This window comes from Stenotrophomonas sp., assembly GCF_059505245.1.
This window is the reverse complement of sequence record NZ_JCACKF010000032.1, coordinates 1-51,920: the sequence shown is the minus strand read 5'-3', so window position 1 is coordinate 51,920 and position 51,920 is coordinate 1. Positions and strand designations below refer to the sequence as shown.

Annotated in this window: 51 protein-coding genes, 1 other RNA gene, 1 pseudogene and 1 riboswitch; of the genes and pseudogenes, 32 read left to right on the top strand and 21 right to left on the bottom strand. The window is 66.6% G+C overall.

Annotation, left to right across the window (positions count from 1 at the left end):
* Positions 1-164: 164 nt before the first annotated feature.
* A complete protein-coding gene (locus AC5JLE_RS12610) occupies positions 165-1,742 on the bottom strand; it encodes a BCCT family transporter (RefSeq protein ID WP_049408706.1) in 1,578 nt (525 codons plus the stop codon).
* A 265-nt stretch (positions 1,743-2,007) separates the two neighbouring features.
* A riboswitch (TPP riboswitch) is annotated at positions 2,008-2,109 on the top strand.
* Positions 2,110-2,191: 82 nt separating this feature from the next.
* On the opposite strand from AC5JLE_RS12610, the gene thiC reads away from it, so the two are divergent.
* The 6 genes from thiC to AC5JLE_RS12580 all read left to right on the top strand — a co-directional run bounded on the left by thiC (position 2,192) and on the right by AC5JLE_RS12580 (position 11,678).
* On the top strand, positions 2,192-4,036 hold the full coding sequence (thiC, locus tag AC5JLE_RS12605) for a phosphomethylpyrimidine synthase ThiC (RefSeq protein ID WP_496065336.1): 1,845 nt from the start codon (positions 2,192-2,194) through the stop codon (positions 4,034-4,036).
* A gap of 93 nt (positions 4,037-4,129) precedes the next feature.
* Complete coding sequence (locus AC5JLE_RS12600) at positions 4,130-4,801, top strand: ion channel (protein ID WP_014648329.1); 672 nt, start codon at positions 4,130-4,132, stop codon at positions 4,799-4,801.
* A gap of 259 nt (positions 4,802-5,060) precedes the next feature.
* Positions 5,061-7,385, top strand: coding sequence for a winged helix-turn-helix domain-containing protein (locus AC5JLE_RS12595; RefSeq protein WP_496065335.1), 2,325 nt, complete (start codon positions 5,061-5,063; stop codon positions 7,383-7,385).
* Positions 7,386-7,500: 115 nt separating this feature from the next.
* Entirely contained in the window at positions 7,501-8,400 is a 900-nt protein-coding gene (locus tag AC5JLE_RS12590) for a helix-turn-helix transcriptional regulator (RefSeq protein ID WP_032955994.1), read from the top strand.
* Between the two features lie 49 nt (positions 8,401-8,449).
* Positions 8,450-11,299 carry a TonB-dependent receptor plug domain-containing protein gene (locus AC5JLE_RS12585; RefSeq protein WP_014648326.1) on the top strand — a complete coding sequence of 950 codons (2,850 nt, stop codon included), beginning with the start codon at positions 8,450-8,452 and terminating at the stop codon, positions 11,297-11,299.
* Positions 11,300-11,468: 169 nt separating this feature from the next.
* Positions 11,469-11,678 carry a hypothetical protein gene (locus tag AC5JLE_RS12580; RefSeq protein WP_032955995.1) on the top strand — a complete coding sequence of 70 codons (210 nt, stop codon included), beginning with the start codon at positions 11,469-11,471 and terminating at the stop codon, positions 11,676-11,678.
* A gap of 59 nt (positions 11,679-11,737) precedes the next feature.
* Here AC5JLE_RS12580 and AC5JLE_RS12575 read toward each other — a convergent pair whose 3' ends face one another.
* Positions 11,738-12,859 (bottom strand): HDOD domain-containing protein, encoded by a 1,122-nt coding sequence (locus AC5JLE_RS12575; RefSeq protein ID WP_014038392.1) that lies wholly within the window; start codon positions 12,857-12,859, stop codon positions 11,738-11,740.
* Between the two features lie 152 nt (positions 12,860-13,011).
* Complete coding sequence (gene ppa / locus AC5JLE_RS12570) at positions 13,012-13,548, bottom strand: inorganic diphosphatase (protein WP_005410935.1); 537 nt, start codon at positions 13,546-13,548, stop codon at positions 13,012-13,014.
* 186 nt (positions 13,549-13,734) lie between these two features.
* Between ppa and AC5JLE_RS12565 the strand changes: the two genes are divergently transcribed.
* The 5 genes from AC5JLE_RS12565 to AC5JLE_RS12545 all read left to right on the top strand — a co-directional run bounded on the left by AC5JLE_RS12565 (position 13,735) and on the right by AC5JLE_RS12545 (position 19,519).
* The gene (locus AC5JLE_RS12565) at positions 13,735-14,226 is read left to right on the top strand and encodes a hypothetical protein (protein ID WP_049420880.1); all 492 of its coding nucleotides are present in this window, start codon (positions 13,735-13,737) and stop codon (positions 14,224-14,226) included.
* Positions 14,226-14,717, top strand: a complete 492-nt coding sequence (locus AC5JLE_RS12560; RefSeq protein ID WP_046432378.1) for a hypothetical protein — start codon at positions 14,226-14,228, stop codon at positions 14,715-14,717. The genes AC5JLE_RS12565 and AC5JLE_RS12560 overlap by 1 nt, the downstream gene beginning before the upstream one ends.
* 85 nt (positions 14,718-14,802) lie before the next feature.
* On the top strand, positions 14,803-15,303 hold the full coding sequence (locus AC5JLE_RS12555; protein WP_014038389.1) for an RNA polymerase sigma factor: 501 nt from the start codon (positions 14,803-14,805) through the stop codon (positions 15,301-15,303).
* A gap of 105 nt (positions 15,304-15,408) precedes the next feature.
* Positions 15,409-16,344 carry a FecR family protein gene (locus tag AC5JLE_RS12550; RefSeq protein WP_197557103.1) on the top strand — a complete coding sequence of 312 codons (936 nt, stop codon included), beginning with the start codon at positions 15,409-15,411 and terminating at the stop codon, positions 16,342-16,344.
* Positions 16,345-16,600: 256 nt separating this feature from the next.
* Entirely contained in the window at positions 16,601-19,519 is a 2,919-nt protein-coding gene (locus AC5JLE_RS12545) for a TonB-dependent receptor (protein WP_481445808.1), read from the top strand.
* Positions 19,520-19,671: 152 nt separating this feature from the next.
* Here the strand turns inward: AC5JLE_RS12545 and AC5JLE_RS12540 are convergent, their stop codons facing one another.
* Complete coding sequence (locus AC5JLE_RS12540) at positions 19,672-19,929, bottom strand: DUF2789 domain-containing protein (protein ID WP_006390068.1); 258 nt, start codon at positions 19,927-19,929, stop codon at positions 19,672-19,674.
* 106 nt (positions 19,930-20,035) lie between these two features.
* On the opposite strand from AC5JLE_RS12540, the gene AC5JLE_RS12535 reads away from it, so the two are divergent.
* Genes AC5JLE_RS12535 through AC5JLE_RS12515 form a run of 5 tightly spaced genes read left to right on the top strand, consistent with a single transcriptional unit; the run spans position 20,036 to position 22,991 of the window.
* Positions 20,036-20,623: a biliverdin-producing heme oxygenase gene (locus AC5JLE_RS12535; protein WP_481445809.1), complete on the top strand. Its 588-nt coding sequence runs from the start codon at positions 20,036-20,038 to the stop codon at positions 20,621-20,623.
* Positions 20,624-20,654: 31 nt separating this feature from the next.
* Positions 20,655-21,122: a YbaN family protein gene (locus AC5JLE_RS12530; protein WP_481445810.1), complete on the top strand. Its 468-nt coding sequence runs from the start codon at positions 20,655-20,657 to the stop codon at positions 21,120-21,122.
* Complete coding sequence (exbB, locus tag AC5JLE_RS12525; RefSeq protein ID WP_014648318.1) at positions 21,109-21,837, top strand: tonB-system energizer ExbB; 729 nt, start codon at positions 21,109-21,111, stop codon at positions 21,835-21,837. Before AC5JLE_RS12530 ends, exbB begins: the two co-directional genes overlap by 14 nt.
* Positions 21,838-21,846: 9 nt before the next feature.
* On the top strand, positions 21,847-22,272 hold the full coding sequence (gene exbD, locus AC5JLE_RS12520) for a TonB system transport protein ExbD (protein WP_046432363.1): 426 nt from the start codon (positions 21,847-21,849) through the stop codon (positions 22,270-22,272).
* Positions 22,269-22,991, top strand: coding sequence for an energy transducer TonB (locus tag AC5JLE_RS12515; protein ID WP_496065334.1), 723 nt, complete (start codon positions 22,269-22,271; stop codon positions 22,989-22,991). Before exbD ends, AC5JLE_RS12515 begins: the two co-directional genes overlap by 4 nt.
* A 78-nt stretch (positions 22,992-23,069) precedes the next feature.
* Here AC5JLE_RS12515 and AC5JLE_RS12510 read toward each other — a convergent pair whose 3' ends face one another.
* Positions 23,070-25,097 carry a sodium-translocating pyrophosphatase gene (locus AC5JLE_RS12510; protein WP_032956016.1) on the bottom strand — a complete coding sequence of 676 codons (2,028 nt, stop codon included), beginning with the start codon at positions 25,095-25,097 and terminating at the stop codon, positions 23,070-23,072.
* A 355-nt stretch (positions 25,098-25,452) separates the two neighbouring features.
* Here AC5JLE_RS12510 and AC5JLE_RS12505 point away from each other — a divergent pair, with 355 nt between their 5' ends.
* Positions 25,453-25,956: a hypothetical protein gene (locus AC5JLE_RS12505; RefSeq protein WP_014648314.1), complete on the top strand. Its 504-nt coding sequence runs from the start codon at positions 25,453-25,455 to the stop codon at positions 25,954-25,956.
* 74 nt (positions 25,957-26,030) lie between these two features.
* Here AC5JLE_RS12505 and AC5JLE_RS12500 read toward each other — a convergent pair whose 3' ends face one another.
* Both AC5JLE_RS12500 and AC5JLE_RS12495 read right to left on the bottom strand, forming a co-directional pair.
* Positions 26,031-26,420, bottom strand: coding sequence for a DUF488 domain-containing protein (locus AC5JLE_RS12500; protein WP_014648313.1), 390 nt, complete (start codon positions 26,418-26,420; stop codon positions 26,031-26,033).
* A 117-nt stretch (positions 26,421-26,537) separates the two neighbouring features.
* Entirely contained in the window at positions 26,538-27,794 is a 1,257-nt protein-coding gene (locus AC5JLE_RS12495) for a 6-phosphofructokinase (protein WP_014648312.1), read from the bottom strand.
* Positions 27,795-27,930: 136 nt separating this feature from the next.
* On the opposite strand from AC5JLE_RS12495, the gene AC5JLE_RS12490 reads away from it, so the two are divergent.
* From AC5JLE_RS12490 to AC5JLE_RS12480, 3 genes are all read left to right on the top strand, one after another.
* A complete protein-coding gene (locus AC5JLE_RS12490; protein WP_032956019.1) occupies positions 27,931-28,494 on the top strand; it encodes an adenylate kinase in 564 nt (187 codons plus the stop codon).
* A gap of 331 nt (positions 28,495-28,825) precedes the next feature.
* Entirely contained in the window at positions 28,826-30,190 is a 1,365-nt protein-coding gene (gene mpl, locus AC5JLE_RS12485) for a UDP-N-acetylmuramate:L-alanyl-gamma-D-glutamyl-meso-diaminopimelate ligase (protein ID WP_049407684.1), read from the top strand.
* Positions 30,187-30,765 carry an LON peptidase substrate-binding domain-containing protein gene (locus tag AC5JLE_RS12480; protein WP_032956024.1) on the top strand — a complete coding sequence of 193 codons (579 nt, stop codon included), beginning with the start codon at positions 30,187-30,189 and terminating at the stop codon, positions 30,763-30,765. Before mpl ends, AC5JLE_RS12480 begins: the two co-directional genes overlap by 4 nt.
* Before the next feature lie 177 nt (positions 30,766-30,942).
* Here the strand turns inward: AC5JLE_RS12480 and AC5JLE_RS12475 are convergent, their stop codons facing one another.
* Positions 30,943-32,940, bottom strand: coding sequence for a bifunctional DedA family/phosphatase PAP2 family protein (locus tag AC5JLE_RS12475; RefSeq protein ID WP_069117929.1), 1,998 nt, complete (start codon positions 32,938-32,940; stop codon positions 30,943-30,945).
* 85 nt (positions 32,941-33,025) lie between these two features.
* Here AC5JLE_RS12475 and AC5JLE_RS12470 point away from each other — a divergent pair, with 85 nt between their 5' ends.
* The 5 genes from AC5JLE_RS12470 to AC5JLE_RS12450 all read left to right on the top strand — a co-directional run bounded on the left by AC5JLE_RS12470 (position 33,026) and on the right by AC5JLE_RS12450 (position 36,347).
* Positions 33,026-33,688: a serine/threonine-protein kinase gene (locus tag AC5JLE_RS12470; RefSeq protein WP_032956028.1), complete on the top strand. Its 663-nt coding sequence runs from the start codon at positions 33,026-33,028 to the stop codon at positions 33,686-33,688.
* On the top strand, positions 33,685-34,191 hold the full coding sequence (locus AC5JLE_RS12465; protein WP_164166204.1) for a DUF2867 domain-containing protein: 507 nt from the start codon (positions 33,685-33,687) through the stop codon (positions 34,189-34,191). Before AC5JLE_RS12470 ends, AC5JLE_RS12465 begins: the two co-directional genes overlap by 4 nt.
* A 766-nt stretch (positions 34,192-34,957) precedes the next feature.
* Positions 34,958-35,305, top strand: a complete 348-nt coding sequence (locus AC5JLE_RS12460) for a DUF6984 family protein (protein ID WP_032956031.1) — start codon at positions 34,958-34,960, stop codon at positions 35,303-35,305.
* A gap of 1 nt (position 35,306) precedes the next feature.
* Positions 35,307-35,870 (top strand): hypothetical protein, encoded by a 564-nt coding sequence (locus AC5JLE_RS12455; protein ID WP_032956033.1) that lies wholly within the window; start codon positions 35,307-35,309, stop codon positions 35,868-35,870.
* Between the two features lie 153 nt (positions 35,871-36,023).
* Entirely contained in the window at positions 36,024-36,347 is a 324-nt protein-coding gene (locus AC5JLE_RS12450) for a hypothetical protein (RefSeq protein ID WP_154582531.1), read from the top strand.
* Positions 36,348-36,788: 441 nt separating this feature from the next.
* On the opposite strand, the gene AC5JLE_RS12445 is transcribed toward AC5JLE_RS12450, so the two are convergent.
* Complete coding sequence (locus AC5JLE_RS12445; RefSeq protein ID WP_032956036.1) at positions 36,789-37,472, bottom strand: hypothetical protein; 684 nt, start codon at positions 37,470-37,472, stop codon at positions 36,789-36,791.
* Between the two features lie 108 nt (positions 37,473-37,580).
* Between AC5JLE_RS12445 and AC5JLE_RS12440 the strand changes: the two genes are divergently transcribed.
* Positions 37,581-38,399 (top strand): SDR family oxidoreductase, encoded by an 819-nt coding sequence (locus AC5JLE_RS12440; protein WP_014648303.1) that lies wholly within the window; start codon positions 37,581-37,583, stop codon positions 38,397-38,399.
* 93 nt (positions 38,400-38,492) lie between these two features.
* Complete coding sequence (locus AC5JLE_RS12435; protein WP_049407676.1) at positions 38,493-39,485, top strand: YiiG family protein; 993 nt, start codon at positions 38,493-38,495, stop codon at positions 39,483-39,485.
* 55 nt (positions 39,486-39,540) lie between these two features.
* Here the strand turns inward: AC5JLE_RS12435 and AC5JLE_RS12430 are convergent, their stop codons facing one another.
* On the bottom strand, positions 39,541-40,413 hold the full coding sequence (locus tag AC5JLE_RS12430; protein ID WP_014648300.1) for an ion transporter: 873 nt from the start codon (positions 40,411-40,413) through the stop codon (positions 39,541-39,543).
* Between the two features lie 63 nt (positions 40,414-40,476).
* On the opposite strand from AC5JLE_RS12430, the gene AC5JLE_RS12425 reads away from it, so the two are divergent.
* Positions 40,477-41,703: an acetylornithine transaminase gene (locus AC5JLE_RS12425; RefSeq protein WP_241884237.1), complete on the top strand. Its 1,227-nt coding sequence runs from the start codon at positions 40,477-40,479 to the stop codon at positions 41,701-41,703.
* 144 nt (positions 41,704-41,847) lie between these two features.
* Here AC5JLE_RS12425 and AC5JLE_RS12420 read toward each other — a convergent pair whose 3' ends face one another.
* Positions 41,848-42,450, bottom strand: a complete 603-nt coding sequence (locus AC5JLE_RS12420; protein ID WP_401734940.1) for an HAD-IA family hydrolase — start codon at positions 42,448-42,450, stop codon at positions 41,848-41,850.
* A 123-nt stretch (positions 42,451-42,573) separates the two neighbouring features.
* Between AC5JLE_RS12420 and azu the strand changes: the two genes are divergently transcribed.
* Positions 42,574-43,023: an azurin gene (azu, locus tag AC5JLE_RS12415; protein WP_241884239.1), complete on the top strand. Its 450-nt coding sequence runs from the start codon at positions 42,574-42,576 to the stop codon at positions 43,021-43,023.
* A 72-nt stretch (positions 43,024-43,095) separates the two neighbouring features.
* On the opposite strand, the gene hemL is transcribed toward azu, so the two are convergent.
* A complete protein-coding gene (hemL, locus tag AC5JLE_RS12410; protein WP_241884241.1) occupies positions 43,096-44,385 on the bottom strand; it encodes a glutamate-1-semialdehyde 2,1-aminomutase in 1,290 nt (429 codons plus the stop codon).
* A gap of 16 nt (positions 44,386-44,401) precedes the next feature.
* Positions 44,402-45,028 carry a thiamine phosphate synthase gene (thiE, locus tag AC5JLE_RS12405; RefSeq protein WP_046432341.1) on the bottom strand — a complete coding sequence of 209 codons (627 nt, stop codon included), beginning with the start codon at positions 45,026-45,028 and terminating at the stop codon, positions 44,402-44,404.
* A 34-nt stretch (positions 45,029-45,062) separates the two neighbouring features.
* On the opposite strand from thiE, the gene AC5JLE_RS12400 reads away from it, so the two are divergent.
* Positions 45,063-45,287, top strand: coding sequence for a rubredoxin (locus tag AC5JLE_RS12400; protein ID WP_075076014.1), 225 nt, complete (start codon positions 45,063-45,065; stop codon positions 45,285-45,287).
* Positions 45,288-45,327: 40 nt separating this feature from the next.
* On the opposite strand, the gene AC5JLE_RS12395 is transcribed toward AC5JLE_RS12400, so the two are convergent.
* From AC5JLE_RS12395 to AC5JLE_RS12360, 8 genes and pseudogenes are all read right to left on the bottom strand, one after another.
* On the bottom strand, positions 45,328-46,173 hold the full coding sequence (locus AC5JLE_RS12395; protein WP_024957828.1) for a SirB1 family protein: 846 nt from the start codon (positions 46,171-46,173) through the stop codon (positions 45,328-45,330).
* Between the two features lie 164 nt (positions 46,174-46,337).
* Positions 46,338-46,778: pseudogene (locus AC5JLE_RS12390) on the bottom strand (DUF192 domain-containing protein); the annotation flags it as partial.
* 21 nt (positions 46,779-46,799) lie between these two features.
* A complete protein-coding gene (gene rpiA / locus AC5JLE_RS12385) occupies positions 46,800-47,447 on the bottom strand; it encodes a ribose-5-phosphate isomerase RpiA (protein WP_014648291.1) in 648 nt (215 codons plus the stop codon).
* 22 nt (positions 47,448-47,469) lie between these two features.
* Positions 47,470-47,949, bottom strand: coding sequence for an EVE domain-containing protein (locus AC5JLE_RS12380; protein ID WP_014648290.1), 480 nt, complete (start codon positions 47,947-47,949; stop codon positions 47,470-47,472).
* Positions 47,946-48,539: a 5-formyltetrahydrofolate cyclo-ligase gene (locus AC5JLE_RS12375; RefSeq protein ID WP_032956052.1), complete on the bottom strand. Its 594-nt coding sequence runs from the start codon at positions 48,537-48,539 to the stop codon at positions 47,946-47,948. The genes AC5JLE_RS12380 and AC5JLE_RS12375 overlap by 4 nt, the downstream gene beginning before the upstream one ends.
* Positions 48,540-48,622: 83 nt before the next feature.
* Positions 48,623-48,808, bottom strand: a non-coding RNA gene (gene ssrS, locus AC5JLE_RS12370) — 6S RNA.
* A 153-nt stretch (positions 48,809-48,961) separates the two neighbouring features.
* Entirely contained in the window at positions 48,962-49,258 is a 297-nt protein-coding gene (locus AC5JLE_RS12365; RefSeq protein WP_005410899.1) for a cell division protein ZapA, read from the bottom strand.
* Entirely contained in the window at positions 49,255-49,476 is a 222-nt protein-coding gene (locus AC5JLE_RS12360; protein ID WP_005410898.1) for a TIGR02449 family protein, read from the bottom strand. The genes AC5JLE_RS12365 and AC5JLE_RS12360 overlap by 4 nt, the downstream gene beginning before the upstream one ends.
* A 153-nt stretch (positions 49,477-49,629) precedes the next feature.
* Between AC5JLE_RS12360 and AC5JLE_RS12355 the strand changes: the two genes are divergently transcribed.
* Together AC5JLE_RS12355 and AC5JLE_RS12350 are read left to right on the top strand one after the other, a co-directional pair.
* The gene (locus AC5JLE_RS12355) at positions 49,630-50,178 is read left to right on the top strand and encodes a YecA/YgfB family protein (RefSeq protein WP_014648288.1); all 549 of its coding nucleotides are present in this window, start codon (positions 49,630-49,632) and stop codon (positions 50,176-50,178) included.
* 5 nt (positions 50,179-50,183) lie between these two features.
* Positions 50,184-51,506, top strand: a complete 1,323-nt coding sequence (locus tag AC5JLE_RS12350) for an aminopeptidase P N-terminal domain-containing protein (RefSeq protein ID WP_329858324.1) — start codon at positions 50,184-50,186, stop codon at positions 51,504-51,506.
* Positions 51,507-51,920 lie beyond the last annotated feature (414 nt).

Here is a 51,920-nt window from a genome sequence, read left to right as displayed (position 1 = left end):
CGCCATGGATGGCGCCATCGAGCCCCCATGGATGGGTTCACGGCGTGTCCTGCCCACCCACACCGCCTCGCCCAGCCAGCAGTAACCCAGAGCCGCTTTGGCTTCTGCACTTGCACTTGCACTTGCTTGAAAAAAGCGGTGCAGCCGCAGGCTGCAAAACACCCTCAATCCTGATCGTGCGCGCGCGCGGCCTCGGCCTGGGTCTCCTCCTGCGCCGCCATCTCGCGCGCGATCCACGCATCGATCATGTGCCGCTGGCGCTGCGCCTGCCGCCGCTCACGCGTGTACTCCTGGTCGAGCACGCGGTACAGCGACACCATCACCAGCACCATCAGCAGCGCGAATGGCAACGCCGCAATCGTGATCATGCCCTGCAGTGCATCCAGGCCACCGGCCAGCAGCAAGGCCGCTGCGATCAACGCCACCGCGATGCCCCAGGCCAGCTTGCGCTTCAACGGAGGATCGCCTGCTTCGTCAGTGGACATGCTGGCCAGCACCAGTACCGCCGAGTCGGCCGAGGTCACGAAGAAGATCATCAGCAGTACCAGTGCGATGCAGGACAGCAGCAGCGGCAGCGGCATGCTGTCGAACAACGTGAACAACACCGTCTCGTAGCCATTGCCCAGCGCCTGCACCAGGTCGGCATGGCCGAAGATCTGTGCCCACAAGGCCGTTCCACCGAAAACGGCGAACCAGAAGAAGCCCAGCAGGGTTGGTGCCAGCACTACGCCGATCACGAACTCGCGCACGCTGCGGCCACGCGAGATGCGTGCGATGAACGACCCCACGAACGGAGCCCAGGAAATCCACCAGGCCCAGTAGAAAATCGTCCAGTCGGCCACCCATGTGCTGCCGGAGAACGGTGACATGCGCAGGCTCATCGTCACCAGTTGGTTGAGGTAGGAGCCCAGCGTGGTGGTGAACGTATCGAAGATGAATCCGGTCGGCCCCAGCACCAGCAGGATGGCGGCCAGCAGGGCAGCCAACGCCAGGTTGAAATTGGACAGCCACTTCACACCTCGCTCCACGCCACTGGCGGTGGACGCCATATACAGCACGAAGGCGATGGCGATGATGGTCATCTGCACCGGGACCGTAGCTTCCAGGCCGAACACGCGTTCCACGCCCGCGGCGATCTGGATGGTGCCGAAGCCCAGCGTAGTCGCGACACCGATCGCGGTGGCGACCACTGCAGCGATGTTGACCACCCTACCGATCCAGCCGCGATGGTGGCGGCCGATGATCGGCTGCAGCATGTCGCTGACCAGGCCGCGGCCGTTGCGGTTGAACTGGAACCAGGCCATTGCCAGCCCGATCAGCGCATAGATGGCCCACGGGTGCAGGCCCCAGTGGAAGAATGCATAGCGCATCGAGGCGCGCGCCGCATCCAGGCTCTGCGGAGCAAGCCCTTCCGGTGGCTTGCTGAAGTGCGAAATGGGCTCGGCGGCGCCCCAGAACACCAGGCCGATGCCCATGCCGGCGGCGAACAGCATCGACATCCAGCTGGCTCGCGAGAACTCGGGCTCGGCGTCCTCGCCACCGATGCGCAGGTTGCCGAAGCGACCGAAAGCCAGGTACATCAGGAACACCAGTGCCAGGAATACCACCAGCAGGTACAGCCAGCCGACGCTGCGGATGACTTCTGCCAGCATCGACTGCACCACGGCATTGAAGGGGCCTGGTGCAATACCGGCAAGCAGCACCAGCAGCAGAACCAGTGCGATGGAAACGCGAAACACCATGAAGGAGCTTCTCCGATCAAGGGATTGAGGGGAGCGAGCAGAGCTTGCAGCGAAGGACCGGCGGCATGCAGCGCGAACCGGGCAGGGGCCGCGTCGGCGGCGAAGGACGCATCGGTCGCTGGAGGGCGACGGACGTGCACGTTACTGAACGCGACGTCATGGTTCTGTTAACGAACAACGATCCGGATCAGATCCGCTTTCCACAGGAAAGCGGATCTGACCGCGGGGGCAACTCCCGGAGCGGGCGCTCTATGCTCTAATGCACAGCAAGAAGCGGGGGTACCGCGGCCATGTGGCCACGGTTGAGACAGTCCCTTGGAACCTGATCCGGCTCATACCGGCGTAGGGAAGCTTTGCAGTGCAGCCGTGCCCGGACACCGCCCAAGGACCGTCCGTGCGCGGTCGCAGTGCGCCGCCGCTTCGTCCCTGACCTTCCTGGACGATGCCCGATGAACGCACAGCTCTCCGCCCTGCAGCAACAGGCCCAGCAACTCTCCGAATCCGTGACCCGGCCCATTCCCGGCTCGCGCAAGATCCACGTACCCGGTTCGCGTCCGGATCTGCAGGTGCCGATGCGCGAAATCGCGTTGACCCGCACGCCGACGCTGTTCGGCGGCGAAGAGAATGCACCGGTCACGGTCTACGATACGTCGGGCCCGTACACCGATCCGGACGCGCGTATCGATCTGTCCGCGGGCCTGCCGGCGCTGCGTCGTGGCTGGGTGGAGGAGCGCGGCGATACCGAACAGCTCGACGGCCTGAGTTCGTCGTTCGGCCGCGATCGCGAGCACGACCCGAAGCTCGATGCTGTGCGCTTCCCCACACGCAGCCTGCCGCGCCGTGCACGTGCAGGCGCGAACGTCACCCAGATGCACTATGCGCGCCGCGGCATCATCACGCCGGAAATGGAATTCGTCGCCATCCGCGAAAACCAGCGGCTGGACGCGATCCGCGATGCCGGCCTGCTGCAGCAGCACCCGGGCGAGGCGTTCGGCGCCTCGATCCAGAAGATCATCACGCCGGAGTTCGTGCGCGATGAAATCGCCCGTGGCCGTGCGGTGCTGCCCAACAACATCAACCACCCGGAAAGCGAGCCGATGATCATCGGCCGCAACTTCCTGACCAAGATCAACGCCAACATCGGCAACAGCGCGGTGTTCTCGGGCATTGCCGAAGAGGTGGAGAAACTGGTGTGGGCGATCCGCTGGGGTGGTGACACCGTGATGGACCTGTCCACCGGCAAGCACATCCACGAAACCCGCGAGTGGATCATCCGCAACTCGCCGGTGGCGATCGGTACCGTGCCGATCTACCAGGCGCTGGAGAAGGTCGACGGCCGCGCCGAAGCGCTTACCTGGGAGATCTTCCGCGACACGCTGATCGAGCAGGCCGAGCAGGGCGTGGATTACTTCACCATCCACGCCGGCGTGCTGCTGCGCTACGTGCCGCTCACCGCCAAGCGGGTCACCGGCATCGTCAGCCGTGGTGGTTCGATCATGGCCAAGTGGTGCCTGGCGCACCACAGGGAGAATTTCCTCTACACGCACTTCGAAGACATCTGCGAGATCATGAAGGCCTATGACGTGACCTTCTCGCTGGGTGACGGCCTGCGCCCGGGCTGCATCGCCGATGCCAACGACGCGGCGCAGTTCGGTGAGCTGGAGACGCTGGGTGAGCTGACCAAGATCGCCTGGAAGCATGATGTGCAGACCATGATCGAAGGCCCCGGCCACGTGCCGATGCAGCTGATCAAGGAGAACATGGACAAGCAGCTGCGCGAATGCGGCGAAGCGCCGTTCTACACGCTGGGGCCGCTGACCACCGACATCGCGCCGGGCTACGACCACATCACCAGCGCGATCGGTGCGGCGATGATCGGTTGGTTCGGCACGGCGATGCTCTGCTACGTGACGCCGAAGGAACACCTCGGCTTGCCCAATCGCCAGGACGTGCGTGATGGCATCATGGCCTACCGCATCGCCGCGCATGCGGCCGACCTGGCCAAGGGCCACCCGGGCGCGCAGGTACGCGACAACGCACTGAGCAAGGCGCGCTTCGAGTTCCGCTGGGAAGACCAGTTTCACCTTGGCCTGGATCCGGAGAAGGCCAGGGAGTTCCATGACGAAACGCTGCCGAAGGATGCGCACAAGCTGTCGCACTTCTGCTCGATGTGCGGCCCGCATTTCTGTTCGATGAAGATCACCCAGGATGTGCGTGACTACGCCGAGGCCGGCATGAAGGAGAAGTCGGAGGAGTTCCGCGCCGCGGGTGCCGAGGTGTACCACCAGGGGTGATGCGCAGACGGTGGTGCCGGCCAGCGGCCGGCACTACCGCTCATCACGCCGCTCCCGGCTATCCTCCGCCCATCATCCCGGGGAAAGGACACCATGCCTGTTGCCATGACCACCCGCTGGCTGGCCATTGCCCGCCGGCATCCTTCGGCCTGGTTGCTGGGCGCGCAGCTGCTGGCGGTGCTGCTGTATCCCGCGCTGGATGACACCGCCGCCGGCCGCGCGGCACTGGGCATGTTCGGCATGGCGGTACTCGGCCTGGCGCTGTGGGTGGTCCAGCGCAGCCCGCTGGGCACCTGGCTGGCGCTGTTGCTGGCCATTCCCTCGGTGGTGTTCTCGTTGGCAGGCGCATTGCTCGAGCGCACCGCATTGCTGACCACCGCGCAGGTGCTGGAGAGCCTGCTGTACTTCTACACGGCTGGCGCCCTGATTGCCTACATGCTCCAGGACCACAAGGTCACCCGCGACGAACTGTTCGCAGCAGGCGCAACCTTCACCCTGCTGGCGTGGGCGTTCGCCTTCGCGTTCGCAGTGTGCCAGCAGTGGTATCCGGGCAGTTTCCAGGGCACCGGCGGGCAGGCGCAGCGCAGTTGGATGGAGCTGCTTTATCTCAGCTTCAGCTTGCTGTCTGGAGTCGGCTTGAGTGACGTGGTGCCGCTGCATCCACAGGCACGTGCACTGGTCATGCTGGAGCAGTTTTCCGGCGTGATGTACGTGGCTTTGGTGGTTTCGCGGCTGGTCGGATTGACCATGTTGCGGCGCATGTGAAAATGAACGCCAGATAAAAATTTCGCGCCCAAGAGGGCGCGAATGATGTCGCGAATTATGTGAATGCGTCGGCGAGAGAGAGCCTGATGTCGACCACGCGATAGGCGAGGTAACTTGCATAGGCTAGTATTCGCGCGCTCGATTGTTTTTGCGGTATGCGCCGATGCTTTGTGCGGAGTCTGGCTTTTCGCTGTTCCCAGGACGGGACCGTAACGAAGGCAAACACTGCCCGGGACCTGTCTCTACTGTGTAGCAGAAAATGAACAGCAGCGAAATACAGCCACCCGTGTCCGATCGGATACGGATAGGAGAGTGCATCGTCACTCTGTCCTCGCGCGAAGTCGAGGTCGTCGGTGCGCGTCGTCCGCGCCGGCTGACGCCGAAGGCGCTGGGCGTGCTGCGCGTGCTGCTGCGGCAGCCGGGCCGTGTGGTCACCCGCGACGAGTTGTTCGCCGAGGTGTGGCCGGACACGCTGCCGACCAACGATGTGCTGACCCAGGCCGTTACCCAGCTGCGCAAGGCGTTCAGCAACGACGACGACAGCGGCCAGGCCTACATCGAGACCATTGCCAAGACCGGCTATCGGCTTCTGGTACCGGTACAGGCGCTGGACGATGCGGAGCCGTCGGCTGCGGGCTTGCCTGACGACGAAGGTGTGGACGTGCAGCCCGCACTCGCCGCCGCTGCGGTGCTGCCCGCGCGCGCGCAGGAATCGCGCCGCCGCTGGCGCCATGTCCGCCGCCGCGTGCTGCTGGCGCTGGGCGTGTTGATGCTGGCCACGCTGCTGGTGATGACCACGCTGCTGCTGCGCCGCGCACCGGCCAGCAGTTCGCCGGTGGAGGCCGCCGTGGAGAACGGCACGCGGGTGATCGGCAGCCCCCAGCGTCCCTATCGGTTGATCACCGCAACCAGCGGCTTTGAAACCTATCCCACGCTGTCACCGGATGGTTCGCTGGTGGCCTATGAAGGCGCCAACGAAGATGGCAACGGCGGTGGTGCGATCAAGGTACAGACCTCCGGCAACGCGCCGGCGCGCCAGTTGCTGGCGCCGCCGGCCGGTGCCGTCGATCGATTCCCGAACTGGTCGCCGGATGGTCGCGAAATTGCCTTCGCACGGTTCTCTGCCGACGGTGGCTGCCAGGTGCTGATCGCCAGCGCTACTGGTGGCGCACTGCGCCAGGCCACGCGCTGCGATGGCACCGAGCTGCTCAGCTTCGACTGGACGCCCGATGGTCGCGGCCTGGTGTTCGGCAGCATGGTCGGGCGCTACGCGCACCGTGGCATCCGCGTGCTGGACCTGGCCAGTGGTCAGTGGCGCGCGCTGGCGTACAGCGTCGACCAGGACGACTTCGACTACGCACCGCGTTACTCGCCCGATGGGCAATGGCTGGTGTTCGTGCGCAACCCGCAGCTGGGCGATCTGTGGCGGGTGCCGGCCGCGGGCGGTACGCCCGAGCAGTTGACCAACGAGGCGGCAGAGTTGCGCGGATGGGCCTGGCTGGACGATGGCCGCACCATCGTGTTCGGTCGCCGCGTCGACAGCGAGGCGCGGCTCTATTATCTGGACGTCGAGCGGCACACGCTGCGCGATGCCGGCCTGGATGATGCGCAGTGGCCCGCCGTGTCGCGACGTGGTGGGATGCTGGCCTTCGTCCACCGGCGCGCGCAGTTCGGCGTGTTCAAGGTGCCGGTGCAGGGCAGCGGCGCGCCCGAGCGCCTGTTTGCATCCAGTGGCCGCGATGGGCAGCCGATGGCAGCGCCCGATGGCCGCCAGCTGGTCTTCACCTCGGATCGCTCCGGCAGCTTCGCCCTGTGGTGGGCGGACATGCAGCGGCCGGATTCGCTGCGCCCCATTGAAGGGCTGCGGCCGGAAGCGCGGCAGGCACCGGACTGGTCGGCCGACAGCCGCCAGCTGCTCGTGGTCGGCCGCGACGCGCATGGGCGCACGGTGGTCTACGAGATCGCGCCACGCGATGAACGCCTGCAACCTTTGCCGGTCCCGGCCGAACAGCCGCTGCAGGCCCTGTATGGCGCGTCGCCGGAGCAGTTGTTCGTGGTCGAGCGCGATGCCGACCAGCGCACCCGGTTGAGTCTGTTCGACCGCAGCACCCAGCCCTGGCGCCGGTTGGCCAGCATCGAAGGGGTGTCGCAGGCGCGCTTCGACCGCAGCAGTGGCCGCGTGTTGTTCACCCGCCTGGCCGCCGGTGGCCTGTGGTCGGCCGATGCCGCGTTGTCGTCGGGCAGCGTGCAGCAGATCAGCGATGACCGGCCCAGCCGCTGGCGATACCGGGCCTGGACCGTGGCCGGCAACAGTGGCGTCGGTTACCTCGGCACTTCGAGCACGTGTGGCACCACCTTCGTGCGCATCCTGCCCGGCCGCGAGGAGCCGGAACGCTGCCTGGATGCGGAACGGCTCAGCGCCGGCAACGGACTCAGCGCCAGCGCTGACGGGCGTGACCTGTTCGTGGCGATAGCGGTCAGCGATGGTGCCGACATCGGTGTGATGCGGTTGCCCGAACGCCCCCCCGCGCTGTTCCCGGCGTTCTCCAAGTTATTGTTTTTCAGGGGAAATGGGCCTTCGTAATTTCTTCGTCGGGATCTCGTCGCGAATTCGTGGCGATCTCGTCGGACTTTCCTGACGCGGTGCCGCCTGATTAGGCAAAACGGAGTCCTGTACTAGGCAAATCCGTGGTGCCCCCATGCGTCAACTCTCGCTGGCCGATCGCGGCCAAACCGTCTCCCTGGACCGGTCGCTCGACGATGTCACGCCGACCTGCCTGGGCGTGGCCCGGCTGGGCAGCCTGCAGACCGCCGGCTCCAGCTTCACTGTCTGGATGCAGGTGCGTGGCAGTTCGTGGGTGGAGGCCAAGGAAGGACGATTCCGCCTGCGCCAGGGCGAGTGGATCGCCTTCGAGAAGGAATCGCGGCCGTTGGTGCAGGCCGGTCGCAACGGGCTGTGCGTTGGCCTGAACCTGAACGTTGAAGCGCTTCGCGTGCTGACCGAGATGGCCGACTGTGGCCTGTATGCCGGTCGTGGCCGCATGAACCGCAGTGACGCCCGCGTTGCGCTGCGCTTGTGGCGCGATGCGCTGGCCAGCGGCCAGCCGGCCCAGGCCTTGCGTCCGTTGCTGCTGCACCTTGCTGGCCTGCAGCGTGGCCTGGCCGACAACGTGCAGCGCTGCCCGGGCCGCTCGCGCAGCCGCAAGCGTCAGGTGTTCGGCCGCATGCAGCGTGCGCGCCTCTATCTGGAAGGCAACAGCCACCGGGTGGTGCGCATCGGCGAACTGGCCGAACTGACCAACTTCTCCAGCTGGTACCTCTCCAAGACCTTCCAGAGCCTGTACGAGGAAAGCCCGCAGTCGCTTTCGGCACGACTGCGCCTCGAACGCGCCGCCGACCTGCTGCGCGACACCGACATGATGGTGGGCGAGGTCGCCGCCGCCAGCGGCTTCGACAACTGCTGCAGCTTCGCGCGTGCGTTCCGCGCCCGCTACGGCCAGTCCGCGTCGCGCTTCAGGGAGAACGGCGGCTTGCTCCCGCCACAATCCGCAAAGTCTCCGGTTGGTTCGCGCAAATACAGCGCTGCAACGCAATCGTAACGTGCTGGGGTGTTTTAACACGCTGCTAACACGTACCTTGGAGAGATAGATGAACGTTCGTAATCCCGCAGTGCGGTTCGGCTTGCTGCCGGCCGGCATTGCGCTGGCGCTGGCGCCGGCCTTTGCTTCGGCTCAGGAAGCAAAGGGCACCACCGACCTGGACCGCATTTCGGTCACCGGCTCGCGCATCCGCGGCGCCTCGGTGGAGACCCAGCAGCCGATCCTGACGATGACCCGCGAATCCCTGGAAAAGCAGGGCTTCTCGAGCGTCGCCGACGTGCTGAACAACCTGACCTCGGCCGGCTCCCCGGCCATCTCGCGTTCGGAGTCGCTGGCTTCGGGCGAGAACGTGGGCGGCTACTACGTCGACATCCGCAACCTGGGCGCCGAGCGCACCCTGGTGCTGATGAACGGCAAGCGCCTGGGCGCTTCGACCTCGGGTCTGCAGGACCTGAGCCAGATCCCGATGTCGGCCGTTGAGCGCATCGAGATCCTGAAGGACGGCGCCTCGTCGATCTACGGTTCCGACGCCATTGCCGGCGTGGTCAACGTGATCACCCGCAAGAACTTCGACGGCGGCGAAGCCAATGTCTACGTCGGCCAGTACGGCAAGGGCGACGGCGACAGCGAAACCTATTCGATGACCCTCGGTGCCCGCGGTGAGCGCGGCAGCCTGACCCTGTCGGCCGAGTACTCGAAGCAGGATCCGGTGTGGGCCAAGGACCGCTGGTACAGCCGTGACGGCTCGCTGGGTCCGAACTCCACCTCGGCTGATTGGAGCCCGATCAGCCAGAACGGCAGCTGGTGCAACCCGAAGCTGTACGACTGCAGCAAGTCGAGCGCGGTGTGGCAGACCCTGAACCCGGGTGGCAATCCGAAGAACCCGAACGACTACCACGCGATCACCGAAGACGAGTTCGCCAACTCGAACGAGCAGATGACCCTGCTGACCGGTGTGAAGCGCAAGTCGGTCTACATCAACGGCACCTACGACTTCACCGATTCGATCAGCCTGAACACCGACGTGCTCTACAACGAGCGCCAGACGTTCCAGCAGATCGCCGGCTATCCGTACCAGTCCGCTTCCAAGTCGATCAACACCCCGCTGTCGGCAGACAGCGCCTTCAACCCGGTTGGCCAGGACGTCAGCTTCCGCCGCCGCCTGTGGGAAGTGCCGCGTACCACTGACAGCCAGCTGAAGACCCTGCGCTTCGCTCCGACCCTGACCGGCTTCTTCGAGCTGGGTGGCAAGACCTTCGACTGGGATGTCGGCGCGCTGTGGAACCGCAACGAGTCGATCAAGAGCAACCGCGGTGACATGAGCCTGATCGGCGCGCGTCAGGCGCTGGGCCCGTCGTTCATCGATGCCGGTGGCGTTGCCCGCTGCGGCACCGCCGCCAACCCGATCCTGGGCGATTGCCGTCCGTGGAACCCGCTGCTGCCGTACGGCGTTGAGGGTCAGGGCTCGCTGGCGAACCAGGAGCTGCAGGACTTCCTGTTCCCGACCTTCACCACCCGTGGCGTCACCAAGACCACCAGCTTCACCGCCAACCTGTCGGGCGCCATCGTGACCCTGCCGGCCGGCGACCTGGGCTTCGCCCTGGGTGTCGAGCACCGCAAGGAAGAAGGCAGCTACGTGCCGGACGCCTTCGCACAGTCGGGCCAGTCCACCGGCCTGGGCCAGAAGCCGACCCGCGGCCAGTACGATCTGAACGAGGTCTACCTCGAACTGAACGTGCCGCTGCTGGCCGACATGGCCTTCGCCAAGGAACTGACCCTGAACGTTGCCAGCCGTTATTCGGACTACAGCAACTTCGGTGGCACCACCAACAGCAAGTTCGGCCTGACCTGGCGTCCGCTGGATGAACTGCTGGTCCGCGGCACCTACGCCGAGGGCTTCCGCGCTCCGACCATCAGCGACCTGTACGGTGGCCTGAGCTCGAGCTTCGAGTCCTACATCGATCCGTGCGGCGTGAAGGCTCCGGGCAGCGTTGCAGGCAATGCCGCGTGCTCCGGCGCAGGCGTGCCGGCCAACTACGTGCAGCTGGGCCAGGCAGGCAAGGAATGTTCGACCCTGCCGTGCCAGTCGGGTGACCAGTTCATCTCGGGTGCCAATCCGAACCTGAAGCCGGAAACCTCCAAGAGCACCACCTTCGGCCTGGTGTGGAGCCCGCGTTGGGTGCAGGGCCTGGACGTGTCGCTGGATTGGTACAAGTACGAAATCAGCGACATGATCATCGCTGACAGCGTCGACCGCATCCTGCGTGACTGCTACGTGCTGGGTAACGCTTCGCGCTGCTCGAGCGTGACCCGTGCGGCTGACGGCCACGTCAGTGCGATCACCTACGGCACCGCCAACCTCGGCAAGATGGAAACCCAGGGCTACGATCTGGGCATCAAGTACCGCCTGCCGGAACTGGCCATTGGTCAGTTCAGCATCGACTGGCAGACCAGCTACACCGCCAAGTACGACGAGCAGCGCCAGAACAGCGCGGGCGACAACATCATGGTCGGCCGCGTCAGCGAGCCGGGCCTGTTCCGCGTGCGTTCGAACCTGGGCGTCAACTGGCAGTACGGCGATTTCGGTGTGAACTACACCGCGCGCTACTACTCGGGCATGAAGGAAAGCTGCATCTCGCTGGCTGACGGCTGGTGCGATGCTCCGAACCACATGGCCAACGGTGAGACCGATCCGCTGCGTCACACCGGTTCCAACACCTTCCACGACCTGCAGGTCAGCTGGAAGGCGCCGTGGGATGCGACCATCGCCCTGGGCGCGAACAATGTGTTCGACCACAAGGGTGCCCTGCAGTACTCGGCTCCGAACTCGGCGTTCGCCTACTACGGCGGCTTCGACGTGGGTCGCTTCCTGTACATGAAGTACACCCAGCGCTTCTGATCCATCGAAGTGCGGTAGCAACAGAAGGAGGGCGGACCGCAAGGTCCGCCCTTTTTTTTGTAGGGGAATTCCGGAAATTGTTGGAAGGTGAGCGCAGTCACGGTCCCGTCGTGTCGTAATCAACACAGTCAGGAGGTCCACTACCGGACGCTTGCATGTGGAGAGGGATATGAAGAATACGTTGCTGCGGCAGGCATCCGCCGCTGCATTGATCTACGCAACGCTGGTGGGCGCGGTGTTCGCGCAGGGCCTCGGGGTCTGCGGCGGTGGGCTTTACTGCGAGGAGTTCCGCCAGCAGTGCCTGGCCAGTGGCAAGTCACCGGTCATCTGCGAGTCGCAGTACCGTCGCTGCGTGCAGGACGCCTGCGGTATCCGCTGACATGGAAAGGGCGCACCTTGTGGGTGCGCCCTCTGTCATCCGGACATCATGCAACGCGCTCAGGCGTCGCTGGGCACCAGTCCCATCAGCGCATTGGCGTGTTCGCGCCATTGCGGCAGTTTGTTCAGCACGCCTGCGCGCTGCAGGTAGTCCTCGTCCACCGGGTCGCCATTGACCAGCGCCAGGGCCACGTGCACCGCACCGGTCACCCAGAAGCTGCGGGTGTTGGCGCGCTGCGGCTGCAGGTGGAAGGCCACCGCTTCGATGATCGGCATCGGCAGGCCCCACAGGCCCAGCAGGTAGGCGCCGGCCTCGGCATGGCCAGGGCGGGTGTCGCCGGCCAGCGAGGGCTCGCTGCGCTCGTTGCGCACACCTGGCAGCAGCAGGCCGATGTCGGCCAGCAGCGCGGCAGTCGCTCCCAGTTCGGCACTGGATTCGGGCAGCAGGCGTGCGGCGAGCCGCGAGGCCAGCAGTGCGCGCTGTTGCAGCGAGTTGCGCTCGGCGGCCGACAGCGTCGGTGCGGAGAACACTTCGCTGGCCAGCACCAGGTCACGCAGCGTGGCAAGGCCCAGCCGGGTCACGGCGGTGCGCAGGTCGGCAATGGTGCGGCCCTGGCTGAAGAAGGCCGAGTTCGACAGTTGCAGCACCTTGGCGGCGATCGCCGGATCGGCGGCGACCAGCTTGGCGACATCGGCACTGTCGGCGTCGTCGTCATGTTCCAGGGCCTGGGTCAGGCTCAGGTACAGGTGCGGCGGCGAGGGCAGTTTCTCGATACGGCCGATGGCATCGCGCAGGCGCGGGCTGTCCAGCACTTCGCGTAGTTCTTCCAGGCTGGTCAGTGCCTCCAGCAGCACTTCCGGCGCCAGCGGCAGCGGCAGGAAGCGGTGGGCGACACCAATGAGGCGCGCCGGCGGCGGCCGGTTGCCATGCTGCGCATCGACCAGCGCGATGCGGATGGTCTCCGGGCGCAAGGTCCGGATCTGCCCCAGCAGCGTGGTGGCATTGAGATCCGGCAATTGCGGGCAGACGATCACCGCGTCCACGCCCTGCGTGGCCACCGCGGTCATCGCGGCCTGGCCATCGGTGGCGGTCAACGGCTGCCAGTCTTCCCCAAGATCGGCAATGAATTCGGTCAGCTCGGCCGGCAGGCTGGCTGCATCCCCAACAAGCAGAATACGCACGACACATTCCCCTGGCTGTCTCGACGATGGATGTCGATGACGTGTGAAGTGACGCAATTTACCTAATACGGCAGCAAGAGTGATGTGCCGTCGTCATGAAACGTGACCCGCATCGCTCCGGCAGGGTACCGCCGGAGCGATCCGGTTCAGGCTCAGGCCTTGCTGTCGAGATGGCGCTGGTGCGCCTCGATCAGGATCTGCTTGGCCTCAGCGGCGCCGCCCCAACCGTCCAGCTTGACCCACTTGCCCTTCTCCAGGTCCTTGTAGTGCTCGAAGAAGTGGCCGATGCGCTCCAGCCAGTGGCTCGAGACCTGGGCGATGTCTTCGACGTGGGCGTAGCCGCTGAAGATCTTCGAGACCGGCACGGCCAGGATCTTCTCGTCGCTGCCCGCCTCGTCGCTCATCTTCAGCACGCCGACCGGACGGCAGCGCACGACCGAGCCCGGCACCAGTGGCAGCGGCAGCACCACCAGCACGTCGGCCGGATCGCCGTCGCCGCACAGCGTGCTCGGCACGTAGCCGTAGTTGCACGGGTAGCGCATCGGGGTGGAGAGGATGCGGTCGACGAAGATCGCGCCGGTTTCCTTGTCCACTTCGTACTTCACCGGCTCCGAGTCCTTCGGGATCTCGATGATGACGTTGATTTCTTCCGGCGGGTTCTTGCCGGGCGAGACGAGTTCCAGACCCATGGTGTGCTCCAGGTGGGGGGGATATAGACGGATAGCTCACCATTTTATGCCTTTGCCGGGCGCTGTGCAGCGTAGGGCAGGGCCGACCCGCGCGCTCGGCCCTGGCGGAGGGCCAGGGCGGGGTTTCCCGATGGGTTCCACCCGGTCCCCTCGGCAGGCTGGAGATCCATACCAAGGAGCCTTGCCATGAACTGGAATCGTTTGGGCTGTTACGCCCTGTTGCTGCTGGCACCGCTGCCCGCGTTCGCGCGGGGGGCGCACGTCAACCTGATTGACTACCCCAGCGATGAGACCGCGTGGGAAAGGGCCTTTGCGCTGGAGGACGCGGTCGCCGGTGAATTCGCCGCGTTGTGTGCCGACACCTTCTGTGAAGGTGACTACAGCAATTACCGGGTGATGGAGTTCCGCTGTGCCGTGCTGGCCCATCGGGGCACCGTGCAGCGCTGCGTCCTGGTGGTGGCGGCCAGCGAACTGGAAGTACAGCCCGATACGGGACAGGTGCAGGTCGACAACGGCAGCTGGGTCTGCCCGATCGAATTGCAGCCCGGGGTGCCAGTCGAGGCGTTCTATGCCTCACTGGAAGCGCCGGGCGGCCTGGTCGCGCCTCTGCCCGGGCGTGACCACGGCATCTTCGATGGGCTGCCTGAATGCCTGCGCACGCAGGGGAGGGTGGGCTGATGGGCAGCTTCCGTAGATGCTGGCTGTTGTGCGGCGTGCTGTCTGTCGGCCTGTTGTACGCCGGTGCCGTGCAGGCTGCGCCGGCGTTCGTCGATGCGCGCGATTACACCGGCCCGGGGGGCGGCCACGAGCGTTTCCTGGCTGCCGAGCGGCAACTGGTGCGTGGCTTCGATGAGGTGTGTGGCGATACCTTCTGCGAGGGGCAGTACATCAATCTGTGGGCCATGCGCCTGCGCTGTTCCGTGGAACAGGCCACGGGGGTGGTTGTCCAGTGTGTGTGGACATTCGCCGGCAGCGACACCTGGGTAAAGCCCAGCGGCCTGATCAAGGTCAACCGCGGACGCTATGCCTGCGTGCTGCCGCTGGCAACTGGGACACGCCTGGAAACCCTGCTGCAGGTGTGGGAAATGGGGGATGGGTTTGACGCGTTGCACGCGCCGTTGCCCGGCACGACAAGCAATACCTACGACGCGCTGGTTGATTGCCTGTAGGTCTCGTCACTGATGAGAACGTGACTGATTCGCATTTGCGGAGTAGCATGCGCGGCGCCTCCCGTCTGTCGTCCCGGCTCCGCGCATGTCCTCCAATGCTGCCTCCCTCACCGAACTGCTGATCCGCGAGCGGCCAGCGCTGCTGCGCCGGGTGCAACGTATTCTGGGGGGCGACAACGGCGCCGAGGACGTGATCCAGGCGGTGTGGTTCAAGGCCCGTGGGGTCGATGACAGCCAGGCCATCGACAATCCGCGCGCCTATCTGTACCGGCTGGCCGCCAACCTGGCCACCGACCACGGCCGCGAGTCGACCCGGCGCAACCGCCTGTTGGCTGATCACTACCTGTGGGGGCCGGACGAGGTGATCTCCACCGAAGAGCAGGCCATGGCGCAGGACGAGCTGCAGCGGGTACTCGACGCGGCCGGCCATCTGCCGGAGCCGACCCGCACCATCTTCCGGCTCAACCGCCTTCAGGGCCTGACCCAGGCCGAGATCGCACGCCGCCTTGGGGTATCGGTGACCACGGTGGAGAATCACGTACGCACCGCGCTGCAGCGCCTGGCCTGGGCCCGCAGCGGCCGATGATCGCGCCGCCTTGGGGCTGGCCTTCGCGCAAACGTCTTGATCATTGGACCGTGGATGCGGTCCAGTTCCCCCGCCCCGCGCTTGAATGCGCCTGTCCGCCAGCCGATGAGCCCGCCGAACATGCTGCCTGCCGCCAATGACGATGCCCTGGCCGAGCAGGCCCGGGACTGGATCGCGTGGCTGGCCTCGGGCGATATCAGCGACGCGCGCATGCAGGCGTTCGAACACTGGCTGCAACAGCCGGGGCACCGCAGGGCCTTCGAACACGAGCGCGCGCTGTGGCGCAGCGTCGGGCCGCGAGCGCAGCCGGCCCGCGTGGCTGGTCGACGCCCGCGCCGACGGCGTTGGGCCATGGCTGCGGCGGCAATGCTGGCGATGCTGGTGGCATGGCCGGAGGCGTCGCTGCGCCTGCAGTCCGATCACCGCAGCACGCACCAGGTGCAGAACGTACTGCTGCCTGATGGCAGCCGTGCGGTGCTGGACGCCGACAGTGCGATTGCCGTGCACTTTGATGCGAACGCCCGCCAGGTCGAGCTGTTGCGCGGGCGTGCCTGGTTCGAGGTCAGTCCGGACGCGCAGCGACGTTTCAGCGTGCGCGCCGGCAATGGCGTGGTCGAGGACATCTCGACCGCCTTCACCGTGGCGCGGGGCCACGACCAGGTGGAAACCCAGGTCGGGCAGGGCAGGGTACGGATGGCCAGCCCGGTTGACGGTGGCTGGACCTACCTGCAGCAGGGCCAGCGCGCGGCCTACGGTGAACACAGTGGTGTGAGGCGATTGGGGGACGTTGCGGCCGACAGCGTCGGCGCCTGGCGTCAGGGCGAGCTGCTGTTGGAACAGGCCCGCGTTGCTGACGCGGTGCAATGGGTGGGGCGCTATCGCGCTGGCCCGACCTTCGTGCGTGGTGATCTATCGCAGCTGCCGGCGGTAAGCGCGGCGTTGCGTATCGACCGCCCGGAACAGGCGTTGGATGCGCTGGCCGCGACGGCTGGATTGCAGGTGACCCGGCTGCCGCTCGGCGTCGCCATCGTCCATCGGTAGATCCACGCCATTGCCCCGGTGCCGACCAACGGTCGGCACCCACCACTGCAACCAGCCACGCAACCGTCGGCGCCCACCACTGCAACCGGGCGCGCAACCGTCGGCACCTGCTTCGACTGCAAATCCCCTTGGGGTTGCCACGCTTCCATCCGTCTTACTCCGCGAACGTACCCGCCGCCGCCACGTACGTCGCCGTGTCCGCCCGTGTTGCGGATGACGCCGCGTTCGCGGCACCGATTACCTGACAGGTTCCCCCATGTTCGACTTCCATCGCCCGGGCCGCGTGCTGCGCCCGTCCCGCCTGTGCATCGCGTTGCTCGCCGCCGGCCTGGCCAGTGCCGCGCCGTCCGTACTGGCGCAGAGCGCCAGCAGCGACCACGCGGCCGTGCTGCGCTTCGATATTCCGGCGCAACCGCTGGATGACGCGCTGCGCAGCTACATGCGCCAGTCCGGTGTGCAGGTGGTCTATCCCGCATCGCTGGCACGTGGCGTAACCTCTCGCGCGGTCGGCGGCAGCCTGTCGGCCAACGAGGCGCTGCAGCAGCTGCTGCAGGGCAGTGGCCTGGCAGTGCGCCGGGTCAGCGCTGATGCGGTCACCCTGGAAGCGGCAACGCCGTTGCAGGCCGACAGTGGTGTGATCGTCACCGACACGCTGAGTGTGGCCGGCGACCGCGTCGGGAGCGGCGCGACCAGTGATGAAGCACGCCTGCTCGACAGCTATCGCAGCGTGGGTTCGACCACCACGCTCAATCGCACGCACCTGGAGCGTTTCCGCGGCACCTCCAACGGCGACATCGTCAAGGGTGTGGCCGGTGTCACCGCCGGTGATCCGCGCGTGGGCAACGGCTTCGACGTCAACATCCGCGGTATCCAGGGCCAGGGCCGCGTGCCGGTGATCATCGACGGTGGCCAGTCCAGCATGGATACCTACCGTGGCTACGCCGGCCAGTCGCAGCGCACCTACCTCGACCCGGACCTGATCTCCAGCCTGACCATCACCAAGGGCCCGAGCCTGCAGGCCAACGCGTCCGGTGGCATCGGCGGCGTGGTCGAGATGGAGACGTTGAAGATCGGTGACGTGCTGCGCGAGGGCCGCGACGTCGGCGTGCGCGTGCGCGGCGGCCTGGCCAATAGCAGTGCCAACAGCCTGCCGTCCTACAGTGCGGCACCGCGCACCGATCGCAGCGCCACCGGCAGCCAGTTCTTCAACGTGGCCGCCGCAGGGCACTGGGACCGCTTCGATCTGGTCGCCGCCTACGCCTACCGTGACAACGGCAACTACTTCTCCGGCCGCCATGGCTACGACGACTTCCCGCAGGATCGGCGCACGCTGGCGCCGCTGAATCCGCCGCGCACCGAGGTTTTCAATACCTCTTCGCGCTCGAAGTCGGCGCTGCTCAAGGGCACCTGGCGCATCGACGACACGCAGACGCTGGAAGCCGGCTATCGCCGCTATGAAGGCACTGCCGGCGAGATCATGGCCTCGCAGATCATCCGCGTGGATCGTGACCGCATTCCACAGTGGGATCCGGGCCACGTCGACATGGACAGCTACAGCCTGCGCTACCGCTTCAATCCGGACAGCGAGCTGATCGACCTGCGCGTCAACGCCGCGTACACCGACACCGACAGCGTGATGTACAACAGCCTGACCGGCATCACCCCGTGGTACTTCGACCGCCGCACCGAGTGGTATGACGCGCCCAGCTTCAGCGGTGACCCCGGCTACAAGGATGCCTACCGCAATCCGCTGCGACAGAAGCGCTTCGGCCTGGATGCCAGTAATACCTCCAGGTTCGACACCCGCGCCGGTGCGTTCACCCTCGACTACGGACTGTCCTACAGCGACGAAGACATCGCGCCGGGCAGTTCGGGGCCGGTCATGCACGATGACCTGGTCAACAACCGTTTCCTGCGCAACGCCGAGCGCAAGGAGTACAGCGCCGTGGCCTCGCTGAAGTGGCAGCCCGATGAGCATTGGGAACTGCTGGCCGGCGGCCGCTGGAACCGCGTGGATGTACATGACCGCAACCGCCTGGCCACGCCCGATGCCTATGAAGTGCAGGGACAGTACCGCTACACCGAACTGCTCAATGGCAACCCGGCGCTGCCGTCGTGGCGGGCCAAGCGCATCGCGCTGCTGAACTGGTACCCGGATGCCAACGGCAACTTCACCCGGGAATCGCTGCTGGCCTCGCCGTACAAGAAGGGCACGGTGGCCGACATCGGTGGCTGGAACTTCTACGACGCTGGCAAGGCGCAGGATCTGGAAGTGCCGGTCAGCTGGAGCTGGTCGCAGCCGATCCGCCGCCGCGACAGCGCGTTCTCGCCGACCGCCAGCGTGGCCTATCGCTTCAGCGAAGACACCATGGTCTACGTGAAGTACGCCGAAGGCACCAAGCTGCCGAGCCTGTTCGAGACCACGCTGGGCCTGTTCACCGCCGCCAAACCGGTGGGTGAGCTTAAGCCGGAGCGTGCGCGCAGCTGGGAAATCGGCGCCAGCACCCTCCGCTACGACCTGTTCACTGCCGGCGACCGCCTGGCGCTGAAGCTGGCGTATTTCGATACCCGTATCGACGACCTGATCACCCGTGACTACCGCACGCTGTCGGCGGGCCTGATCCGCAACGTCGACCAGTTCAAGGTCTCGGGCATGGAGTTCCAGTCCAGCTATGACAGCGGCAAGGTATTTGCCGATCTGTCCGCGCACTACTACTCCAAGGCCAAGACCTGCGCGCCGGACATCGCCGCCGAGCGCCGTGCCTATGGGGCGCAGCGCAGGAACGGCGAGCTGGCCAACACGCCCGACTGCGTGGACGGCGGCTTCGAGGGCTCGTACACCAATACCCAGAACCCGCCGCGCTACATGGTCAACCTGACCCTGGGCTCGCGCCTGTTCGAGGAGCGCCTGACCTTCGGCACCCGCGTGGTCCACAACGCCGGCCCGATCAGCAAGCTGGACAAGGACTGGAACGTGGGCCTGTCGGCGATCCAGCAGCTGTACCGGCCAACCACGCTGGTCGACCTGTTCGCCAGCTGGAGCTTCAACGACCAGCTCTCGGTGGAAGCCGGCGTGGACAACCTGACCGACCGCTACTACCTGGACCCGCTGGCCCTGGGCGTGATGCCGGCACCGGGCCGCACCGCGCGGCTGGCGCTGACCTGGAAGTACTGATCGGTCGCGGATGAGCGCTGGGGTCGGATCCCTTTCCTGCGGAAAGGGCGAGCGGCGGGGTCGGATCCCTTTCCTGCGGAAAGGGCGAGCGGCGGGGTCGGATCCCTTTCCTGCGGAAAGGGCTCTGACCCCAACAGCGCGGGATACCCCGCTTACAGCCCCGTCGCCGCCTTCACCGCGTCCTCGTGCAGCGACTCGTTCAGCTCATCCACCACGGTGGTCCATGCCGCATCGGCCTGCAGCGACTCGGACAGGAACTGGCGCTGCGCATCGTTCCAGTACGGCGCCTCGACCACTTCCACATCGGTGGCCAGCTGGTGCTCGCGGATGAAGCGGGCGATGCCCTCGGCGCTGGCGTCCAGGCCCAGCTGCAGGAACAGGTTGGTCATGCGCGGTTCGGTGGTGATCATCGTCGGTTCCTGCGGTAAGAAGGGATGCGCCATTATCGGCGCACATAGCCTTGGGGAAAGCCCCGTGGCGAACGTCTACAGCAGGACGACCCCCTTGGCATCCCCCATGAACGCACACATCGCCCCTGAAGACAGCCGCAGCCTGCGGCTCAAGGCCGCCACCCGCGACAGCCATGGCGCCCTGGACAAGCGCATCATGGCCGGTGACATCTTCGCCGACCGCAGCAACTTCGCCCGTTTCCTGCGCGTGCAGTATCGCTTCCACCGCAGCATCGATGCGCTGTATGCCAACCCTGCGCTGGACGCACTGCTGCCGGACCTGGGCGAGCGCCGCCGCCTGACCCAGGTCGCGCGCGACCTGCAGGACCTGGAGCAGACCCTGCCGGGGACTGACATCGCGGCGTTGCCGTCCGATCTGGAACTGCCCGCCGCGTTGGGGTGGCTGTATGTGGCCGAAGGGTCCAACCTGGGCGGCACCGTGCTGTACAAGATGGCCGCCAGGCTCGGCCTGGATCGTGATTTCGGCGCCCGCCACCTGGCCGCGCATCCGGATGGCGCGGCGCGCCACTGGCGCGAGTTCACCGCTGCGCTGGACGCGGTACCGCTGAGTGCCAGGCAGGAGCAGCAGGTGATCGATGCGGCCGACGCCGCGTTCCGCAGCGTGCACGGCCACGTCGAAGTGGAATTCGCCTGATGCCTGGTGCCCGCCTGCGGATGCAGCGCTGATGCGTTGGCTCTGGTTCGCGCTGGGATGGTTGATGGTCGGCCTCGGGGTGATCGGCGCGTTGCTGCCGGTGATGCCGACCACCATCTTCCTGATCTTCGCCGTGGGCTGCTTCGCACGCAGCTCGCCGAAGTTCGAGCAGCGCCTGCTGGCGCATCCGCGCTACGGCCCGTCACTGCGGCTGTGGCGTGAGCAGGGTGCGGTGTCGCGCAAGGGCAAGGCGTTCGCCAGTGCCGGCATGGCCGTCGGTTTTGCGCTGTTCTGCTGGGGAGCGCACCCGTCGTGGCGTCTGCTGCTGGGCGTGGGCCTGTTCTTCGCGGTCAGCGCCGGCTACGTGCTCAGCCGACCCGCGCCGCGGCTGCAGCCCCATCCGGTCGTGGAAGTGGACGACGCCAATGATCCGCGTGCGACCCGCCGTCGCGCAGCGACCCCTGATGCTGATGGAAACCGAGACGATGCTGCCTGCTGACCTGGCCCCCGTGGCCGCCCCCGCATTGACCCCGTGGGGCATGTACCTGGCCGCCGACGTGGTGGTGAAGGCCGTGATGATCGCGCTGGCACTGGCGTCGCTGGCCACCTGGACCGTGCTGCTGGCCAAGGGCTGGGAGCTGGCGCGGCAGGCCCGGCAGCTGCGTGCGGCACGCGCGCTGTTGCTGCAGTCCGCACAGCTGCCGACGCAGAGCGAGGAAGCGACCCTGCAACAGGGCGCTGCACTGACGATGCTGGACGCTGCACGCACCGAACTGCGCCTGTCGCAGGAGCTGGACAGCCACGACGGCATCAAGGAGCGCGTCGCCTCGCGCCTGGAACGCATCGAGCTGGAAACCGCGCGCGTGCAGCGGCGCGGTATCGGCGCGCTCGCCAGCATCGGCGCGGTGGCGCCGTTCGTCGGCCTGTTCGGTACGGTGTGGGGGATCATGAACAGTTTCATCGGCATCGCCCACAGCAACACCACCAGCCTGGCGGTGGTTGCGCCCGGCATCGCCGAGGCCCTGTTGGCGACAGCGCTCGGCCTGGTCGCGGCGATTCCCGCGGTGCTGGTCTACAACCATTTCAGCCGCGTGCTGGCCGGCCTGCGGGGGCTGCTCGGCGATCTGTCGGCGGCCGTGCAGCAGCTGGTGTCGCGCGATCTTGATCGTGCCGTCCCGCGTGCCGCTGCGGCGCCGCTGCGCGCGGTGCACTGAGGCGCGACGATGGCGATCAGGACCGCGTCCGACCGCGACGATGCCCCCGAAGAAGCGCACGAGATCAATGTCACGCCCTTCATCGACGTGATGCTGGTGCTGTTGATCATCTTCATGGTGGCCGCACCGCTGGCCACCGTGTCGGTGCCGGTGCAGCTGCCGGCCAGCAGCGCCAATGCCGCGCCGCCGGAACAGGCACCGGTGTACGTGACCGTGCAGGCCGACCTGTCGCTGCGCGTCGGCGAGCAGGCGGTGGCGCGTGACGGGCTGGCGGCTGCATTGCAGGTGGCCACCCACAGTGATACCGCGCAACGCATCTTCCTGCGCGCCGACACCCGCGTGCCCTACGGCGAACTGATGGCCACCCTGGATGCGCTGCGTGCGGCGGGCTACCTGAAGGTGGCACTGGTCGGCCTGGAGCAGCGCACGCAATGAGCGGACTGCGGCGCTGGGCGACCAGCCTGGCGATCGTACTGCTGGTGCACGCGCTGTTGATCGGCGCGGCCTGCTGGTGGGTGGCGCGCGCACCGGTGCAGGCTGCAACGGCTCCCCCGGCAGCGCTGACGCTGGAGCTGGCGCCGATGGCGCAGGCACTGCCGGCGCCGCCGCGCGAGGTCGCCACCGGGCCGCTGCAGCAGCAACAGCAGCGGCAGCAGGCGCCAGCGCCAGCCGTGCGTGAGCAACCCAAGGCACCCGTGCAGCCGCAGGGCGAGCTGCCTCCGCCAGAAGCGCCGGAACCAGCGCCCGCGCCGGACAGCGCCGATGCCAACGTCGCGCAGACCAGCGCACCGCCGCAGGTGGCCGCCGACGCTGCCGCACGCTACACCGCGCCGCAGACCACGGCGGGTGAGCGCAGTCGTGCCGAGGCGACCTGGGAAGGACGCCTGCTCGGGCACCTGCAGAAGCACCGGCACTATCCACGCCAGGCCGAGCGGCTGCGCCAGCAGGGCGTGGTCTACGTGCGCTTTGCCGTGGCCCGCGACGGTGTGGTTTCGGCGGTGGTGCTGGGCCGCAGCAGCGGCTTCGCGCTGCTCGACCAGGAGACCCTGGACACCGTGCAGCGGGCCAGCCCGCTGCCGGCGCCGCCGGCCGAAATGGCCGGCGACCCGGTGGAAGTGATGGTGCCGGTGTCGTTCTTCCTGCGTGGGCGGTGATTGACGGTGGGGTCGGAGCCCTTTCCGCAGGAAAGGGCTCTGACCCCATCGAGGCCGTCATCCACGCATGGCGCGGATCTACAGCAGCGGCACCAGCAGCAGCGCCACGATGTTGATGATCTTGATCAGCGGATTGATCGCCGGGCCGGCGGTGTCCTTGTACGGATCGCCGACGGTGTCGCCGGTCACTGCCGCCTTGTGTGCCTCGCTGCCCTTGCCGCCGAAGTGGCCATCCTCGATGTACTTCTTGGCGTTGTCCCAGGCACCGCCGCCGGTGGTCATCGAAATGGCCACGAACAGGCCGGTCACGATGGTGCCGATCAGCAGGCCGCCCAGCGCGCGTGGCCCCAGCAGCAAGCCGACCACCACCGGCACCGCCACCGGCAGCAATGACGGCACGATCATTTCGCGGATCGCCGAGCGGGTCAGCATGTCCACCGCCTTGTCGTACTGGGGCTTGCCGGTGCCCTGCATGATGCCGGGGATCTCGCGGAACTGGCGGCGCACTTCCTCCACCACCGCACCGGCGGCGCGGCCGACCGCTTCCATCGCCATCGCACCGAACAGGTAGGGAATCAGGCCGCCGATCAGCAGGCCGATGATCACCGTGTGGTCGCTGAGATCGAAGCGGAACTCCTGGCCGGGATTGGCCGCCTGCAGGTTGTGGGTGTAGTCGGCGAACAGCACCAGTGCGGCCAGCGCCGCCGATCCGATCGCATAGCCCTTGGTCACTGCCTTGGTGGTGTTGCCCACTGCATCCAGCGGATCGGTGATGTCGCGGATCTCCGAGGGCAGCTCGGCCATTTCGGCGATGCCACCGGCGTTGTCGGTGATCGGGCCGTAGGCATCGAGGGCGACAATCATGCCGGCCATCGACAGCATCGCAGTAGCGGCGATGGCGATGCCGTACAGGCCGCCCAGCGCGAAGGCTCCCCAGATCGCCGCACACACCGCCACCACCGGCAGCGCGGTGGACTTCATCGAAATGCCTAGGCCGGCGATGATGTTGGTGCCATGGCCGGTGGTCGAGGCCTGCGCCACGTGCTGCACCGGCTTGTACTGGGTGCCGGTGTAGTACTCGGTGATCCACACGATCAGCCCGGTCAGCACCAACCCGATCAACGCGCAGCCATACAGCGCCATCGGCCCATGCACGTTGTCGGACATCAGCCCGGTGGTGATCGGATAGAACGCAATCGCCGCCAGCACGCCGGAGACGATCACGCCCTTGTACAGCGCACCCATGATCGAGCCGCCCGGCTTCACCTTGACGAACAGCGCACCGATGATCGAGGCGATGATCGATACGCCGCCCAGCACCAGCGGGTAGAGCACCGCGTTGGCGCCGGCCTCGGCCAGCATCAGGCTGCCCAGCAGCATGGTGGCGATCACGGTCACCGCGTAGGTCTCGAACAGGTCGGCGGCCATGCCGGCGCAGTCACCGACGTTGTCACCGACGTTGTCGGCGATCACCGCCGGGTTGCGCGGATCATCTTCGGGAATACCGGCTTCGACCTTGCCGACCAGGTCGGCGCCGACGTCGGCTCCTTTGGTGAAGATGCCGCCGCCCAACCGCGCGAAGATCGAGATCAGCGACGAACCGAACGCCAGCCCGACCAGCGCGTGCAGCGCCTGCTCCATCGGCAGGCCCATGCGCAGCAGCAGTGCGTAGTAGCCTGCCACGCCCAGCAGGCCCAGCCCGACCACCAGCATGCCGGTGATCGCGCCGCCGCGGAAGGCGACGTCCATCGCCGCGCTGATGCCCTGGCGCGCCGCCTCCGCGGTGCGCACGTTGGCGCGCACCGACACGTTCATGCCGATGTAGCCGGCGGCGCCGGACAGCACCGCACCGACCGCGAAACCAATCGCGGTGTACCAGCTGAGGAACACCCCGACCAGCACGAACAGCACCACGCCGGCGATGCCGATGGTCAGGTACTGACGGTTGAGGTAGGCACGCGCACCTTCCTGGATCGCGGTGGCGATCGCAACCATGCGCTCATTGCCGGTGGGTTGGCGCAGGATCCAGCGCGCCGAGACGATTCCGAACAGGATCGCGAGAATGGCGCAGCCCAGCGCCAGTGACAGCCCGTGACGTTCCAGCATTAGACCCCTCCGCAGAATGGATGTAGGCATCCAGTGGCGATGAACGGCACCACGAGGGGGACGACGGGCTGCAGCCTGGAACCAACCCGTACCGACCTTGGTGGTCGTCCGACGTATGGCGGTGTTCAGCATTCCCTGGTGCCTGCAGTATGCGTGCCGCTCTTTGTAGAGTCGAGCCATGCTCGACTGGCCCGTGGGAGCCGCGCCGCATGACCCGTGGGCGCCCTGCCAATGAACGCGTCGACATGCGCGCGGACCCGCCGCCAGGCAAGGGCATGATTTGCGAGCCACCGGCCTTTGCACCCCGTTAAGCCAGCCTCTGCAAGCCTGCGCGGAGTCCCGATGGAGATCCCCCATGCGCCTGTCCCTGTTGATGCTCGCCGCCCTGGCCCCGGCCGTGCCGGCACTCGCTGCGGAAACCCCGGAGCTGCAGCGTGCCGTGGGCGCACCCCAGGCGGTGGGCGCGGTGCATACGCTGCGGCAGATTCCCGAGGCCTGCGCACGCCTGGAAGGTGCGTTCACCGGCGATGCCGCCGCCCCGTACCGCTTCTCCGCCGTGCGTACCAGCGAGCAGTGCCAGCCACGTGCGCGCTTCGTCGACTACACCAAGGCACAGCCGAGTGCCGACAAGGGCTGGAAGCTCAACGATGTGATCCGCGTGCCCAACGCGGCATGCCCGGCGCAGCAGGCGGTGGTGCGGGTGTGGCGCCTGCCGTCGAGCAACAAGGTCGAGCTGGATGGGCAGGGCCAGTCGCGCATCTATCTGGAAGAGGCCAAGAAGCAGGCGGCAGCCGGCCAGATTCCGCAGGTGACGATGTTCGCCGCGCAGCTGCAGATGGAAGGCAAGGCCTGCAATTGAGATGATGCGTGCGCTGCGCCCACGCAGTCGTCCACGGGTGGTAGTGCCGGCCGCTGGCCGGCATCCGGCTGATCTCACTCCGCCAGCGTCGCCCCGCGCGCCACCAGCAGCTCGCGCAACGCCCTGCGATGGCAATGCGCTTCGTCCTCGCAGTAGCAGCCCACGCTGAGGTCGCTGTGCTGCGACATCGCGGCCAGCAGGTCCAGCGCGTGCGCGGCATCGGGCGCTTTCATCTCGGCCTTGTAGTGGCGGAAGAACGCAGTCCAGTCGGCGGCGGTCTTCGCCTCATGGGCCTGTTTCACCAGCTCCGCGCTGGGTGACAGAGTCGGGAACCAGACGTCGTACCAGTCCCGTTTCGCGAATTCGCTGCGGGGCACGCCGCGCGGTGGTCGCCGCACGGTGCCGATGCGCAGGCCCTCACCGGGTTGGCGCGGGCTGCCAAGACGAACAACACGCAGTGCCATGATGACCTCCATGAAAAGGGGACGGAGGGGATTAAGTCGTATCCGACCCACTGCTGATGCTGTTGGAGATGACAGAGGGGCGTATGCGACTTAATCCCCTCCGTCCCCTTTTTCAGGTCAGCCCTCGAAGGCCGGCAGCTTCTGCTTCACCGCCACGTTCTTCAGAGTGACGTACTTCGGCAGGCCGTCGGTGCCATAGGGAAGCGGCGCTTCGCCCTTGATCAGCGGCGACAGGTAGGCGCGCGCCTTGGCGGTGATGCCGAAGCCATCGCGGCGGATGAAGCCGGCTGGCATCTTCTTCTCGTGGTTGGCGATCTTCGACAGCGGGGCCGCTTCGATCTTCCAGCGATAGGGCGCATCGCTGCTGCGCACGATCACCGGCATCACGCCGTTCTGGCCCTTCAGTGCCAGCTGCACGGCGGCCTTGCCGACCGCCTGTGCCTGCTCCCAGTCGGTCCTGCTGGCCAGGTGGCGGGCCGAGCGCTGCAGGTAGTCGGGCAGCGCCCAGTGCACCTTCAGGCCCAGCTGGTCCTTGACCCGTGCAGCAAGGTGCGCGGCCACGCCGCCCAGCTGCGAGTGACCGAACGAGTCCTTGCCGCCGCCTGCGTCGGCGACGAAGCGGCCATCTGCGGTCGCGATACCTTCCGACGCCACCACCACGCAGTAGCCGACGCGCTCGACCACGGCCTTCACCTTGGCCAGGAACGCGGCCTCGTCGTAGGCGCGCTCGGGCAGCAGGATGATGTGCGGTGCTTCGTCATCACCGTTGCCAGCCAGGCCGGCGGCCGCGGCCAGCCAGCCGGCGTGGCGGCCCATCGCCTCGTAGATGAAGACGCGGGTGGAGGTCTCGGCCATCGCCGCAACGTCCAGCGCCGCCTCGCGCACCGAGACGGCGGTGTACTTGGCCGCCGAGCCGAAGCCGGGGCAGGTGTCGGTCACCGCCAGATCGTTGTCGATGGTCTTGGGCACGCCAATGCAGGTCAGGTCGTAGCCGGAGGCCTTGGCCAGCTGCGAGACCTTCAGCGCGGTATCGGCCGAGTCGTTGCCGCCGTTGTAGAGGAACCAGCGCACGTCGTGCGCGCGCAGCACCTCCAGCAGGCGGTCGTAGCGGGCACGGTCGGCGTCCAGCGATTTCAGCTTGACCCGGCACGAGCCGAAGGCACCGCCCGGGGTATGGGCCAGCGCGCGGATGGCCGCGGCACTCTCCTTGCTGGTGTCGATCAGCTCCTCGCGCAGGGCGCCGAGGATGCCGTTGCGGGCGGCCAGGACCTTGATGCCCTTGGCCCGCGCCTGCTCGATCACCGCCGCCGCCGTGGCGTTGATGACGGCGGTGACACCGCCGGACTGGGCATAAAGGAGAGTGCCGTTGCGCATGCTTCTACCTGCTCGGGGGAGGGGACATTGCAGGGACATTACCCGGATGCGGTAAAGTGGCGCTATTGCGGTGCAGCGATACCGGACCGTCCGGGACGCGAACCTTCTTTGTTTTCAACACGTTGGAGTCAGGTCAATGCGATTGGTTCTGTTGGGACCGCCCGGTTCGGGCAAGGGGACACAGGCGACGCGCCTGAAGGAAAAGCTGGGCATCGCCCACATTTCGACCGGTGACATGCTGCGCGCGGAAATCGCCGCCGGCACCGAGCTGGGCAAGCAGGCCAAGACGGTGATGGATGCCGGCAACCTGGTGTCGGACGACATCCTGCTGGGCATGCTGGAGTCGCGCCTGACCCAGGCTGATGTCGCCAAGGGCTTCATCCTCGATGGCTACCCGCGCAACGTGGCCCAGGCCAATGCGATGGACGGCCTGCTGGCCAAGATCGGCCAGCCGCTGGACGCCGTGGTGCAGCTGGACGTGGCCACCGAGCTGCTGGTGGATCGCATCGCCGGTCGTGCCAAGGAGCAGGGCCGCGCCGATGACAATCCGGAAGCGGTGCGCCAGCGCCTGCAGGTCTACAACGAGCAGACCGCCCCGGTGGTCGATTTCTACGCCGGCCGTGGCACCCTGGCCCGCGTCGATGGCGTCGGTGAGCTGGACGAGATCGAAGCCCGCATCCTGGCGGCGATCAAGGCCTGATCCGGCCGGGCCGGCGCGAATTGCCGGCTCCCCGGGCGCAAAAAAACACAGGCCTGGTCCGCGAGGATCAGGCCTGTGTCGTTTGACAGGCGCCAGCGAAGGGCTTGCTCAGGGCCCCGCAGCATGAGCTCCCTTGGGGATGGCCTCTTGGGGAGTAGGACCGGTTCGGGTACTGCGGCTGGCAGTTCGAATTGTGTCCGGGTTCACAGAACATCGCTATCGGGAATTCCCTGACAGCTGATTGGAGTTTTCTCACATCCCGTGTAGGGGTTGTCTTACCCGATAGCGGACATTGGCCCTATACAGCCGTCATCGGTCACAATCCTCGGTCATGAGCAGCGTACATATCCTTGCAATTGCCGGCACCTTCATGGGCGGCGTGGCCGCCCTGGCGCGGGAACTCGGGCATTCCGTCAGCGGCAGCGACCAGGCCATTTACCCGCCGATGTCGACCCAGCTCGAACAGCTGGGCATCACCCTGGACCAGGGCTACCGTGCCGACAGCGTGCCGGCCGGCACCGACGAGGTGGTGATCGGCAACGCGCTGTCGCGCGGCAATGCCGCCGTGGAAGCCGTGCTCGATGCCGGCCAGCGCTATATATCCGGCGCGCAGTGGCTGTCCGAGCAGGTGCTGCCGGGCCGCGACACGCTGGCCGTGGCCGGTACCCATGGCAAGACCACCACCACCACCATCCTCACCTGGCTGCTGGAAAGTGCAGGGCGCTCGCCGGGCTTCCTGATCGGCGGTGTCGCCGAGGATTTCGGAGTCTCCGCGCGCCTGGGCCAGGGCCGCGAGTTCGTGGTCGAAGCCGATGAGTACGACACGGCCTTCTTCGACAAGCGCAGCAAGTTCGTGCACTACCGGCCGCTGGTGGCCATCCTCAACAATCTTGAATACGACCACGCCGACATCTTCCCGGACGTGGCGGCGATCCAGCGCCAGTTCCACCACCTGGTGCGTACCGTGCCCGCACGTGGGCGGCTGATCGTCAACGGCGAGGATCAGCACCTGGCCGAAGTGCTGGCGATGGGCTGCTGGACCCCGGTCGAGCGGTTTGGTTTCGATCCCTCGCTGGAGTGGCATGCCGAGCTGCTGGCCGCCGATGGCAGCGCGTTCCGCGTGCACCATCGTGGGCAGGCGCTGGGCGACGTGCAGTGGTCGCTGCTGGGCCGCCACAACGTGCTCAACGGGCTGGCCGCGCTGGCCGCTGCGCATGCAGTGGGCGTGGCGCCGGCCGCGGTGATCCCGGCGCTGGCGCGCTTCCGCAGCGTCAAGCGCCGCATGGAAGTGATCGGCAGCCATGGCGGCATCACCGTCTACGATGATTTCGCCCATCACCCCACCGCGATCGCCACCACGCTGGAGGGCCTGCGTGCCAGGGTCGGCGATGCGCGCATCGTGGTTGCGATGGAACCGCGCAGCAACTCGATGCGGTTGGGCGCACATGCGCAGGCACTGGCACCGTCGCTGGCGCTGGCTGATGAAGTGGTGTTCCTGCATCGCCCGGAACTGGCCTGGGATGCCGCTGCGGTGATCGCTGCGGTACGTGGTGACGCCCACGCGGTGCCGGATACCGACGCGTTGCTGGAACAGCTGCAGGCCAGCGCGCGCAGCGGCGACCACGTGGTGTTCATGTCCAACGGTGGCTTCGACGGCGCCCCGCGCCGCTTCCTCGCCGCGTTGCAGGCCCGATGAGCGTCGACAGCCCGCTGCCGCTGTTTCCGCTGCACACCACGCTGGTGCCGGGTGCGGCGGTGGGCCTGCGCGTGTTCGAGCGCCGCTATCTGGACCTGGTCCGCGACAGCGGCCGCAGTGGTGAGGGGTTCGGTGTCTGCCTGATCCTCGATGGCGAGGAAGTCGGCGCACCGGCGACGCCGGCGGCCTACGGTGTGCAGGTGCGCATCGAAGACTTCGATGTCGGCGCCGATGGCGTGCTGCAGCTTCGCCTGCGCGGCACCCGCCGTTTCCATGTGGAGCGTACCCGCGTGCGCGACAACGGCCTGGTGGTGGCCGACGTGCGCTGGTGCGAGGAAGACCCGGACGACGAACTGCGACCACAGCACGCGCTGCTGGCCACGGTGCTGGGGCACATCATCGAACAGGCCGGCGAGGCCTATGCGCCGTCCAACCCGGCGTTGCTGGACCAGGCCAGCTGGGTCGGCTGGCGGCTGGCCGAGCTGTTGCCGCTGAGCGAGCAGCAGCGCCTGCAGCTGCTGCAGATGGACGACCCGCACCAGCGATTGCAGCAGTTGCTGGGCTGGATGCCGTAGCAGCCTGCCTTGGGTGGGTGTGCACCTTGGTGCACACGCTGGGGCATGCGTGGAATGCCATCCACGCACGGCGTGGATCTACTGTAGAGCCGAGCCTATGCTCGGCTTGATGGTTCCCGCGAAGAGCAGCCGAGCATGGGCTCGGCTCTACAGTGGGTGATCGCGCACCGGTGCCGGTCAGGGCGCCGTGGTCTTCAACCGCAGCACCGGCAACCCGGTTTCGCTGTGCACGTCCTCGCGCTGCGGCAGGTCCTGCACGGCGTCCTTCACTGCGTTGAGCGCCGGGTCGACGCCACGCAGCGGGTGCCACATGCCGATCCACTCGAAATGACGCTCGTAGCGCAGGGTCTGCGCACTGCCCAGCCATAGCGGCGTACTGCCCGGTTGCAACTGCGCAGGGGCTGGCCACAGGCGCAGTACGTAGCGCTCATCGCGGTGTGTACCCGGGCGCACCATCAACAGCGCTTCCACGCGCGTGTCCAGCGTGGCTGGCAGCACCGGCAGTTCGTCGGCACCCGTGTTCTTGTCCAGCATCAGCAGCGCCTCCTGCCAGCCGGCCTGTTCCTGCCGCTTCCAGCCGCGTGCTTCCAGCTGCGCCTGCAGCGGGGCCAGCGGGCCCGCCACCTGCACGTCCAGCGGCCAGCGCTGGTCGTCGTCGAACTCGTTGCGGCGCGCCGGCAGTGTCGCCCAGTCGTGCTGCCACCAGGCCTGCATGTCCATCGCCTGCGCCGCCGGCAGGGTCGGCTCGAAGCGTTCCAGCTTCACCGGAATGTGGCGCGGCGCGTACCACATCGCCGCCACGGCGAAGACACCGTAGAACAGCCACGCCACCGGCTTCACCCAGAACGAGCGGTTGAAGCGGCGGCGGTAGGCGATGCCCAGCACCAGCAGCCAGAACGTGCCGAACAGCATGCCGCCGATCACATCGCTCAGCCAGTGCGCGCCCAGGTACAGGCGCGAGAAGCCGATCAGGCTGACCACGATGCCCGACACCAGGTACGGCCAGACACGGGTGCGGCCAGGCATCTCGCGGGCGATCAGCACCGCGAAGAAGCCGAAGGTGATGGTGGCCATGGTCACCGACACCGACGGGAAGCCAAAGCCACTGCTGGCATCGACCGGTCGCACCACATCCACCGTTGCGCCGAGCAGCATGGTCAACGCCAGGCCGAAGGCAAGCGCGGCCAGCCAGTGCGCGGCTGCCATCCAGCGGCGGCGCCAGATCAGGTAGCCCATCGCTGCAGCGGTGGCCGGCAACAACACCTGCCAGGCGCCCAGCGATGCCAGCGCGGCCATCGGGTAATCGGCCAGCGGATTGCGCAGCGCCAGCATGGCCTGGTGCACCAGCAGGTCGATCGCCAGCGGCTCGCCATGGGCGACCACCACGGTCAGCAGCGCGAACCAGCCCCAGCCCAGCACCAGCAGCATCAGCGCCAGCATCGCCAGCGGCACCGACTCGCGGCGCTTCGGGTCCAGCACACCGACGGTGTAGCGGCCCAGCGTCGGGTGTCGGTTGGACCAGTCCAGCAGCCGCGCCAGCCAGTTGTCCATGCGCGCGGCCGACCAGCGGTAGCCGTACAGCACGATGGCCCAGACCAGGCCGAGGATCACTGCCAGCAGGCCGACCACCACCACCAGGCGCCCTGCGACGGCGGCCACCGCGTCGTAGGCCTCGCCGAGCACCCAGCCCGGTGCCAGGAACAGCACCGCCCACGAAATGCTGGCGATGCCACTGGCCTGCATGTAGCGGCTGGCCGGCATTTTCATCATGCCCGCGATGGCCGGCACGAACGGCCGGATCGCGCCCACGTAGCGTGCTACCAGGATGCTCTTGAAGGCATTGCGGCGGAACAGGTTTTCGCCGCGGTCGAGCAGCTGCGGGTAACGGCTGAAGGGCCACACGCCACGCAGGCGGTCACCCCAGCGGCGGCCGATCCAGTAACTGATGCCATCACCGGCGAATGCGCCCAGTGCGGCTGCGGCCACCGCGTACGGCCCGGAGATCTGGCCCAGCCCGATGAACACGCCCACCGCGAACAGCAGCGGCAGGGCCGGCACGATGGCACCGAGAATGATCACCGCATCGCAGAAGGCGATGAGGAAGATAACGGCACCCGCCAGCACGGGGTGAGCGGCAATCCACGCGAGGGTGGCGTCGATCCATGAAGAGTCCATTGCCCGATTATAGGGGCGTGAAGGTGACTGGTTCCCAGCCGCTTGGTGACCGTTTGCAACGGGCGCCATCGCCTAGAATGGGCACATGCCGCATTCGCCAGACACGCCCTCGCACGCCCTGAAGGCCGACAGCTTCGGTCGCATCCTCCTTGTGGAAGGGCCGGCCGGCCCCTTTGTACGCCGTGATCTGGGCGCCACACCACTGTGGTTGCGGCTGCCAGCCTGGTGGCTGGCCCGCCGTGAAGCACGCGCACTGCGCCACATCCACGGCATGGCCGATGTGCCGCAGCTGCTGGCGTGGGATGGACGTCATCTCGACCGCAGCTTCATGGCCGGCGACGCCATGTACCAGCGTCCGCCTCGCGGTGACCTGGCCTGGTTCCGCGCCGCGCGTCGTCTGCTGCAGCAGCTGCATCGCAATGGCGTGGCCCACAACGATCTGGCCAAGGAAGCCAACTGGCTGGTCACCGACGATGGCCGCCCGGCGCTGATCGACTTCCAGCTGGCGGTGATCGGCAACCCGCGCTCGCGCTGGATGCGCCTGCTGGCCCGTGAGGACCTGCGCCACCTGCTCAAGCACAAGCGCATGTACTGCCGCGAGTCGCTCACCCCGGTGGAAAAGCGGGTGCTCAAGCGCACCTCCTGGGTGCGCGAGCTGTGGTTCGCCACCGGCAAGCCGGTCTACCGCTTCGTCACCCGCCGCATCCTGCATTGGGAAGACAACGAGGGGCAGGGGCCGAAGCCGTGAGCCGTACGCAGGTGGTGACCGGCCCGCCGAGTGCAGGCAGCATCCTGCGCCCACAGCTGGCTGGCGCCGACTTCGTGCACGCCTGCCAGGCGACGACCCGTCGTGATGGGCGCTCGGCCTTGCAGGCCTATCGCGACATGGCGGCGACCATTCCCGGCTGGTTCGATGGGCTGATGGCACTGCGCAATCGCGGCATGCGCCTGCTCGGCATGAAGCACCTGGGCTCGTTGCGTGCGGTACAGGACATCGCGCAGCCGCGTCCGGGGCAACGGCTGGGCATCTTCACCCTGCAGTCGCTGGATGACGATGCCATCGTGCTGGAAGACGACGACCGCCACCTGCGTGTGCAGCTGGCCCTGCAGTGGCAGGGCGATGTGCTGGAAGTGGCGACGGTGGTGCATACGCACAACGCGTTCGGGCGTGTGTACATGCTGCCGGTCGCCCCGGTGCATCGGCTGATCGTGCCGCATCTGCTGAGGAAGCAGGTGCAGGGGTACCGGTAGATCCACGCCATGCGTGGATGAATTAAGCAATTCAATGGTCGCGTGCAAGTGAGTTTGCCGTCACCGATGTCAGCCTGCCAGGCAACAACGCGGAGCTGTGAGCGGCGGGGTCGGAGGCGCGTTGATCGGTGCCATTGGTCGAGGGACAGTTACAGTGGGAGGAGCTGTCGCGATTCAAGCGGTGACCAACGCCTTCACGGGGGCGGGCAGTGTTCTTGCTCAGAATGCCTAGGAAGGAAAGCCCACGTCCGGTGCGGAGCTTGCGTCAGCGATGGCGGGTAGTGTCGGTGGCGGTCTAGTTGCGAGCGGAATTGGTGTGGCTGCTGGTGATTTTGCGGGAGCTGCGGCCAAAGGGAATCTACAAAGGATGGTCGCCTCCTCTGCACCCGGGGTGCCAAATATGGCCCATGCGACCGCGTCAACTGCAGCAGCTATTCCGAAGCAGAGCTTGGGGCAGGCCACCATGTCACAGACTGCCCAGGCATCAGCTCAGATGGCGACTGCGGCAGCACAGAAGGAACTGGAGAAAAGGAAGTGTAGACGTCAACGCGTTCTTTGTTAGTTTATGAGATAGGAGGGGTGCTGTTCTTTGTGCTGATCTACGTCATCCTTGACTACAGAGGGATTGGCAACGCGGCTCGAATTGCTCTTTACCCTTTTTTTGTGTTTCAAGCCTTTCTGCTGTCGTCATATTTTGTAGATGCCTTGAAGGGTAGATGGCGTCGCTGAGTTTGGAAGCTGGCAACAGAACGAAATGAGCAACCCAATGCATACCGTTTCCAGCGTTGAAAGAGCGCTGATTGAAGCTGTGGCAGTCTGTCTGCCTGCGGCCTCTGCTTCGCAGCTTCAAGCCGACCTGGCTTCCGCAAGCGCTGTGGAAACCAGTCTGGGTGGAGCTCGGGTGGGATTCGTCATTTCTGGATATGAGCGTCCGCCGTATCTAGGGCAGCACGCATATCCCGTCGAGCTGCAGATGCAGGACGCAGATGGTGCTGAACTCACGCCGATTCTTCATGCGGACGCAAACGACCGGCTACTGGAGCTGGAGATCATTCGTTGGGATGGTGGCGAGCTGATATCTCCGCAGATCGAGAGCGTGGTCTGCTATGCATGAGGTGGCGAAGAAGGATTCTGGTGACGACAAGGGCAATGTGCAGAATGCCAGCCTCGAAGAGCCAGTGGATGTCGCGGAAGCGCTTGCGATGTATCAGCGCTTGATGCTTGAACGAAGCGATGCGGCGTTCGTCGCCGACTTCATGGTGTTCTGTTGGCAGGCCGTTGATCCCGGGCGCGTCGCCGCATTGGACTTGCCTGGGGACGTTGTGGATGCGTGCGCTGATCAGCTATCCCTGCTGATGCGGATGGAGGATCAGCAGGATCAGCAGGATCAGCAGCGCGCGGCGCCAGCTTTCTGGAAGCGCTACATCGAGTGGGCGGACTACGCCATCGATTTCCCGCTTGATGAACGCAAGCGGTTCATCTGTGAGGCACCTGGCTACTTGGAGCCAGCATTTTCTGTGTTCGTGGCCACTGGCGGTGCTGAGATGAGGTCTGAGGCGATGGAGCTCCTGGCTGAGTACTCCGGGTCTGGCACAGCGAGGGCTGCCTATGTCAGATCGGTGATCGAGAGTCGGCTCAGCTCTGAAGGGTCATATGGTCATCAATCCGTCGGTGGCTGATGGCTGTCAAAGGGGTCTGCCCATCACAACGGAAAGTGGTCGACGTGCAACGGTTTGAATAGAGCACTTGGTATATCCCTGCTGCTGGCAGCGGGTGGGACGGGTCTGGTTCCCGCCTTTTCCAGAGACAAGCATCCAGGCATCTGCCAAGGAATGAGTGGGTCGCGCAATGATGTGCAGTCCTGCCAGACACCGCTGCAGGCGCTTCTTGCGAACTCGGGCGGCTATGATGGCGGGCACTTTGCTGCGTTCGGCTACCTGCTCCATGAGGGTGGAAGCAGTGATGCCCTCGGCCCCTCCGCCGATGCGCTGGTCGATCTGAGTGGCGCGGAGTACGAGGACTCCGTGCGTGGCATCGAGCCAGGCCTGTACTTTGTCATGCTCCAGGGGATGTATTACGCGGGGGGGGGCAGTGAACGGTGCCTGCGTGGGCGAACTGAGGGCGCCTTTCATATCGCGCACATCAAAGGTCGATGAGGTTGATTGACCAGAGTGCTGTTGAGGTAATGCATGTGGGACTGCGCACACGCCATCCTCTATTACGAGAGCCAAGGGCAGGACTCGCTCCTGGTGCATGAGAACGTGTACCTGATCAGTGCCGATAACGACGAGCGCGCTCTTGAGAATGCAAACGCGCCTGCTCGCGGGTATGAGGATCCGAGCGGCCGCCTGATGGGTGAAGACGGTAGAGCGCCCCTCTATCGATGCGCCGGAATCCGCAAGCTGATATCAGTAGAGACTGATGAGGACCCTGCCGAGGGACGCCTGCACTCCGGTGTGGAGGTCACGTACTCCGTCATGGCGGTGGATACGTTGGATCAGGTGAGACGTCTTGCCCGTGGTGATGGCGTGGAAGTGCTGTACCAGGAATGGAAATGTAGAGCCGAGCATGGCTCGGCTCTACAGAGGCGGGTGACCTTACGGCGTCGCCGGCACCACCTGCTGGCCAATGAAGTTGCGCTTGGCGTCGAAGTCGTACGCGATCTGCAGCTGGCCCACATCCGGGCAGGCGTGGCAGTCGCGCAGCGGCGTGCGGTACAGCAGGCGGACGCCACCGTTCTCCAGCGGCGTGGCCCCGGCCGACTGCGCCGGTGCGAACGGCGTGGCCTGCGGGTGGTCCTTCAGCAGGGCCTGCACGGCGGGGTCGGCACGCAGGGTGTCGTCCAGCTGCACGGCATCCACATCGATGCGCTTGCCGGTGGCGTCGACCAGGCGGGTGCCCTCGTTGGTGTTGGCGCGGAACGGATACTCGACCGTCGCAATGCCCAGGCCTTCGTTCTCGTGCCAGGCCGTCACGTAGGCCAGCTCGCCCCCGGTGGACAGCTGTTCGGCGGCGGTGATCGCATCGGCGCTGGCGCCGCCGGCGCGCATCGCATCGCGCAGGCAATCACGCGTGGCGGCGTTCTCGCCCTGGCGGCAGGCGTTGAGGTCGCCATCCCACACCACGGCCTCGCTCCAGCGCAGCTTGCCGTCGGCGGCGGCCTTCTCTGCGCTGGGCGTGTCACCGGCAGGTGGCTCCTTGCCCGGTTCCGGCGAACGGCCCTGGCAGGCGGTCAGCAGGGCAAGCCCCAGGGCAGGCAGCAACAGGCGGGAACGGCGCATGGCGTGGACCTCGTGTGTTGTCTGGAGGCCCAAGTATCGTCAAGGCCGGGTGAACTCCACGTCGGCGCGGCATACTAGCGGCTCATTGCATACGCTGGAGTGTGGGACGTGGGCAGTCTGCAGGGCAAAACGCTTTTCATCACCGGTGCCTCGCGTGGCATCGGCCTGGCCATCGCACTGCGCGCTGCGCGCGACGGCGCCAACGTGGCCATTGCGGCCAAGTCGTCGGTGCCGAATCCGAAGCTGCCGGGCACCATCCATACCGCGGCCGAAGCGGTGACGGCGGCAGGCGGGCAGGGCCTGGCCCTGAAGTGCGACATCCGCGAGGAAGAGCAGGTGCATGCGGCGGTTGCGGCCACGGTCGACACCTTCGGTGGCATCGACATCCTGGTCAACAATGCCAGCGCGATCTGGCTGCGTGGCACGCTGGATACGCCGATGAAGCGCTTCGACCTGATGCAGCAGGTCAATTCGCGCGGCAGCTTCCTGTGCGCGCAGGCCTGCCTGCCGTACCTGCTGCAGGCGCCGAACCCGCACATCCTCACTCTCGCGCCGCCGCCGAGCCTGGAACCGAAGTGGTGGGGCGCGCATACCGGCTACACGCTGGCGAAGATGGGCATGAGCTTCGTCACGCTCGGCCTGGCCGCGGAATTCGGCCCGCAGGGTGTGGCGGTGAACGCGCTGTGGCCGCGCACGGTGATCGCCACCGATGCGATCAACATGATTCCGGGCGTCGATGCGGCCGGCTGCCGCACGCCGCAGATCATGGCCGATGCTGCGCACGCGGTGCTGGTGCGCGAGGCGGCGGGTTTCCACGGCCAGTTCCTGATCGACGATGACGTGCTGGCACAGGCGGGTATCACCGATCTGTCCGGCTATGCGGTGGATCCATCGCGTCCGTTGTTGCCGGATCTGTTCCTGGAGTGATCGCGCGTCGCCGGCAGAGGCCGAGGGCTGCGACCTTCGGCCTGCTGCGCTAGAATGCGAGGCTGTAATCGTTTTCAACAAGGACGTGAACCCATGTCACGCACTCTTTCCGTCGCGGCGCTGGCCGCTTCGCTGTCGATTGTCCTGGCTGCCTGCGGCGGCAAGGCACCCGCAACCACTGGCGACGCCGGCCCTTCCAGCACGCCCGACGCCAGCGCGGCGCCGTCCGACGCACAGCAGCAGTTGACCGCCAAGCTCAACGCCTACATCGGCTGCTTCAACACGCTTGATTCGAAGACCCACGGCAGCATCGAGTCCTATACGCGCTGGATCAAGGACGTCGAGGCCGGCCCGAGCGGGCGCGAGACCCAGGTGTACGGTCCGTTCGAGATCAGCGATTACGACATGAAGCAGTGCGATGGCCCCGTGACCGAGGCGATGGCTGCCAAGCCGGCGCTGGCTGAGCTCGATGCCGCTGCTGGCCATTACCAGCAGGCGCTGAAGGCACTGGTGCCGCTCAGCAAGGACGCGCACGACTATTACGATCGCCAGGACTACGAAGACGACCAGTTCGCCAAGGGAAAGCAGCTGCACGCGCCCTTGATGGCCGCCTTCAAGGAGTTCGTGACTGCCAGCGAAACGTTCAACGCCGAGCTGGAGCGCCAGAACGACGCCGCCCAGCGCGAGCAGCTCAAGGTATTGGAACAGGCCGAGGGACGCACGCGCGAGTACTACCGTCTGGCAATGATGCTGGAAGCCAAGGCCATCATGGATCTGATGAGTGAGGATGACTTCGATCAGGCCAAGGCGCGCGAGCGCCTGGATGCGTTCAACCGCATTTCCGACGAAGCGCATGCGAAGGTGGCTGATCAGGAGCCGGGCAAGCTGGACTGGAACAGCTTCGAGCGTGAAGCCGAGAACTTCCGTCGCGAAGGCAAGGAGCGGCTGCAGCGCGTCAGCGAGAAAAAGCCTTACAGCGATTTCGAACGACGCATGCTGGATTCGCCTTCGATGGCGCCGCGTGGCTCTGCCAGCAAGCTGATGCAGGAATACAACTCGCTGGTTTTCCAGAGCAACCGCCAGTAGCGCTCCCGCTCATGGCTTGATCAGCGAGCGCCGGTGTACATCGCCGGCGCTCGCATCAATGACTGAACGCATCCGGCAGTTCGCCGCCGCACTTGCGGCAATGCCGGGCATCCGGCTCGTGGCCTTCCAGCCCGCAGTGCGGGCAGCCACGCGCATCGCGGCGCGCGGCCAGCTCGGCTTCACGCATGGTGCTGGCCAGCTCCGCGGTGTAGATGCCGGTGGGCACGGCGATGATGCTGTAGCCGATCAGGATCAGCACCGAGGTGACGAAGCGGCCGAGCACGGTCTGCGGCACGATGTCGCCGAAGCCGACCGTGGCCATGGTCACCACCGCCCAGTACATGCTGGCCGGGATGTTGGTGAAGCCGTGTTCGGGGCCCTCGATCACGTACATCAGCGCGCCGGCGATGATGGTGATGGTGATCACCGTGAACAGGAACACCAGCACCTTGCGCCTGCTGCGCCACAGCGACGTCATCAGCACGCCGCTTTCCTCGATGTAGCGGGTCAGCTTGAGGATGCGGAACACGCGCAGGATGCGCAGCGCGCGTACCACCAGCAGGCTCTGCGCGCCGGGGATGAACATCGACAGGTAGGCGGGCAGGATCGACAGCAGGTCGATGATGCCCCAGATGCTCACCGCGTAACGCAGCGGGCGCTTGACCACGGCCAGCCGCAGCAGGTACTCGGCGGTGAAGATGATCGTGAAAGCCCATTCCAGGATGTACAGGCCGGTGGACCATTCGGCATGCAGGTGCTGCACGCTGTCGATCATCACCACCAGGATGCTGGCGACGATCGCCACTACCAGGATCAGGTCGAAATTGCGCGAGGGCCGCGAGTCGTGGCGGTAGATGATGTCGAACCACCGGCGGCGCCAGCCGGTCTCGGTGGCGGGGTTCAGCTGGGGGGCAGAAAACGGTCGCATGGGCGCATTGTGCCGCAGGGGTTCCGGCGCGAGAATGGGGATTCCTGAACCCTGCCGACTGCCATGACCGCCGCTACCGATCCGCTGATCTCCCTTTCGCACTATTACCTGCCGGTCTACAAGCCCCGTCAGGTGGTACTGGAGCGAGGCCAGGGCGCCCGCGTGTGGGACAGCCAGGGCCGTGAGTTCATCGACCTGGCCGCCGGCATCGCCGTGTGCGGGCTGGGCCACAACGATCCGGACCTGGTGGCCGCACTGGTCGAGCAGGCCGGCAAGCTCTGGCACACCAGCAACGTGTTCTACAGTGCGCCGCCGCTGCACCTGGCCGAGGAGCTGGTGAAGGCCAGCCGCTTCGCCGAGCGCGTGTTCCTGTGCAACTCCGGCGCCGAAGCCAACGAAGTGGCGATCAAGATGGTCCGCAAGTGGGCCTCCAGCCAGGGCCGCCCGGCCGACAAGCGGGTGATCATCACCTTCCGTGGCAGTTTCCACGGCCGCACCCTGGGCGCGGTGACCGCCACTGCCCAGCCGAAGTACCAGGAAGGCTACGAGCCGCTGCCCGGCGGCTTCCGCTACATCGATTTCAACGATGAAGTACAGCTGGAAACCGCGATGGCCGCCGGCGACGTGGCGGCGGTGATGCTGGAGCCGATCCAGGGCGAGGGCGGCGTGATGCCGGCCAAGTCCGGTTTCCTCAAGCGCGTGCGCGAACTGTGCGACCAGCACAACGCACTGCTGGTGCTGGACGAGATCCAGGCCGGCATGGGCCGCACTGGCACGCTGTTCGCGCACTGGCAGGACGACGTGGTGCCGGACATGGTTACCCTGGCCAAGGCACTCGGTGGCGGCTTCCCGATCGGCGCGATGCTGGCCGGCCCGAAGGTGGCCGAGACCATGCAGTTCGGCGCGCACGGCACCACCTTTGGTGGCAACCCGCTGGCTGCTGCGGTGGCCCGCGTGGCGCTGCGCAAGCTGGCCTCGGCGGAGATCGCCGCCAACGTCAGTCGCCAGTCCAAGGCGCTGCGCGATGGCTTCGCCCGCATCAACGACGAGTTCGGTGTGTTCAGCAACGTGCGTGGTCGTGGCCTGATGCTGGGCGCGGTGCTGAGCAAGGACTTCGCCGGCCAGGCCGGTGCGATCCTCGACCACGCCGCCGAGCAGGGCCTACTGACCCTGCAGGCCGGCCCGGACGTGCTGCGCTTCGTGCCGTCGCTGAACATCACCGACGAAGAAGTGGCCGAAGGCCTGAAGCGCCTGCGCGCGGCGATTGCCGCGTTCATCGCCGCGCGCTGAGGCCATCATGCCGGGGTCGGACCCCTCTCCTGCGGAGAGGGCTCTGACCCCGTTGCTGAGGAATGCCCGTAGAGCCGAGCCTATGCTCGGTTCATCGCGATGCCAGGCCACAGCAGCCAAGCATGGGCTCGGCTCTACAGTAGTTCACGCAATCCGGTAGCGCTTCAACACCTTGCCCAATCCCCGGCCATCGCGCACGGTTTCCGCGTGCAGGCCGGCAGCGCGCGCGCCACGCACATTGGCGAACAAGTCATCGACGAACAGCGTGCGCGAAGGTGCCACGCCCAGCGCTTCCAGCGTGCGCAGAAACACCGCCGGCGCAGGTTTGCGCAGGCCGAAATCCGCACTGCAGAACACGCGCGCCTGCAGGGCAGGAAACAGTTCCGGCAGCAGGGTGGGCAATGCCTGCTGCATCAGCGCGCCGTTGTTGGTCAGCACCGCGATTGGCAGTTGCAGGTCCTGCAATCGTTGCAACACGGCCGCCTGAGGATGGCTGGCGGCCCGTCGCGCCGCGGTCCATGCAGCCACATCGACAGTCGTGCCCAGAAGCTCTCCCAGCTGCGCCAGATAGGCCGGGCCATCCAGCGTGCCATTGTCATGCGCTGCTTCCAGACCGCTGTCGTACAGCGCGGCCTGTACGGCGTGCGTCGGAACCTGCAGTGTCCGGGCCAGATGCAGCACGCGTTGCCCGCGCTGGTACTGCACCAGCACGCCATCCACATCCAGCAGCAACAGGTCGATCCGCATCGGCTGAGCATGCCATTGCGATGAGTGCGCGGGAAACCCTGGAGCTGGCATGCGACAGACGGTCGCAGACGGCGCCGCAGGGGGCTGCCTAGAATGGCGCTTGAATCCGCAGGAGATGCAATGATGAAGGCTTGGAGGGTGGCAGTGGGACTGGGTGCGCTGATGCTGGCGCCGTCGGCGATGGCGCGGGTGTGTGCGGTGAGCATCGACAGCACCGACCAGATGAGCTTCAGCAGCCGCGAGATCAAGGTTGCCGCTGATTGCACCGCCGTGGACCTGACCCTGCGCCATACCGGCAAGCTGGCGGTCACCGCGATGGGCCACAACTGGGTGCTGACCCGCAGCGCTGATTACCAGCCGGTGGCGATGGCGGGCATGCGCATGACCCTGGCTGACAGCTACCTGCCGAAGGCCGACAAGCGCGTGCTGGCGCATACCAAAGTGATCGGTGGCGGCGAGACCGCGCGCGTGCGTTTCTCTACCCAGGGCCTGCAGAAAGGTGGCGATTACACCTTCTTCTGTTCGTTCCCTGGCCACTTCGCAATGATGAAGGGCAAATTCGTCTTCGGTTAGAAAAAAAGGGGACGGAGGGGATTAAGTCGTTTGTGCACAAACGACTTAATCCCCTCCGTCCCCTTTTTGCGATCAGCCCTTGGTGGCCTTGAACGCCACGCGTGCAGCGGCGAGGGTGGCCTCGATCACCGCATCGTCGTGCGCGCTGGACAGGAAACCGGCTTCGTACGCCGACGGCGCCAGGAACACGCCCTGGTCCAGCATCGCATGGAAGAAGCGGTTGAACGCCGGGATGTCACAGGCAGTGGCCTGCGCATAGGTCTCCACCTTCTCGCTGGTGAAGAACAGCCCGAACATCGCGCCCACGCGGGTGGTGGTCACGGCCACGCCGGCTTCGGCGGCGGCCGCTTCCAGGCCGGCACACAGGCGCGCGGTGCGCTCGGCCAGGTCGGCGTGGAAGCCCGGCTGCTGGATCAGTTCCAGCATCGCCAGGCCGGCGGCCATCGCCACCGGGTTGCCGCTCAGCGTACCTGCCTGGTAGATCGGGCCGGCCGGGGCGATCTGCTGCATCAGCTCGCGGCGGCCGCCGTAGGCCCCGACCGGCATGCCGCCGCCAATGATCTTGCCGAAGGTGGTCAGGTCCGGGGTGATGCCGTAGTGCGCCTGTGCGCCGCCGAGGGCGACGCGGAAGCCGGTCATCACCTCGTCGAAGATCAGCAGCGCGCCATGCTTCGTGCACAGTTCGCGCAGGTGCTGCAGATAGCCGTCGCGCGGCGGGATGCAGTTGGCGTTGCCGACCACCGGCTCGATGATCAGCCCGGCAATGTCGTCACCCTGTTGCTCGAACAGGGCGGTAGCCGCTTCGAAATCGTTGTAGGGCAGGGTCAGGGTCAGTTCGCTCAGCCCGGCCGGGACGCCCGGCGAGGTCGGCACGCCCAGCGTCAGCATGCCGCTGCCGGCCTTGACCAGGAACGAGTCGCCATGGCCGTGATAGCAGCCTTCGAACTTCACGATGCGGTTGCGGCCGGTCGCACCACGCGCCAGGCGGATCGCCGACAGCGTGGCCTCGGTGCCGGAGTTGACCATGCGCACCATCTCGCACGACGGCACCAGGCGGGTGATGGTCTCGGCCATGGTCACTTCGGCTGCGCACGGCGCGCCGAAGGACAGGCCGTTGTCGATCGCCTTCTTCACCGCCCGGCGCACGGCCGGGTGGTTGTGGCCGACGATCATCGGGCCCCAGGAACCGACGTAGTCGATGTAACGGTTGCCGTCGACGTCGTACAGGTAGGCGCCGTCGGCGCGCTCGACGAAGAACGGTTCGCCACCGACCGATTTGAACGCGCGTACCGGCGAATTGACGCCGCCCGGCAGCAGTTGCTGGGCGCGGGAGAACAGGGCGTGGGACTGGTCGTGGTTCATGGGGCTTTCCTGGGCGTTACGCGAACTGGGCGAGGTAGGCGCGCTGGGTCGCGACCGGGTCTTCGGCGGCGAACACGCTGCTGACCACGGCGACCAGATCGGCGCCGGCGTCGATGATGGGACCGACATTGTCCGGCGTCAGGCCGCCGATCGCCACCCGCGGCACGCCCAGTGCGGCGCTTTGCCGCAGCAGGTCGGTATGCGCGCGGCTGCTGGTGACCTTGGTCGTGGTCGGGAAGAACGCGCCGAAGGCCACGTAGCTGGCGCCGGCGGCCACGGCCTTCTCTGCATTGGCAAGCTGGTCGTAGCAGGAGGCGCCGATGATGGCCTCGGCACCGAGCAGGGCGCGTGCGCTGGGGATGTCACCGTCGGTGCCGCCGAGGTGCACCCCCGCCGCGCCAACGGCTTTGGCCAGCGCCGGGTCGTCGTTGACGATCAGCGGCACGCCGTGTTCCGCGCACAGCGCCTGCAGGGCGGTGGCCTGCTCCCGCCGCAGCGCGTCACTGGCGGTCTTGTTGCGGTACTGCAGCCAGGTGGCGCCAGCGGCCAGCAGCGGCGCGGTACGGGCCAGCAGGCGTGCGGTATCGGGCTCGTCCGGGGTGATCAGGTAGACGCCGCGGGGCGCCGGGGAAGCAGAAGTCATCGATGGCTACCGGTGAGTGGACCGCGATGGGACAATGGCGGCCCGTGAATCCAGCCCTGATTATCCGATGAGCGATGCCACCCCCACCACCTTGCGCACCTGGATGTGCGTGGTCTGCGGCTTCCTGTACAACGAAGCGGAGGGCCTGCCGGAGGAGGGCATCGCGCCGGGGACGCGCTGGGAGGACATTCCGGAGACCTGGACCTGCCCGGACTGCGGGGTCACCAAGGCCGATTTCGAGATGGTCGAGGTCGATTGATGAGGGTAGGTGTGGACCGTTGGTCCACACCCCGGCACCCTCAATGCAGCCGCGGCATCGGTCCGCCGAGGTCGATCAGCTTCTCGCGCAGCCACTGCGCATCACTGGCTTCTGGGTTGCGCTTCAGGTACTGCCCCAGATCGTGGCGGGCACCGGCCAGGTACTCCAGTTGCAGGTAGGCCAGGCCGCGGTCACGCAGCGCATCGTCCTGCTCCGGGGCGAGCTTCAGCAGGCGGTCGGCACTGCGCGCGGCGCGGTCCCATTCGCCGGCCTCGGCATACACGCCGTGCAGGTTGCGCAGCATGCGCATCAGGATCGCGCGCGCCGGCGCCGGGTCCAGAATCTGCGCCAGCACCTGGTCGTCGGGCATCTGCCCGCCCAGGTGTGACTTGGCGCGTTCGCGCAGTTCGTCCACGTCCAGCGGGCGACCACCATTGAACGGGTCCATCACCAGCACGCCGTCGTCCACCGGCAGGCGCACCAGGAAGTGGCCGGGGAAGGACACGCCGTCGAGCGGAATGCCCAGCCGCCGCGCGACTTCCATCTGCACCAGCGCCAGCGAGATCGGGTTGCCCAGCCGGCGCTCGAATACCTGGTTGAGGTAGCTGTTGCGCGGGTCGTAATACTCGTCGTGGTCGCCGCTGTAGCCCAGCTCGTCGAACAGGTGGCGGTTGATCGCCGCCATCTTCAATGGACTGTTGTCGATGCTCTCCACTTCCGAGCGGAGGTGGTCGACATGGCTCTGGATCAGCGCATCGTAGGTCGACGGCTGCAGATCGGGGTATTCATCGCGCGCGATCAGCAGCGCGGTCGGCAACAGTGGCAGCGCCTCGTCTTCGAGGTCGGCCAGTGCATCCCAGTCGGGGAGTGTGATCCGGTCCTGCATGGCCACAGACTGGCGTCATTCGCAGGCCGTTTCAAGCGGTGCCGCGTGAAAAATGCAGGGGTCAGATCCCTTTCGCGTGCGAAAGGGATCTGACCCCGGCAGGGTTGCCGGGCCGCGGCCGGGCCTTCTGCGGGGGCGGGGCGCAGCCCGGCCCGACCTTTATTTTCGAGGGCCGGGGCGCATTTCAGCTCCGTGCCGTCCTTCAACTGCAGCTTCTCGGCCTGGCCGGCGTTGAGTTCCAGCACGTAGCGCGCCGGGCCACCGCTGGGGTAGGGCGGGCACATGTCGCCGGCCGAGCACGGCGGTACGTCGCGCTGCTGGCTGACCAGCCTGCGCTGGCTGTCGAAGTACAGGATGTCCAGCGCGATCCTGGTGTTCTTCATCCAGTACGCCTGCATTTCTTCGCGGTCGTGGATGAACAGCATGCCGTGGTCGGCCGCCATCTGGTCGCGGAACATCAGCCCGCGCGCGCGGGTTTCATCGTTGGTGGCCAGCTCCACCTGGTAGCGGGCGCCATCCAGTTCGACCCAATGGCGGGCCGCGTCGGTGGCACAGCCGGCCAGGGCCAGCAGCGGAAGCATCAGCAGCGAACGCAACAGCGACATCGTCAGGATCCTTCGGAAGGGTCAGAGCACGACCGGCGGCTCGCCGCCGACGATCACCACGTCGGCGCGACGGCGCGCGAACAGGCCCACGCAGACCACGCCCGGCAGTTGGTTGAGCTCGCGCTCCAGCTTTTCCGGATCGGTGATCTGCAGGTTGTGGATGTCCAGGATCTGGTTGCCATTGTCGGTGACCACGCCTTCGCGCCAGGTCGGCTGGCCGCCGGTCATGTCGCGGATCTGCCGGGCGACCAGGCTGCGCGCCATCGGGATCACTTCCACCGGCAGCGGGAACCTGCCCAGCACCGGCACCTGCTTGCTCGGGTCGACGATGCAGATGAAGCGCTCGCTGGCCTCGGCGATGATCTTCTCGCGGGTCAGTGCGGCGCCGCCGCCCTTGATCAGGCACTTGTTCGGATCGCACTCATCGGCGCCGTCCACGTACAGCGACAGGTTGCCGCTGTGGTTCAGCTCGATCACTTCGATGCCGTGCTGCTTCAGGCGCGCGGTGCTCTGCTCGGAGCTGGACACGGCGCCCTTGATGCGGTGCTGGATGCGGGCCAGGGCATCGATGAAATAGGCCACGGTGGAACCGGTGCCGACACCGACGATCATGCCGTCTTCGACGTATTCGATGGCTTTCTCGGCGGCCAGGCGCTTGGCTTCGGACATGGGAGAACTCTCAGGCAGGGAATCAGGATTTCTTTTCCAGCGACAGCAGCAGCTTCCACTGCGCGGCGGTCACCGGGAACACCGACAAGCGGTTGCCCTTGGCAACCAGCGGGAAGCCTTCGCCCAGTTCCTCGGCGTGCAGCTTGATCTCGTCCAGCGCGATCACCTGCTTCAGCTTGCGGTCGAAGGCCACGTCCACCAGCATCCAGCGCGGGTTCTCGCGCGTGCTCTTGGGGTCGTAGTAGTCGGATTTTGGATCGAACTGGGTGTCGTCCGGATAGGCGGTGCTGGCCACCGTGGCCAGGCCGACGATGCCCGGCACCTTGGTATTGGAGTGGTAGAACAGGATGCCGTCGCCCACCTGCATGCCATCGCGCATGAAGTTGCGTGCCTGGTAGTTGCGCACCCCGTTCCAAGGTTCGACCTTGACCTTGGCCAGGTCATCGATGGAGAAGGCGTCCGGTTCGGACTTCATCAGCCAGTAGCGCTTGCGGGCGGTCATGCGTTCACGGGGGCAGCGGAGGGGAACAGGGTGCCGTCTTCGGTGCAGATCGCATCCACCGGCACGTCCCACGACGCCACCGGCAAGGACTCGACCTGCTGCACCGCGAACGCAGCACCGACCAGCCAGGGCGGCGCCGGCCGGTCATGGCGGAAGGCGAAGCTGCGATCATACCAGCCGCCCCCCATGCCCAGCCGCCGGCACTGTGCGTCGAAGCCCACCAGCGGGGCCACCACCAGCGCCATCTGCGCCGGTTCCAGCGTATCGTCCAGCGCTACGTCCGGTTCGGGAATGCCGTAGCGGTTGCTGGTCAGCGCCTGCCCCGGCCGCCACGGCGCGAAGCGCAGGACCTCGCCGGCCAGCACCGGCAGGCAGTAGGTGAGGCCTTCGGGCAGTTGCAGCTGCCAGCGGTGCAGGGCGATTTCGCCATCCAGCGCCCAGTAGCCGGCCACGGCGCCTTCGCGTGGGGCGAACGGCAGGGCGAGCAGGGCATCGGCAAGGGATTCGGCGGCAGCAATGCGCTCACCGGCGGAAAGGTCGCGGCGGCGTTGCCGCAGGTCGTGGCGCAGGGCCTGGCGCGGGTCGGTCATGGCAGCGTGCGGCAAGGATCAGCCGCCATTGTGCCGGAAAGAACAAGGGCGACGCCCGAAGACGCCGCCCTTGCTGGAATATTGCATTCTCCGCAATGTCGATGCATGCGAAACGACCTTGAACCCGGGGGCTCAAGTGGGAACGCTGGAGAACCATCGGGCTTCCCGCTACAAGGCGGACCTGCACTCCCGGCGCTGTCGCGCTCCCGGTGTCGTTCTTAAGGGACAAGGCGAATGTTTGCACATGCCGTCGAGTACCGCAGAGAACGCGTGGCCATTATAGCCAGCGTGCAGGATCTGGATAGGCCGTTCGTCGGCAACAGTCCGTGCCAATTCAGATATGCGAAAAGGGGACGGAGGGGATTAAGACGTTTCCGGCACGGATGGGGCGAATGCGCCTTAATCCCCTCCGTCCCCTTTTTCTAGGGGGTGCCGTCGATCGCGCGGTCCAGGCGCCTGTTCAGGTCGGCCAGCGTCTGCTGCAGGGCCACGGCCTGGCGGGCGTTCTCGTCGCGCAGCAGCTGCAGTTCGTGGGCCAGGTTCAGTGCGGCCAGCACGGCGACGCGGTCGACCGCGGCCATGCGGTTGCTGCCGCGGATTTCGCGCATGCGCGCATCGAGCAGGCGCGCGGCGGCCATCAGGCTGTCGCGTTCATCGCCGCCAACACCCACCGTGTATTCACGATCGAGGATGCGGACACTGACCGGTTCGGCGCTCATGTGTGCTGCTCCAGGGATTTGAGCCGGCTGATCATTGCTTCCACCCGCGAGCGTGCCTGCTCGTTCTTGGCCAGCAGCGTGGAACGCTCGGCCACCAGCTGTTCCTGCTGGTGGCGCAGGCTGCGGTTCTCCTCGGCCAGGCGCTGGTTGCGTTCGAGCAACGCTTCCACGCGGGCGGCGAAGTCCTGCAGCTGGGCAAGGGGATCGGCGGGTTCCATGCGGGCACGATAGGCAAGCCGGGCAAGGGCGGTCAAGCGTTGTCGCAGCAAGGCCTGGCAGCCGCAGAGAGGACGCCGCCGGGTTGCTACACTACGGGGTCTCACGGGCGCGCGCGTGCGCGCCCCGGGTTTCCTTTCCGAACGAGCCGCACGATGACCGAACTTCCCTCCGTCGACGACGTTACCCGCGCCAGCCAGGAACTGGGCCTGGGCGCTACCGCTGCCGAGCTGCACGGTGCGCTGTGTGGCTGGCTGGCCGCCGGTGGCGCCCCCGGCAACGACTGGCCGGCACGGGTGCTGGCCGACGACAACCTGCCGCCGGTGGCTGCCGACAGCGTGCTGGGGCAGCTGCTGCAGGCGACCATCAAGCAGCTGGAAGACCGCGACTTCGCCTTCGAACTGCTGCTGACAGACGGCGACGATGTGTCCGCGCAGGCCGATGCCATGTTCAGCTGGACCCGCTCGTTCCTGGGTGGTTTCGGCCTGGGCAGCGGCGGCCGCCGCCCGACCTTGTCCGAAGAGGGTGAAGAAGCGCTGACCGACATGGCCAGCCTGGCACGCGCCTCCAGCGAGGATTTCGAAGCGGGTGGCGATGATGACGACGAAGCCCTGTCGGAGATCGAGGAGTTCATCCGCGTGGCGGTACTGCTGCTGCACGGTGACGTGGTGCTGGCCTCGCGCCATCGGCAGCGCCTGAACTGATGGACATCAAGCAGCGCACCGGCATCGCGGCCGGCGAATACAGGCGTCGGCGCCGCCAGCTGATGGACATGGCCGGCGAGGACGCGATCCTGGTGCTGCCGGCCGCGGCCGAGAAGGTGCGCAGCCTCGATACCCATTACCCGTTCCGCCAGGACTCGGACTTCCAGTACCTGAGCGGTTTCCCGGAGCCGGAGGCGGTATTGGTGCTGATCCCGGGCCGGCGCCACGGCGAGGCCATCCTGTTCTGCCGCGAACGTGATGCCGAGCGCGAAGCCTGGGACGGCAGCCGTGCCGGCCAGGAAGGCGCGGTGGCGCAGTACGGCATGGACGATGCGTACCCGATCGATGATCTGGACGACATCCTGCCGGGCCTGTTGGAAGGCCGTTCGCGCGTCTACTACCACTTCGGTCGCGACGCCGATTTCGACCTGAAGCTGATCGGCTGGGTCAACCGCGTGCGTTCGCAGGTGCGCCACGGTGCGCAGCCGCCGCACGAGTTCCTCGAACTGGGCCATCTGCTGCACGAGCAGCGCCTGTTCAAGTCCGGTGCGGAAGTTGCATTGATGCACCACGCCGCGCAGATCAGCGTGCGTGCGCATCTGGCGGCGATGAAGGCTGCCAGGGCCGGCATCCACGAATACGAGCTGCAGGCCGAGCTGGAACGTGTGTTCCGCGCCAGCGATGCAGTGCCGGCGTATTGCAGCATCGTCGGTGCGGGCCGCAACGGTTGCATCCTGCATTACCGGGACAACAACGCGCGTTCGCGCGACGGCGAGCTGGTGCTGATCGACGCCGGTGCCGAGTACCGTGGCTACGCCAGCGACATCACCCGCACGTTCCCGGTGAATGGCCGCTTCAGCGCCGAGCAGCGTGCACTGCACGACCTGGTCGGCGATGCACAGGCCGCCGCGCTGGCCCAGGCCAGGCCGGGCGTGCCGTACGAGGCCGGTCACCTGGCCGCAGTGCAGACCCTGACCGAGGGCCTGCTGCGGCTGGGCCTGCTGAAGGGGACGCTGGAAAAGAACCTGTCCGAAGGCCTGTACCAGCGTTTCTACCGGCACAAGACCGGGCACTGGATCGGGCTGGACGTGCACGATGTGGGCGATTACCGCCTGGCGGGCGATTCGCGGCTGCTGGAGCCGGGCATGGCATTCACCATCGAGCCGGGGCTGTACATCGGCGTGGACGATACGACGGTGGAACCGCGCTGGCGCGGCATCGGCATCCGTACCGAGGATGATGTGCTGATCACCGATGACGGTCATCGCGTGCTGACCGAAGGCCTGGCGCGCAGCGCCGACGAGATCGAAGCGGTGATGGCGGGGTAAGGGGTGTTCTGCAGGGCTTGCAGCCCTGCACCCGCAGAGGCAACAGCAAGAGCAACAGCAACAGCGCGCATTCCGTGGGATGGCGGGGCACTGTGGGTGTGCGGGGACGCCGTGAACCCATCCATGGGGGCTTGGTCGCGGCATCCATGCCGCTCACACCCCGCAAACCCACAGTACCCCGCCTTCGACAGGTTCACGCGGCTGTTGGCAACCGCGGTTATTGGCACGCGCGGCTGTTGGTAGGTGTCGACCTTGGTCGACACGGAGCGAGCGCAGCGAGCGACCCGCTTCTGCTTTTCTTTCTTCTTTTTCCGTGGTTGGACGCGGCAGGAAACTGTCAAAGGACGGGCGGGGTGGGTTTGCAGGACCGTTGGCGCCATGGATGGCGCCATCGAGCCCCCATGGATGGGTTTA

What these genes read in the sequence shown, in the direction of transcription:
- AC5JLE_RS12470 (WP_032956028.1), top strand. Translation starts at nt 33,026, where the DNA reads ATGCCGCATTCGCCAGACACGCCCTCGCACGCCCTGAAGGCCGACAGC.
- AC5JLE_RS12355 (WP_014648288.1), top strand. Translation starts at nt 49,630, where the DNA reads ATGACCGAACTTCCCTCCGTCGACGACGTTACCCGCGCCAGCCAGGAA.
- AC5JLE_RS12595 (WP_496065335.1), top strand. Translation starts at nt 5,061, where the DNA reads ATGAACAGCAGCGAAATACAGCCACCCGTGTCCGATCGGATACGGATA.
- AC5JLE_RS12450 (WP_154582531.1), top strand. Translation starts at nt 36,024, where the DNA reads ATGAGTGGGTCGCGCAATGATGTGCAGTCCTGCCAGACACCGCTGCAG.
- mpl (WP_049407684.1), top strand. Translation starts at nt 28,826, where the DNA reads ATGAGCAGCGTACATATCCTTGCAATTGCCGGCACCTTCATGGGCGGC.
- AC5JLE_RS12500 (WP_014648313.1), bottom strand. Translation starts at nt 26,420, where the DNA reads ATGGCACTGCGTGTTGTTCGTCTTGGCAGCCCGCGCCAACCCGGTGAG.
- AC5JLE_RS12590 (WP_032955994.1), top strand. Translation starts at nt 7,501, where the DNA reads ATGCGTCAACTCTCGCTGGCCGATCGCGGCCAAACCGTCTCCCTGGAC.
- AC5JLE_RS12380 (WP_014648290.1), bottom strand. Translation starts at nt 47,949, where the DNA reads ATGACCGCCCGCAAGCGCTACTGGCTGATGAAGTCCGAACCGGACGCC.
- exbD (WP_046432363.1), top strand. Translation starts at nt 21,847, where the DNA reads ATGGCGATCAGGACCGCGTCCGACCGCGACGATGCCCCCGAAGAAGCG.
- AC5JLE_RS12490 (WP_032956019.1), top strand. Translation starts at nt 27,931, where the DNA reads ATGCGATTGGTTCTGTTGGGACCGCCCGGTTCGGGCAAGGGGACACAG.
- AC5JLE_RS12480 (WP_032956024.1), top strand. Translation starts at nt 30,187, where the DNA reads ATGAGCGTCGACAGCCCGCTGCCGCTGTTTCCGCTGCACACCACGCTG.
- AC5JLE_RS12580 (WP_032955995.1), top strand. Translation starts at nt 11,469, where the DNA reads ATGAAGAATACGTTGCTGCGGCAGGCATCCGCCGCTGCATTGATCTAC.
- AC5JLE_RS12535 (WP_481445809.1), top strand. Translation starts at nt 20,036, where the DNA reads ATGAACGCACACATCGCCCCTGAAGACAGCCGCAGCCTGCGGCTCAAG.
- AC5JLE_RS12545 (WP_481445808.1), top strand. Translation starts at nt 16,601, where the DNA reads ATGTTCGACTTCCATCGCCCGGGCCGCGTGCTGCGCCCGTCCCGCCTG.
- AC5JLE_RS12375 (WP_032956052.1), bottom strand. Translation starts at nt 48,539, where the DNA reads ATGACCGACCCGCGCCAGGCCCTGCGCCACGACCTGCGGCAACGCCGC.
- AC5JLE_RS12555 (WP_014038389.1), top strand. Translation starts at nt 14,803, where the DNA reads ATGTCCTCCAATGCTGCCTCCCTCACCGAACTGCTGATCCGCGAGCGG.
- AC5JLE_RS12530 (WP_481445810.1), top strand. Translation starts at nt 20,655, where the DNA reads ATGCGTTGGCTCTGGTTCGCGCTGGGATGGTTGATGGTCGGCCTCGGG.
- rpiA (WP_014648291.1), bottom strand. Translation starts at nt 47,447, where the DNA reads ATGTCCGAAGCCAAGCGCCTGGCCGCCGAGAAAGCCATCGAATACGTC.
- AC5JLE_RS12540 (WP_006390068.1), bottom strand. Translation starts at nt 19,929, where the DNA reads ATGATCACCACCGAACCGCGCATGACCAACCTGTTCCTGCAGCTGGGC.
- AC5JLE_RS12495 (WP_014648312.1), bottom strand. Translation starts at nt 27,794, where the DNA reads ATGCGCAACGGCACTCTCCTTTATGCCCAGTCCGGCGGTGTCACCGCC.
- ppa (WP_005410935.1), bottom strand. Translation starts at nt 13,548, where the DNA reads ATGGGTCTGGAACTCGTCTCGCCCGGCAAGAACCCGCCGGAAGAAATC.
- AC5JLE_RS12565 (WP_049420880.1), top strand. Translation starts at nt 13,735, where the DNA reads ATGAACTGGAATCGTTTGGGCTGTTACGCCCTGTTGCTGCTGGCACCG.
- AC5JLE_RS12400 (WP_075076014.1), top strand. Translation starts at nt 45,063, where the DNA reads ATGGCGGCCCGTGAATCCAGCCCTGATTATCCGATGAGCGATGCCACC.
- AC5JLE_RS12475 (WP_069117929.1), bottom strand. Translation starts at nt 32,940, where the DNA reads ATGGACTCTTCATGGATCGACGCCACCCTCGCGTGGATTGCCGCTCAC.
- AC5JLE_RS12515 (WP_496065334.1), top strand. Translation starts at nt 22,269, where the DNA reads ATGAGCGGACTGCGGCGCTGGGCGACCAGCCTGGCGATCGTACTGCTG.
- AC5JLE_RS12560 (WP_046432378.1), top strand. Translation starts at nt 14,226, where the DNA reads ATGGGCAGCTTCCGTAGATGCTGGCTGTTGTGCGGCGTGCTGTCTGTC.
- AC5JLE_RS12365 (WP_005410899.1), bottom strand. Translation starts at nt 49,258, where the DNA reads ATGAGCGCCGAACCGGTCAGTGTCCGCATCCTCGATCGTGAATACACG.
- AC5JLE_RS12445 (WP_032956036.1), bottom strand. Translation starts at nt 37,472, where the DNA reads ATGCGCCGTTCCCGCCTGTTGCTGCCTGCCCTGGGGCTTGCCCTGCTG.
- AC5JLE_RS12360 (WP_005410898.1), bottom strand. Translation starts at nt 49,476, where the DNA reads ATGGAACCCGCCGATCCCCTTGCCCAGCTGCAGGACTTCGCCGCCCGC.
- AC5JLE_RS12420 (WP_401734940.1), bottom strand. Translation starts at nt 42,450, where the DNA reads ATGCGGATCGACCTGTTGCTGCTGGATGTGGATGGCGTGCTGGTGCAG.
- AC5JLE_RS12425 (WP_241884237.1), top strand. Translation starts at nt 40,477, where the DNA reads ATGACCGCCGCTACCGATCCGCTGATCTCCCTTTCGCACTATTACCTG.
- hemL (WP_241884241.1), bottom strand. Translation starts at nt 44,385, where the DNA reads ATGAACCACGACCAGTCCCACGCCCTGTTCTCCCGCGCCCAGCAACTG.
- azu (WP_241884239.1), top strand. Translation starts at nt 42,574, where the DNA reads ATGAAGGCTTGGAGGGTGGCAGTGGGACTGGGTGCGCTGATGCTGGCG.
- AC5JLE_RS12585 (WP_014648326.1), top strand. Translation starts at nt 8,450, where the DNA reads ATGAACGTTCGTAATCCCGCAGTGCGGTTCGGCTTGCTGCCGGCCGGC.
- AC5JLE_RS12505 (WP_014648314.1), top strand. Translation starts at nt 25,453, where the DNA reads ATGCGCCTGTCCCTGTTGATGCTCGCCGCCCTGGCCCCGGCCGTGCCG.
- AC5JLE_RS12395 (WP_024957828.1), bottom strand. Translation starts at nt 46,173, where the DNA reads ATGCAGGACCGGATCACACTCCCCGACTGGGATGCACTGGCCGACCTC.
- thiC (WP_496065336.1), top strand. Translation starts at nt 2,192, where the DNA reads ATGAACGCACAGCTCTCCGCCCTGCAGCAACAGGCCCAGCAACTCTCC.
- exbB (WP_014648318.1), top strand. Translation starts at nt 21,109, where the DNA reads ATGCTGCCTGCTGACCTGGCCCCCGTGGCCGCCCCCGCATTGACCCCG.
- AC5JLE_RS12610 (WP_049408706.1), bottom strand. Translation starts at nt 1,742, where the DNA reads ATGGTGTTTCGCGTTTCCATCGCACTGGTTCTGCTGCTGGTGCTGCTT.
- AC5JLE_RS12430 (WP_014648300.1), bottom strand. Translation starts at nt 40,413, where the DNA reads ATGCGACCGTTTTCTGCCCCCCAGCTGAACCCCGCCACCGAGACCGGC.
- AC5JLE_RS12600 (WP_014648329.1), top strand. Translation starts at nt 4,130, where the DNA reads ATGCCTGTTGCCATGACCACCCGCTGGCTGGCCATTGCCCGCCGGCAT.
- thiE (WP_046432341.1), bottom strand. Translation starts at nt 45,028, where the DNA reads ATGACTTCTGCTTCCCCGGCGCCCCGCGGCGTCTACCTGATCACCCCG.
- AC5JLE_RS12460 (WP_032956031.1), top strand. Translation starts at nt 34,958, where the DNA reads ATGCATACCGTTTCCAGCGTTGAAAGAGCGCTGATTGAAGCTGTGGCA.
- AC5JLE_RS12435 (WP_049407676.1), top strand. Translation starts at nt 38,493, where the DNA reads ATGTCACGCACTCTTTCCGTCGCGGCGCTGGCCGCTTCGCTGTCGATT.
- AC5JLE_RS12550 (WP_197557103.1), top strand. Translation starts at nt 15,409, where the DNA reads ATGAGCCCGCCGAACATGCTGCCTGCCGCCAATGACGATGCCCTGGCC.
- AC5JLE_RS12510 (WP_032956016.1), bottom strand. Translation starts at nt 25,097, where the DNA reads ATGCTGGAACGTCACGGGCTGTCACTGGCGCTGGGCTGCGCCATTCTC.